Here is a 57,671-nt window from a genome sequence, read left to right on the forward strand (position 1 = left end):
GACTACTTTCTTGCTAGTAAAGCACTGCCTTGGTGGGCAATTGGTGCATCATTAATTGCTTCAAATATATCGGCAGAACAAATTATTGGCATGTCTGGTTCGGGCTATGCGATTGGTTTAGCTATTGCATCTTATGAGTGGATGGCAGCAATTACCTTAATTATTGTAGGTAAATATATGCTGCCGATATTTCTTAAAAATGAAATATTTACTATGCCGCAATATTTAGAGCAACGCTTTGATAGTAAAGTTAAAACAGTGTTAGCGCTGTTTTGGCTAGCGGTATATGTATTTGTAAATTTAACCGCTGTTTTATGGCTTGGTGGTTTAGCAATAGAAACCGTTGCCGGTGTTGACTGGATGTACGGAATGATCTTTTTAGCCTTATTTTCAGTCGCTTATTCACTTTATGGTGGTTTGAAAGCCGTTGCTTATACCGATATTTTACAAGTAGTACTGCTGGTATTTGGTGGCTTGTTTTTAAGTTACTTAGCACTAGATGCAGTGGCAGATGGCGACGGAATAATAGCAGGTTTTGGTGTTTTAACTGAGCAGCTACCTAACCACTTTGATATGATTTTAAGCCCAGATAGCCCGCATTATATGAGTTTACCTGGTTTATCAGTATTAATTGGTGGCCTGTGGATAATGAACATTAGCTACTGGGGATTTAATCAATATATTATTCAGCGCGCACTTGCCGCTAAAAACCTTAAAGAAGCACAAAAAGGTATTGCCTTTGCTGCCTATTTAAAATTATTAATGCCAGTAATTGTAGTGTTGCCAGGTATTGCTGCGGTTGTTTTATACCCGCAACTTACCACGCCAGATCAAGCGTATCCGTCTATGATGGCGTTAATGCCAACAGGTATTAAAGGTCTTATTTTTGCTGCATTAGTGGCGGCAATTGTTTCATCACTTGCCTCTATGACTAACAGTATTTCAACTATTTTCACTATGGATATTTACAGCAAGTTAAAACCAGGTAAATCACAAAAACATTATGTATTTATAGGCCGCTCAGCTGCATTAATATCTTTAGCTATAGCCTTGGTTGTGGCAGAGCCATTATTAGGTAAGTTCGATCAAGCGTTTCAATATATTCAAGAATTCACCGGTTTCTTTACTCCAGGTATTGTAGTGATTTTTGTAATGGGTATGTTTTGGTCAAAAGCCAGTTCAGCGGGTGCGTTAGCTGCGGCAATTGGCTCGGCTGTATTCTCAATCCTGTTAAAAGTTTACTGGGTAGCGCTGCCATTTATGGACAGAGTAGGCTTAGTATTTTTACTGTGTTTAGCATTGTGTGTAATTGTATCATTAGCTAAGCCAGATAAAGGCCAAGACAGTAGCGTTAGCCTAGACGATGTTAACTTTAAAACCTCAAGCAACTTCAACATAGCGGCATTGGGTGTAGTTATCATCTTAATCGCTTTGTATACTACTTGGTGGTAATGCAGAATGCTTACTCAGTGAGTATGACAGCCATAGCTATCTGCTCACGTGTTTAACGCAAAATATAGTGAATCAAAGCAGCTTAGGTTGCTTTGATTTTTTTGTGTTCTAATAGACATAACAAGAAAACAGTAAATGAATCAATTACACAGTTATATATTAAGCAATGAGCAAGGCATGCGGGTCGAAATATTAAATTATGGCGCGCGGGTTAAATCTATTTTATTTCCGGTAAACGATACACCCACAGAAATGACAGTCGGGTATGCCGATAGCAGTCGTTATTTAACCGATACTTATTATTTAGGTGCTACCTGTGGTCGCGTTGCTAATCGTATTAGTGGTGCTAGTTTTGAGCTTGAAGGTGAGCAATATTTACTGAATAAAAATGATGGTGAAAATTGCTTACATGGCGGTGCGGATAACTTTTCTCTGCGTTTTTGGCAAGTGCAATCGAGTACTGCCAACGAAGTGATTTTGAGCTTAAGCTCAGAAGATGGCGACCAAGGTTTTCCTGGCAAGGTTGAAATGCAAATACGTTATCATTTATCACATGATAATAAGTTGACTATGAGTTTTAGCGCAACCACAAATAAAGCAACCCCTATTAACGCTACTAATCATTGCTACTTTAATTTAGGTGAGCAAAATTGCTTGCCACTCACGTTACAAATAAATGCGGCCAGCTATTTAGAGCGTGACAATAACAGCTTACCAACGGGTAGAGTGTTAAGTGTCAAAAATAGTGACTTTTGTTTTGACCAACCGGTTATTATTGGCCAGCGTCTGCAGTCAGCTCAGCACCCACAACTAACAGGGCCAACAGGGTTTGATCATTGTTTTGTTATAAATCAGCCACAAGCAAACAAAGCTGCAGCGGTATTAAGCTCATTACGCAATAAAGTTAAAATGTCGTTGTACACCGACCAAGCATCTATACAGCTTTATACTGGTGCATTTTTAGCCGCACCATTAAGCCCTGATCAGGGAGTGTGTTTAGAAGCTCAAAATTATAGCGATGCAGTAAACTTTCCAGATTTTGAAAACTCAATACTAAAGCCGGGCGAAGTTTATAATAAATATATTAGCTATCACTTTGAAAATATTTAAATAAAGCTGTGCTAATAGATAGCACAGCTTTATTCGCTATTTAGTATAAGGGCTATGAGCTATTTTTTAACGGGAATATCTTCGAGTATCTTTAAAATAGCCTGATTACTGTTTAATTTGGCTAAATCGATTAGGTAACTTTTTTCAAGATCTTGCATAGGTTGCTTTGTTAATAGCGCTTTTACTGACTCTTCTTCTGCATTTACTATGGCGGTTTTTAACGCTGCAAAGTTTGCGATACTGTGTTCATTTTGCTCAGTCATATTAAATCCTCTTATTGGCGCGAGTTGTGACTTTTAAAGTTATGGCCTTAACTACTTGGCCATATAATTAAATTTACGCGCTTTAATAAACCAGCCAGCGGTGTACTTACTCAATAACAAATAAGTCCATAAAGCTATTTACAGGCATGGCCTCAAGCGCTGTTTGATTTTTACAAAGCGTGAAAATAGTGTGGCATTGTTGATTTTCAAAGCGGGATGCTAAATTAGCTTTAAATTTTTGCTCCAATAGTGGTATCCCTTCCTCACGACGGCGACGATGACCCACAGGGTATTCTATAACTGTGTCCTCGGTGCTACTGCCATCTTTAAAGAAAACCTGAATAGCATTGGCGATAGAGCGTTTATCATCCTCTAAATATTCTTTGGTAAAGCGTGCATCTTCTACGATGTGCATTTTGTTGCGCAGCTCATCAATAATCGGGTGTGCGTTATGAAATTCGTCTTCGTAATGATCAGCGGTTAAATTGCCAAATATTAACGGCACTGCAATCATGTATTGTAAACAATGATCGCGATCGGCTGCGTTATCAAGGGAACCCGTTTTTGAAATAATACGAATGGCCGACTCATGAGTACGCACAACAATTTTATCAATATCGGCTAACCGATCTTTTACCTGAGGATGTAAAATAACCGACGCTTCAGCGGCTGTTTGGGCATGAAACTCAGCAGGAAACGATATTTTAAATAAAATATTTTCCATAACATAACTGCCGTAGCCTTGGGTGAATAAAAACTGCCATTCGGCCTCAGGTTTAAGTGCTTGGTCTTTGTTGGTTTTAGAAAAAGAGACATCATAAAACCCCCATTGCGGGGCTGTTAACACGCTTGGAATGCCCATTTCACCACGCATAGATATATCAGCTAAATGAACAGCTCGGGAAGTTGCATCGCCAGCAGCCCATGATTTACGAGAGCCTGCATTGGGTGCATGCCTATAGGTACGCAGCGCTGAGCCATCTACCCAAGCTTGTGATATAGCGGCCATAATTTGTTGTTTATTGCCGCCCATCATTTTAGTGGCAAGCGCAGTAGATGCAACCCGTACTAATAATACGTGGCATAAACCTACCCGATTAAACGAATTTTTTAGCGCTATTACGCCTTGAATTTCATGCGCCATGATCATGGCCTCTAGCACTTCGCGCATTTTTAAAGGTTGTTCACCCTTGCTCAGTCTCACTTGAGATAGATGATCAGCAACGGCTAAAATAGCACCTAAGTTATCTGACGGATGACCCCATTCGGCGGCCAACCAAGTATCGTTATAATCGAGCCAGCGAATAATGCAGCCAATATCCCATGCCGCTTTTACAGGGTCGAGTACCAAAGATGTGCCCGGTACACGTGCACCATTAGGCACAATAGTACCTGCTACTATAGGGCCGAGGAGTTTGCTGCATTCAGGAAATCGCAGCGCTAATAGCCCACACCCTAAAGTGTCTATTAAACAGTTACGGGCAGTATTGAGTGCTTCCTTGCTGCTTACTTTATAATTTAATACATAATCAGCTATATCTTGTATTACATGGTCGTAATCAGGGCGATTATTAATATCTACATTATTACTCATTTTTTATCCTTATTCGTTTAATGTTAACGATTAGAATGTGCACTGAGTATTTAATACATATTTATTAAACACTTTTACCTTTTACTAGTTTACGTTTTAACCATAGCACGAGGCGTTACCAGCTAATAGGGAAGCAGGTAAACATAATGTCGTATATTTAAAATACACTTATGACTAGGTGAAATTATTATGTACACAGAAATATTGGGCAGCTTTTGTATTCAATATTGTGCAATCTGTATTTAATTACTTAAATTCAAGATAATAGTGGAGACGCAAAAATTAAAAAGGGCAGCGTAGAGATCCGAGTGGATTTTGCGCTGCCCTTATTTATGCAAACTTAACGTTTAAAGTCATGTTTGTATTTAGTTGGTGATTAATCACCATTGCTTATAAACCCAAGTTTACAATTATAACTTAGGTGGCGTACCTTCAGCGTTAGACACTACCGCATCAATTTGTACTAGCGCATTCATAGGGATAGCTGATACGCCTACCACAGTTCTTGCTGGCAAATCACCTTTAAAGAAGCTGGCGTACACTTTATCAATAGCGGCAATATCGCTAATGTTTTTAACTTGAATGTTAACTTTTACAAGGTCGTCCATAACATGATCAATACTCTCTACAATGGCTTTAATATTGTTTAAGCACTGTGTTGCTTGTGTTGTTACGTCATCAGCTACAAGATTAGCCGTTTTTGCATCAATGGGTAATTGTGCTGAAATATGGTTGTAGTGCGAAAATGCCACTGTTTGTGTAGATAGGGCATTAATTGGTGCATTTTGTGTGTTACTTGCTCTAATAATAATGCCGTGTCTGTCCTCAACTGCTTGTGGTGGTGTGCCATCTCCATGGGATATAACTGCATCAATTTGTACTAAAGCATCCATAGGTAGTGCTGCAACAACCATGGTTGATCTTGCTGGTACGTAAGCTACAGCTCTGGCAATAGCTGAGTCTGGAAAAAAGGTTGTATAAACTTCGTTTATTGCGTCAATATCTGCTGGGTTTTTAACAAATATATTTACCTTAACTATGTCGTCAAAGGGTACGTCAATACTCTCTAAAATAGCTTTAATATTACTTAAACACTGTTTAGTCTGATTTTTTATACCACCGGTTACTATTTCTCCCGATTTAGGATCGACAGGTAACTGAGCAGAAATATTATTGTAATGAGAAAAAGCAACTGTATGCGTAGACACTGGGAATATAGGTGCATTATTGCTATTTTTTGCTACTTTAATTAAATCGCAAGGCGCTTGTGGTGTAGTACCTTCGCCATTAGAGATAAGCGCATCCATTTGTACTAATGCCCCCTCTAGCGGTAAAGCTGCCACGGCAACTGTTGTGCGTGTTGGTAAGTAGTCTTGGAAGAAACTGGCGTATACGTCGTTTACAGCATCAATATCTGTGATGTTCTTTAAAAACACATTAATTTTAATCACATCGTCCATAACATGATCAATACTTTCAATAACCGCTTTAATATTTGTTAAACACTGTTTTGCCTGTGTTTTTATATCATCAGCCACAATGTTACCGCTTTTAGGATCAATCGGTAATTGTGCTGAAATATTATTGTAATGCGAAAAAGCAACTGTTTGTGTAGCTACAGTGCAGCTTGGTGCATTATTGGTGTTTCTTGAAAGCTTTATGATTGTGCCGCTCATCTTGATATTTCTCCTAGCTGAGATAGTTATAATGAGGTTTAAATTGACCACATTAAAAGTGGGTTTATTCTCGCAGACTATCTAGCTGCTGCTCGATAGTCATTGATTTGAAGGTAAGGGTAACCATAGCATCAACTATGTTAGCGACAGTAAAGCTACCCTAATGGGGATAATAAATTCAGTTGCTATTAGCCAACTGCCAATACGCCACCAATTACAGCAACAACACCGCCAAGTGCACGGGTAGCGCGGTTATCAGCTTTTAGCATAAGTGTGCCTAAACCACGACCAATAAAGGTGATAGCTAAAGTAGCAACAACAAAGCCTGCCATGTAGCTCAATATACTTGCGCCTTCAGCCATTTCTGCACCGTGGGCATAACCATGTGTAAGCATAAATAAAGCGACTAAGCTTGCGCCTAATACGGTTGGTAATTTAGCCATAGTGGCAATTAAAATACCGGCTAGTAATACGGTCATTGCAATACCGGTTTCAACGCCTGCAAAGCTTAAGCCACTCCAAGCAAGGGCCGCACCTAAAACCATGCCGCCAACTACAAATAATGGCGCGCCGCGTTTCATTGCTGTGCTTTGGCGAATACTCCAAAAGCCAATTGCTGCCATTGCTAATAAGTGGTCAATACCCATCAGTGGATGTAACAAGCCACTAAGAAAACCGTTATGGGTTTCAACGCCATGACCAGGGTGGGCTAAAGCTGCAGTAGCTGTTAGCATTAGGCCTAATCCCATCAGTAATTTGGTCATTATTTTCATACTATTCTCCGTTTATATTTTTTACTATTGAATTGTGTTTTGATTAAAAATTGTGTTGCTTAATTAATACTATTTGGCTTGCCAGGTCGGCGTTCAGGTAACATGCCTTGCTTTAAAATAAAGCTGATAATTTCTTCTAAGCCAACACCATCGTAAAGGTTAGCAAAAACGAAAGGGCGTTCACCGCGCATTTTTTTCGAGTCACGTTCCATTACCTCTAACGAAGCATGTACATATTCTGCGATATCAATTTTATTAATTATTAATAAGTCAGACTTAGTGATACCTGGGCCACCTTTACGTGGAATTTTGTCGCCAGCAGACACGTCAATCACATAAAGTGTTAAATCAGAAAGCTCTGGGCTGAAAGTAGCTGATAAGTTATCGCCGCCAGATTCAACCAGTACTATTTCTAAATTGGGGTGGCGTGCTTGTAAGTCGTCAATCGCAGCTAAGTTCATAGAAGCATCTTCACGAATTGCCGTATGTGGGCAACCACCTGTTTCTACTCCTAAAATACGGTCCGCTGGGAGTGCGTCGTGTTTAAGTAAAAAGTCAGCATCTTCGCGGGTATAAATATCGTTTGTAACCACGGCGATATCATAGTGATCTTTCAATGCTTTACATAATTGACGTAATAAAGCTGTTTTGCCAGAGCCAACTGGGCCGCCAACGCCGATTCGTAAACAATGTGTCATTGCTGTTTTCCTTGTGTATATAGAAGCGTATTAGCTTCGAAATAATCTTGAATATTGTGTTTCGTGCTGTGCACTACCAAGCGCTAAGCCAGGCATAATTGGCCCAAGTTGGTCGTCGGCTAATGCTAATGCAGTGTCGATTGCGATAACCATTTTAGGCCGTAATTGCTCAATTAAACGCTGCGCTGCCGTGTGCCCAAGCGGCATTGCTTTACAGGCAACCGCCAGTTGGTTTTCTAACCAGCCCCAAACAAACCCGAGTAAGCTTTGGCGTACTGGAATTTGTCGCTGCTGCGCTAACCAGGCAAAAACGGTGACATAACCTGGGTCTTGCGGTAATGCTGCATGACCTTGCTCGATTTGTGGCTGTAACTGTAAACTGTTGAGCAAACGCATCAGGGCTAAGCCTAAGCGAGTATCTTCATCGCTTAATTCGGCAGTTTCACGATTTGCATGTAGCCATTCGTTCCAGTAGCTTAAACCTTCGCTGTCGCTTTTAGCCCAGCAGTTTTGTAGCCGAGCAAGTACCGGTAATTCGCAGCGCGTTAAACCGTCGTCAAGCACACCTTCTAACCATTCGCCAAGTTGTTGCTCATTAGTAACCCAGCCAAGTTCAAACGCGCTTTCTAACCCCTGAGACCAAGCAAAAGCACCAATTGGCAGCGCAGGGCTGATCAATTGCATCAAGCCCAATAATGCCAGATCACTGCTTTGTGTTGGCTCAGTATTAGTGTGCATGAGTATGACCATCGGCATGTGAATGTTCATGGGAGTGAGCATGCGATTGCTCACGGCCAGCGTGTGCATATGCACCTGATTCTGGATCAAACGGTGCTTGATGGTGCGTTAATTGCGCGCCTAAAAGTACCGCTAACTCTTCTAATACATGATCTGGCGGAAAACGTATCCAATGGCGACCATCAGCATCAACGCCAATTGCAAGTGACACATGGCGGTTACCTAAGTGGTAACATAAACGTGCCAAAGGCAAGCCGTTTTCTATGTATGCAGTGGTAACCGGCTCATCGGCAGCGCTAATACTAAATACTTCGCCGCTGCTGGCACGCAGTAAATCGCCATTACGAAGCACTGGGCCACGGTCAAGAAATAAACCAACATCATGACCATTGTCGGTCACTGCTTTTAGGCGACCACGAATACGTAACTCGTATGGCAAGGTGAGGGTGTCAAACACAGCATCTTGTGTGTTGCTATCTATTCTTTTTGTTAATTCAAACATCTAATTGTCCTAAAAATGGATTAAAACAAATGGTAGCGCTGGGCTAACGGTAATTCAGTTGCAGGTTCGCAGGTAAGTAATACACCGTCAGCGTGAACCTCATACGTTTGCGGATCTACCGTTAATACCGGGCAAGCATCATTGAGCTTCATATCGCATTTACGCACTTGTCGCACATTTTTACAGGCCACAAGCTGGCTCTTCAAACCGAGCTTTTCTTCAAGCCCAGTATTCATAGCTGCTTGGCTTACAAAGGTCATACGTGTTGCACTTACCGCTTTACCCAGTGCACCAAACATACGGCGGTAATGTACCGGTTGTGGTGTAGAAATAGCTGCGTTTGGATCGCCCATTGCCGCACCTGCAATCATGCCGCCTTTTAATATAATTGACGGTTTAACCCCAAAAAATGGCGGTTTCCACAGTACTAAATCTGCAAATTTACCCACTTCGATTGAGCCTACTTCATGGCTTATACCGTGAGTGATAGCTGGGTTAATAGTGTATTTGGCAATGTAACGTTTTGCGCGAAAGTTATCGGCGCCCAGTGCTTCATCTTCTGGTAATAAACCACGTTGCACGCGCATTTTATGAGCGGTTTGCCACGTACGACACACTACTTCGCCAATGCGACCCATGGCTTGCGAGTCAGAGGACATCATCGAAATAACGCCCATATCATGAAGAATATCTTCGGCCGCAATTGTTTCACGGCGAATACGTGAGTCGGCAAAGGCTACATCTTCAGGAATGTTGGGGTCGAGGTGATGACAGCCCATCAACATATCAAGGTGCTCATCCACGGTATTAATAGTGTATGGGCGAGTCGGGTTAGTTGACGACGGCAACACATTAGGCATAGCACAAGCAACAATAATATCAGGAGCATGGCCACCACCGGCACCTTCAGTATGGTAGGTGTGGATACAACGATCTTTAAATGCCTCTAAAGTATCTTGCACGAAACCAGATTCATTGAGGCTATCAGCATGAATGGCAACTTGAATGTCGTAGCGATCGGCAACATCTAAAGCATTGCTAATAGAAGCGGGTGCTGCGCCCCAATCTTCATGAATTTTTAAACTCATAGCGCCGGCTTTAATTTGTTGCTCAAGTGCTTCGGGAGTACTTGCGCTGCCTTTACCTAGAAAACCAATATTAATCGGTAAATCGTCCACGGCTTGCATCATTTTGCCTAAATGCCATGGCCCCGGTGTATGTGTTGTAGCTACTGAGCCTGTTGCTGGGCCAGTGCCGCCGCCAATCATGGTGGTTAGGCCACTCATGAGCGCTTCGTCAACTTGTTGTGGGCAAATATAGTGCACGTGGGTATCAACGCCACCGGCGGTCAAAATTTGACCTTCACCGGCAATGATTTCGGTACCTGGGCCAATAATAATGTCTATATCGGGCTGTGTATCAGGGTTGCCAGATTTGCCAATAGCAGCAATGCGGCCATTTTTTAAACCTACGTCGGCTTTAATAATGCCCCACCAGTCGATAATCACTGCGTTAGTGATAACCGTGTCCATAACGGCGTCATCACAGCGTTGGCTTTGACCCATGCCATCACGAATAACTTTACCGCCACCAAATTTTACTTCTTCACCATAATGGGTATGGTCGTGTTCTATTTCGACCCATAATTCGGTATCACCTAAACGAATTCTATCACCCGTGGTTGGGCCATACATGTCAGCATAGGCTTGACGAGATATTTTCATTACACGCTCTCCTGTTTAGGTTTATTGTCTAAAGGTCCCATTACTTCACCACGAAAACCGTAAAGACGACGTAAACCTGAATAGGGGATCAAAGATACTTCACGGGTTTGTCCTGGTTCAAAGCGAATTGCTAAACCAGCAGCAATAGCTAAGCGATAACCATAGGCTTGCTCGCGATCAAAACTCAGTGCTGGGTTACTTTCGGCAAAGTGGTAATGAGAGCCAACCTGTACAGGTCGATCCCCTTTATTAGCAACATTAATGGTGATGCTTTTACGGCCAACACACAGTTCAATATCGCCACTTTTTAGTTGATATTCACCTGGAATCATAATGAACTTCCTTAAACTATAGGGTTATGCACAGTGACCAGTTTGGTACCGTCAGGAAACGTTGCTTCTACTTGGACGTCTTGAATCATCTCAGCAATGCCTTCCATTACATCGTCGCGGGTCAACATTTCACGACCCAATGCCATCATTTCTGCCACTGTGCGTCCTTCGCGCGCACCTTCCATAATAGCGCAGGTGATTAGAGCAATTGCTTCTGGGTAATTTAGTTTTAGCCCTTTGGCTTTGCGTCGCTCTGCAAGTAAACCTGCAGTGAATAACATTAATTTATCTTTATCTCTGGGTGTTAATTCCATCGCTAACTCCATAGTCCTCGATGTTGTTATATTAATTACCTATGACTAATTGGCACAGGTAGTGTGTTCGCCTAAGCAAAAGCTAAGACGATATGTTTAAAATATCGGTACAGTTTTCTTCAGCCAAGAGGCTAATCATAAGCAATAACTAGGCTCTGCTTATAATTAACACCTTGGTAAATAATAGTGTTTAATTAATCACCTAAAGAGCATAGGCGATAGAATTATTGTTGTCATTTTTAGCCATGACAAACAGTTAAAAATTAGGTTAACCAAATCCGTGGTATGGTGGCTTGATGTCCGCTTAATAGCGGGCGAAGTATGTTGCGTACTTGTTCAAATAATTTCCATACTTGGTTACGTTCGTGCCCTAAATAGCGCACTAATAAAACGTCACGGCGGTAGGTAGCGGCCCAATTATTACTGGGCGGTAGTTGTTCACGCAGTGCAGCAATAGCTGCTGTTGGATCGCTTAAGCCAACTGTCCAAAATGTGCCATGTACGGTAGCACCACCTTGGCCCCATTTACCGTTAAATCTAGGGTGAGTGGGGTCTAAATTTTGACGCTCTAACCACAATGGCTTACCGTCTTGGGTTAACTTAAAGCGCTGCTCAATACAGCCAGTAGCAAAGGGCAAATCACTGGCAGGGCGACCAAGGCCTAGTATTTCCCAGCCTAGGCACTTAGCTGTTTTAGCCAGTTCAATGTTAAATACTTGCAGCCCACGAGAGCCATCAAAGGCGAGGGTTTCTTGCGGTAACCACTCTAAAATGGCGTTGTCATCCACTTTTAAATTAGTAGTTTGGCTCCATGCAACCCCGTTGCTGTCGGCTTTATAAAGCTTATTGGCAGCAGGTGTGGTAATTAAACTATGCGCACCTTTAGTGAGCGAAATATCGATATTGAGCGCATCGCCACTCACAACCCCACCGGGCGGATGCAGTAAATACACGTGACAGCAACCATCTTTGCCTTCAGGGTAAAAAGGTCTTTGCACACGTAATGGACCATAATGACGAGCAATATTCATGCGCGTAACACGTGTATCGCCGCTGTTTTGAGCACAGAAGCCGAGCGTTAAAGAAGCCGCCCAGTGGCGATTGGCATCAAAGCTATGCCCAGATTTAGCGTCTGCCCGATGTGTTACGGGCATGGAGGAAAGTGTCATCATTCCAACATATACCTTTTATATAGGCCCAGCAGTGCACCTTTCGCTAAATTTATGGCTTTTCTGACGCGCAGGGGTATAGCCTTAAGATAGCAAAATCTTTAAGAACGTCCACATGTGTGGGTTCGGTCAAATTGACGGAGTTGGCTTGTTAGCCTTCGCCGGATGTCAGTATGCGGGCAATTAATTGCCTGAAATTGCAAAACTGATGAAGATAAACTTCGAATACATATCAGGGTGTGTATCTACTTCCCGCAAATAGAGTCTGTTAAAGCTCAAATCATAGGGCGTGTAGAGTTGTGAGGAAATAACTATGTTCTAGCTAGATGTTAGCTGAGGAAAATAAATTGTCCAGAAAAAAATTAAAAAAATTGCATTTTTTCAATGGATTTAACTATTTATTGTTATTTATTAATTAGATACGGGGTTTTTCTGTTGGTACAAAATATGTACCAAAGGTTAAGTGTGATTAAAATAACGGCTACTCAAACATTAGTATAATATTGTATTAGCTGTTTTTAAGCTTTGGATTAGTATAAATATTAAGCCATTGAGGGTAAAAAAAACAAGCTCAGTAATAGCAATTAATGCAAATATACTTTTGCGCTAGCGTACTATTTTAAGTGCTAAAATTATATTTTAGCTTAAAGTATAGACAACTTAATAAGTTAAATACCTTGTATGCTATGAATTTTCTTTGCGATAAAACTGGCTAAGCTATTTGGTATTTTGTACTGCAGCACTATTTACAGGTATAAACATTTTCACAGGTATGCACGTTTTAACCTAAAAATAAGAACGGTTTAATTTAAAATAAGAATAAAAAACAACCATGTAAATTACCGGTTTCTTTTGTATTATTGCAATGACATGCTAACATTCTCAAAGAAAGAATGCTGCGGGCTAAAGTGGCGTTATTCATTAATTAAATAAGAACAACGGATGTTGGCTATCATTAAATTACAATATGAATCGTAGATAGTTGAATGTATATAAATTACAAATAACATACGTTTATTTTTATAAAGCAACTTAAGAGGATGTTTATTATGGCTAAAGTGCTTAAAGCTAAAGAGCATGATATTGGTGGATTAAATGTAAAACGCGTTTTACCTCATCAAGAAAAACGCATGGTAGGTCCATTTGTTTTCTTTGACCAAATGGGGCCAAATAATTTCCCTGCGGGCCAAGGTATAAATGTTAGACCGCATCCACATATTGGTTTATCAACACTAACTTACCTATTTGATGGTAGTATTTTACATCGTGATTCGCTGGGTAATAATTTAGAAATTCGCCCCGGTGATGTTAACTGGATGACCTCCGGCAAAGGTATTACCCATTCAGAGCGTGAAAGCTTTGAAGTACGAGCAAATCCACATTCAATTAGTGGTTTACAGTGTTGGGTTGCATTGCCAGAAGCTATGGCAGAAATTGAACCGTCATTTAATCATGTGAAAAAGAACCAATTACCGCACATTACCCACGAAGGAGTAATGATGCGATTAGTGGTGGGTGAAGCTTATGGTTTAAGTTCGCCGGTTAAAACCTATTCACCCATGTTTTATATTGATGTTGTTGCCAGCAAAGGAAGTGTTATAAAGCGCCCACACCCAGAACAAGAAACTGCAATATTTACCATTTGTGGCGAAGTAACTGTTAACGGTGAAACGTTTGGTACTAATGAGTTTATTTTATTAGAGCCAGGCGATAGCGAAATTACACTGGCAAGTGACGGTCGCTTTATTATGTTAGGCGGCGATAAATTTGAAAAAGTACCATTTTTGTATTGGAACTTTGTGTCATTTAGCAAAGAGCGCATTGAGCAGGCGAAAGACGATTGGGAAAATGGGCGCTTTCCAACTATTCCAGGTGATGATAAAGAGTTTATTCCACTTAAATAATGCCAAAGCTATTGAGCTTTAATAGCTAATTACCTGAGATCCGAATAAAAGCCACATCTATTTATACATCATAACTAGGTGTGGTTTTGCTCAAGTTTAACTTGTCTGAAGATAGCCTGCAGAATTAACAACAAAAATAAAATATAAAGCAATAAGAGGTAATCATGCTTAGAGTCACACTAGAGCAATGGCGAATGTTTCGCTCTGTGGTGCAATTTGGTGGCTTTAATCAAGCCTCACAAGGAATTCATAAAAGCCAGTCAAGTATTCATAATGCGGTGGGTAAAATAGAAAGCTCGCTCGATGTTAAGTTATTTGAAATTGAAGGGCGAAAAACTGTTTTGACTCAAGCAGGTGAGCTAATGCTTAAGCGCGCCAACTTTTTGCTTGATGAAGCCGCTAAGCTGGAAATAGTGGGTCATACTCTTGGTCAAGGCACAGAAGGGAGCCTAAAAATTGCAGTTGATGAAATGTTTCCACAAGCAAGGCTGTATAAAGTGCTTGATACTGTTTCTGCCCAATACCCAATGCTGCAAATTGAGTTGGTGGAATCGGTACTGAGTGGGGCAAGCGAACTGATTGAGAATGCTGATGTAGATATCGCTATTTCACCGGTTGCATTAACAGAAGGTTTTAGTGAGCAACTTTGCCAAATAGACTTTATTGCAGTTGCTAATCCAGATCACACATTACATTCTTTGGGGAGAGATTTAACCGCAGAGGATTTAAAAAGTCATCGTCAAATTGTAGTGCGCGACTCAGGTATGCATCGTAAAAGTGATGCAGGCTGGTTAGGTGCTAACCAGCGCTGGACGGTGAGTCATTTACGCACTTCTATTGATATGATCTGCAGTGGTTTAGGTTTTGCTTGGCTACCTTTAACTTCTATTAAAAATGAACTAGTACAGGGCCAACTCAAAACACTCCCTTTGCAACATAACAGCAAGCGCTCTATGCAGTTGCATTTAATCTTTAAAGATGGCGACAGCTTAGGTCCAGCAGCCAAAGCTTTTTTAGCTGAACTAAGATACCAATGTGAAGAATTACAATAAACATTCTTTTAAATAGAATGATTGATACTAAAACAGCTAATTTTAATCGTATAAACACAGTAGTAAACTGGCTTCATTGAAATAGATGAAGGAATTTATAATGAAATATATAAGAAAGTCACAAGAGCGCGGCTCTGTCGATCTTGGTTGGTTGCAAAGCAAACATAGTTTTTCTTTTGGCAGTTACTACGATCCAAAACATATGGGTGTTTCAGCACTGCGCGTAATAAACGACGACATGGTTATGCCAGGTAAAGGTTTTGGGACGCACGGGCACCGCGATATGGAAATTATTTCGTATGTTATGCAAGGCGCATTAAAGCATGAAGACAGTGAAGGCAATAAGCACACTGTACCGGCAGGCGACGTACAACGTATGAGTGCGGGCAGTGGCGTAATGCATTCAGAATATAATGCATCTAACACTGACCAAGTTAAGTTTTTACAAATTTGGATACAGCCCAATAAAATGGGAATTAAACCAAGTTATGAGCAAAAAAGTATTGCGCAAAATGGTCCACTAACGCCATTACTTACACCAGAGGGCGGCGAAAATGCATTGTCAATTAATCAAGATGCAAGCTTGTCACGCTTAGTTTTAAACGCGCAACAAACGTTTATGCTGGCCTCGGGTAAGCAAATTGGTTACCTGCACATTGTAAAAGGTAGCGTAATGGTTGATGGTAAAGAATTTGCTGCAGGTGATGCCTTTGCGGTTGACCCTGCGACAGAGTTAAACCTTGAAGCAACAGCTGAACTTGAAGCTTTATGGTTTGAATTACCGGCGGATTTCTAGTATGGATATTACAACACTTGTTTTAATAGCAGCTGTTGTTGTGTTGATAGGTGTTTCAAAATCAGCGTTTGCAGGGGCACTAGGCGTGTTTGCCGTGCCGCTGCTAATGCTAAAATTGCCAGCAGCGCAAGCCATTGCACTGATGCTGCCACTATTAATTATTGGCGACATGTTAAGCGTAAGAAGTTACTGGCGAAAATGGGACAATCAACTACTTCTGCCCCTAATTCCTGGGGCAATAGTAGGTGTGCTCATTGCTTATTTAATTATAGACGTTATTAATGCAAAGCACTTACGCTTGATAATCGCCTTAATATGTATTGTTTTTTCAATTAAAAATATTTTCTTTAAAAAAAGCTCGCTTAAAATTCTCAGTAATAAAATTGGCGCGGGGATAATGTCCATGTTCTCCGGTATTACCAGCAGTTTAGTGCATGCGGGTGGGCCACCCATTATTATTTATTTCACAGCGATAGGGCTTACTCCGGGTAAGTTTGTTGCTACCGCGGCGATATTTTTCGCAATGATGAATGTAATAAAACTTATTGCAGCTTTATCGTTCGGCTTGTTAACGGGTGAGACAATTTTAACTGCACTGGCCTTTTTCCCACTGGCATTTGTAGGTAATTGGTTAGGGGTAAAAATTAATGAAGTACTGGATAAAGTGTTATTTTTAAAGATAATGAATTATTTATTGTTAGTGCTCGGTTTTTGGTTACTTTTAGGTAAGTAACTGTAAATAGATTAGTTTTTTAATTACTTAAATATTTGAACAACCACAGGAGATAATAATGTCAAACTTAAAAGATTTACAACAATTAGCACAGAAGCGTCGCTCTATCTATGCTCTAAGCGATCAGTTGCCAGTTTCTAACGAAGAAGTAGTTAAGCTTGTTGAGCACGCGGTTTTGCATACGCCATCAGCTTTTAACTCACAATCGGCACGTATCGTCGTTTTGTTTGGTGATGAGCATCACAAACTGTGGGACATTACTGAAGAAACGCTTAGAGTTATCGTTGGTGACGACGAAAAATTTCAAGGTACTAAAAATAAAATTGCAGGCTTTAGAGCCGGTGCAGGTACGGTATTGTTCTTCGAGGACAAAGCCGTAGTAAGAAACATGCAAGAAGCTGCACCTTTGTATGCTGACAAATTTCCAATTTGGGCACAACAAAGCAGCGCTATGCATCAGTATGCGATTTGGACAGCATTGGCTAGCTTAGACATTGGTGCCAACCTGCAACATTATAATCCAGTTATCGATCAAAAAGTTGCAGATGAGTGGAACATAGCTGCAGACTGGGAATTGAATGCACAAATGGTATTTGGCGCTATCGATCAGCCAGCAGGCGACAAGGAGTTTAAACCGGTTGAAGAACGTATGAAGGTATTTGGTTAATACACTTACTTTAATATAATTTAACCAATGAAACCGTTTAGATATATTTCTAGCGGTTTCATTTTTTATAAGTAACCAATTAATCTAACATTGATTTAAACAACAGCCAAAGCGTTTAACTTTAACATTTGTAATGTTAAAGCATGACTTACTTTTTTAGTGAATAAATCAGAATACCCGCCATAGCACCTAATACCTAGCACCTAGCAATAGCATTCAGTATAAAATGATAAGCACTACTTCGCTTTGTAACCTCTACTTAGCTTATATTTTTAAATTAGCAATTTATAGCTTCAATAATCAAACGCTTGGCAATATAGCTTTATCCTATAAAAACAATACCGTGGCTTTCATGGTTGCTTAGGTATAGTTAGTTTAAGTCATTGTTTTCATTCCTTATTAAATTAAATTTAGGTTTATTATATCTGTAAGAAAGCGCATCTACCCTGCATAGCTTTTCTGAGAGCTTTGTTAAATTTAATTAATATTAGTTCCTTAAATCATAAATTCCCCCTTTTTATTGTCTTGAAATAAGTTGAGCCATCAATTATGCCTGCTGCTTTTTAGTAACAAAGCAAAAAAGCTTTAAATTAAATTCACAGTGTTATTACCAATTTGTCTTTTTGGGTGCACTAGGTTGGGTAGGTGCGCAATAAATATAAGTCACTTAAAATCAAAGGCTTGCCTTCCGTGGTTGTTTTTTTGTCATATTAATAACTTTATTTTCAAATGAGGAGTATGTTTTAAACCTTACTTTGTTGTTGCTTGGTAAATTATATTGGTTGACAATTAAAGTGGTTGGTAATACGGTGTTTACATTCTCAAGGGTAATTCTTTACTAATGTAACGCTTTATCAATGTAGAGAAGAGCAGTTCTAAATTAAAATTAGATTGTTTATTAAGCTAAATTGTTCAGGTTGATTAAAATTGGATACTTAATTTGGTTATGACAACCAAAGCTTTTTGGTAAATAATTTTAATGAATTTAAATTTAAATAAAGTGTGCTTATCAGGTGTATAAATAATTCGACTATAAGTATACGTCACAATTATTGGGAGTTTTTTTATGTCAAAACCTACTATTGGTTTTATTGGCCTTGGCTTAATGGGCGGCAACATGGCCGAGAATTTACAAAACAAAGGCTACGATCTTATTGTTATGGATCTTAACAAAGAGGCGGTTGCAGCGTGTGTTTCTAGAGGCGCAAAAACAGCAAGCACAGCAAAAGAGCTTGCTGCAGGGTCAGACATTGTTATGTTTTGTCTTACAACATCTGCTGTTGTTGAAAAAATTGTTTACGCCGAAGATGGCATTTTAGCCGGTATTAAAGAAGGCGCAGTATTAGTTGATTTTGGTACATCTATTCCATCATCTACTAAAAAAATTGGTGCAGATTTAGCTGCTAAAGGCGCAGGTATGATTGACGCACCATTAGGTCGTACACCTGCACACGCTAAAGATGGTCTATTAAATATTATGGCTGCGGGCGATATTGATACATTTAATAAAGTTAAGCCAGTGTTAGAAGATCAAGGCGAAAACGTGTTTCACTTAGGTGAGCTAGGTGCAGGGCATACTACTAAGTTAATTAATAACTTTATGGGTATGACAACAGTATGTGCAATGTCACAAGCATTTGCAGTGGCTGATCGTGCTGGTGTAGACCGCCAACAACTTTTCGACATTATGTCTACAGGTCCATCAAACTCTCCATTTATGCAATTTTGTAAAAACTACGCCGTTGATAATGTAAGCGATCTTGGTTTTTCTATTGCTAATGCAAACAAAGATTTAGGTTACTTCCTGCAAATGGTTGAAGACTTAGGCACAGAGTCAAAAATTGCCGAAGGTTCTTCTGCTAACCTACAAGCTGCATTTGATGCGGGTATGGGACAGGGCAACGTACCAGAAATTTTTGATTACTTTAAGCAATTAAATAAGTAATACAAAATGGCGTTTAAATTAGCGTTTAAACGCCGCAACACACAATATTATCGATTGATTAGATTGACTGCTTTATACAAAAACCGTTGTTCAACATTCATAAAGCCTAAATTTAAATCACAATAAAAAAGAGTTAACTATGCGTCTAATGAATATAATAAAGCTTAGTCTAGTTCTCACTGGTTGCTTATCGACACAATTAGCTGCCAAAGATTATTTTGTAGAGAATAAACAAGCCTTTAATAGCATCTCAGCCGATTTAGTAGCAGGCGATAAAGTAATATTAAAAAATGGTACTTGGAATGATTTCGAAATTTTGTTTTCAGGCCAAGGAAGTAAAGCCGCCCCAATTTTATTAACCGCGGAAACTAAAGGCCAAGTAATTTTATCTGGTCAATCTAACCTTCGCCTTGCAGGTAAATACTTAGAGGTTTCAGGCTTAGTATTTAAAGATGGCTACACACCAAGCTCAGCGGTAATAGAATTTCGTCGAAATAAAAGTGAATTAGCCTACCATTCACGCGTAACTCAAATAGTGATCGATAATTATAGTAATCCAGATAAGCGCGAGTCAGATTACTGGGTTGCTTTATATGGACAACATAACCGCTTTGATCATAGCCATTTAGTGGGTAAACGAAACAAAGGGGTTACCGTTGCAGTTCGTTTAAACTCAGTGCAAAGCCAAAAAAATTACCACCGTATAGATAACAACTATTTTGGTTATCGTCCTACTTTTGGCTCAAACGGTGGTGAAACCCTACGAGTTGGCACCAGCCATCATTCATTAACTGATTCGCACACATTAGTAGAGAACAACTACTTTGACCGCACCAATGGTGAAGTAGAAACGGTTTCTATTAAAGCCGGTAAAAACATTGTTCGTAATAACGTATTTTACGAGTCGCGTGGCACATTAACACTGCGCCATGGTAACGGTAATATTGTAGAGGAAAACATTTTTATTGGTAATGGTGTTGACCACACAGGTGGCATTCGCGTTATTAATAAAGATCAAATTATTAGAAATAACTACCTACAAGGGTTAACCGGCTATCGTTTTGGTAGTGGTTTTACGGTTATGAACGGTGTGCCAAACTCATCTATTAATCGTTATCACCAAGTTGAAAACGCAACAATTGAAAACAATACATTTGTAAATGTTAGTCATATTCAACTTGCTGCAGGTAGCGATGCTGAGCGCAGTGCTACACCAAAAAATAGTGTAATGAACAATAATTTAATTATTAATCAAGACGCTAAGCAACCATTTTCGACATTTGATGATGTTAGCGGGTTAGTATTAAGTAACAATATAGCAAATACTAAAGTGCTCTCTGAGCTTGAATATGGTGTAAAACAGCAAAGTATTACACTTGAAAAAGCAAGTAACGGCTTACTTTACCCTTCATCTAAAAGTGTAAATGTGGGTGCAAAGCGCGACCTAAAAGTACTTAAAAAAGAAGACACCGGTGTTAGTTGGTATGCAAAAGTACCAGCAATAGTTGAGTTTGACTCAGGTAAAACGCATGTTGTTAAAGCCAGTGCTAGTGCGTTATTAAATGCTATTGATAATGCACAGTCGGGTGATGTGCTTGAACTTGCACCAGGGCAATATGATGTGTCTAAGCTTGTTGAAATTAATAAAACCTTGACCATTAAAGCGAAGCAAAGCGGTAAATCAAAACTTACCTTTCAACGCTCTACCTTATTTGAAATACACGATGGCGGTAACTTAAAACTAGAAGGGCTACTTATTTCTGGTGAATATGCACCAGATGCTATTGATAATAGCATTGTGCGTACGCAAAAGTGGGGCATGCTTGATAACTATCGCTTTGTAATGACCAATTCAAAATTAATTGCTTTAGATATTAACCATTCATTCCACTTTTTTGTTACCGGAAAAGGCGCCATGGCTGATGAAATTATTCTAACAGGTAATAGCTTTACAAATGTGACAGGGGATATTTTACGCTTAAATACTGAAATTGAAGATTTAGGTGTTTATAACGCTGAATACGTAACGGTTAATAACAATACCTTTAATGATGTAGAAGGCAGCCTAATTAAGCTTTATCGAGGTGGTACAGACGAAAGTACATTTGGCCCTCATTTAGAAGTGATTAATAACACGCTTAATAATGTTGGTTTTGGGGCGCGTAATAAAGCACAAGCAAGCATTTATGTGCATGGTGTTCAGGTAACAAATATTAAAGAAAATGAATTTGTTAAATCGGCCCCAATTGTTGTTGAGCATACGGTAGGGGAGCCAAAAACTGAGATTTCAAACAATACATTTAATGCCACAAAAACACCTAATGTTAAAGAGCTAATAGTTAATGGCCCTCACACAGCGGTGTTAAAAAATAATAACGTTTTAAATAATAAGGCAGATTAATATTATGTATTTATTAAAATGCCAAACACGTTTTAAAACAGTTGCTATAGCGGTATCTGCCTTGTTTTTATCATTGGGTGCGCATGCCGCGCACCCAAACTTGGTAATTACTACAGATGATGTTAAGCACATGCGCCAAGCAATTAGCAGTAATAGCAGTGGCAAGTTTGCCACTGCGTTTGAGCTGTTAAAAGCGCAAGTAGATGAGCAAATAGCACACCCTATTACAGTGCCTGTACCTAAAGATGGTGGTGGTGGTTATACACATGAACGCCATAAAAAAAATTACCAACTTATGTACAACGCAGGCATTATTTATCAGCTAAGCCAAGACGTTAAATACGCCAATTATGTGCGCGATATGCTACTTGATTACGCCAAATTATATCCAACATTGGATGTACACCCAAAGCGTAAGGTTGACTCTCAAAACCCTGGTAAGTTTTTTTGGCAAAGCCTTAACGAAGCAATGTGGCTTGTGTACACAATACAAGCATACGATCTCGTTTATGATTCGTTAAATGCTGCAAATATTAAAACAATAGAGAACGATTTATTACGCCCGGTTTCATTATTTACATCGGTAGGCCAACCATCAACATTTAATAAAGTACATAACCATGGTACGTGGGCAACTGCGGGTGTAGGTATGGCAGGCTATGTGCTGGGTGAGCCAGAGTGGGTAGAAAAATCGTTATACGATTTAGAAAAGTCGGGTAAAGGCGGCTTTATTAAGCAGTTAGAAATGCTGTTTTCGCCACAAGGTTACTACAACGAAGGTCCTTACTATCAACGCTTTGCACTACTGCCGTTTGTAACGTTTGCGAAGGCAATTGAAAACAACGAACCACAAAGAAAAATATTTGAATACCGCGATGGTATTTTATTAAAAGCGATTGATACCACTATTCAACTTAGCTACAACGGTTTGTTTTTCCCAATTAACGATGCAATAAAAAGCAAAGGTATAGATACCATTGAGCTGGTGCATGGTGTTACTACTGCTTATGGCTTAACAAACGACGCGGGTTATTTAGATATTGCTAAACAACAAGAGCAAATAATTCTCTCTGGCGATGGCTTAAAAGTAGCACAAGCACTCGATAGCGATATGGCAAAACCTTATTCGTTTAAATCGGTTGCTTTTGGTGATGGTAATGACGGTAAGCAAGGTGCTTTAGTGGTTATGCGTACCCAAGTAGGGGGCGATCAGGCTTTATTGTTTAAGCCAGCAGCACAAGGTTTAGGCCACGGTCATTTTGATAAGTTAACGTGGCAGTTTTATGACCACGGTAACGAAATTGTATCTGATTATGGCGCCGCTCGTTTTTTAAATGTAGAGGCCAAATACGGCGGGCGCTACTTACCTGAAAACGAAACCTATGCCAAGCATACGGTTGCACACAATACTGTTGTGGTTGACGAAACGACACACTTTAATGCCAATGTAGATGTGGGTAATAACAACCATCCTACACTAAACTTTTTTGAAACCAATGAGTTTGGCACAGTATCAAGTGGCGAAATAAGCACCGCGTATAAAGGTGTTGAACTTGAGCGCACCTTGGCATTAATTAATTTACCAGAGCTTAAAAGCAGCATTGCACTGGATGTATTTAATGTTACTGCCGATAACGCGCATCAATTTGATTTACCACTGCATTACAAAGGTCAGCTTATTGATACCAGCTTTGAATTAAAGGCCAGTACAACTCAGCTTGCTGCACTTGGGTCTAAAAATGGTTATCAGCACTTATGGCTAAAAGGGCAGGCACAACCACAAAGTGGCTTAGCTAAAGTAACTTGGCTTAACGATAACGGTCGTTTTTATACGCAAACCAGTTTGGTGAAGGGTGACGAGTCGTTTTTGTTTACTCAAATTGGTGCAAACGATCCGCAATTTAATTTACGCAATGAAAACGGTTTTATTCGCCGTGTAAACGCGCAAAAGCAGCATACGTTTATATCGGTATTAGAACCCCATGGTGAATACAACCCAAGTAAAGAATATACATTAGAAGCGGTTAGTCGAGTGTCGGCACTTAAATTTACCGAGCAAGATGACTTAGTACTTGTACAACTGAGTATTAAAGGTAAATCGTATTTAGTGGCTATAAATAAAGCTCAAAACGCAATAAAAAATACATTTAAATTTCAAAATAAAGTATTCACCTTAAATAGCCGACTGGGCGTTTATGCGATGAACAATAACCAGGAGTAAACAGGATGCAAAAGCAAAGTGCACACTTTTCATTTGGCAACGAAACTGAAATTGAAGACTTAGGTAATGGCTTAAAGCGTCAAATGCTGGGTTATAACGAAGAACTCATGGCCGTTAAAATTTGGTTCGAAAAAGGGGCTATTGGCTATAACCATGCGCATAGGCACTCCCAAGTTACTTATGTTGTTGAAGGTGAATTTCATTTTAATATTGATGGCGTGACTAAAATATTAAAGCCCGGTGATAGTTGTTTAATACCTCCTTTTGCTGATCATGGCGCAACCTGCCCAACGGGTGGTATTTTAATTGATACCTTTAGCCCAGCTCGTGAAGACTTTATTGAGGAATAATTATGCAACTTAAAGGCTTACGTTGGTGGGTTATCGCGCTAATTGCGCTTGCCACTATTATCAATTACATCGATCGCCAGGCACTGAGTGTACTTTGGCCAGACATAGTTGAGGATTTATTCCCGGATGAATCGGCGTTAGAGCGTAAACAAATATACGCTAATATCTCTATTGTGTTTGTGTTTTCTTATGCTTTTGGGCAAGCCATATTTGGTAAAATATTTGACTGGGTAGGCACACGACTCGGCTTTGTTTTATCAATTGGTGTTTGGTCGCTTGCAACAATTGCACATGCATTTGCCCAAGGTGTACTTAGTTTTAGCTTTTTCCGCGCTATTTTAGGTGTGGCCGAAGCAGGTAACTGGCCAGGTGCTGCTAAAGGTAACGCTGAATGGTTTCCGACTAAAGAACGTGCTTTAGCACAGGGTATTTTTAATTCTGGCGCGGCAATTGGCGGTATTATTGCCATCCCTTTAATTGCCTATTTAACAATTTACTTTAGCTGGCAAATGGTGTTTGTTGCTATTGGTGTTTTAGGTTTTCTTTGGTTAGTGCCGTGGTTAATTTTAGTTAAAGCGCCGCCTAGCTCTCACCCTTGGCTTACAGCACAAGAACGTGAGTACATTTTAACGGGCCAAAGACGTGTTGATGATAATGGCGATGTAACAGACGAAGAGGAAGAAGAATACAACCCTTCTACCGCAGAGCTGTTGTGTCGTAAGCAAAGTTGGGGCGTAATTATTGCCTCGGCAGCGATTGATCCTATTTGGTGGCTGTTTGTTTTTTGGATCCCTATTTATCTAAACGAAGTGTATGGCATGGATGTTAAATCTATTGGTATATACGGATGGGTGCCTTATGTTGGTGCTATGTTTGGTGCATGGTTTGGTGGCTTGTTAGCGCAAAACAGGCTCAAATCTGGTTGGAATACCGATAAAACACGTAAACTTACCATAACATTGGGCTGTTTAATTATGCTACCGGCACTGCTTGCAATGGCTAACCCAGGTGGCCCAGTAACAGCGGTACTTATTATGGCGGTTATTTTATTTGGTTTTCAAACAGCCATTGGTAACGTACAAACATTACCGAGTGACTTACTGGGTAAAAAGGCTGTGGGCACATTATCCGGTTTCTCTGGTATGGCAGCAAAGTTAGGTGCTGTAGGCCTTACATCTTTGGTTCCTATACTTACTGCCGATGGTAATTATGCGCCAGCATTTATTATTGGTGCCTCATTAGCAATTATTGCAATGGCTGCTGTTTGGATCCTTATTCCAAAAATAGAACCTCTTAAAAAGCCTCAATAATCTCGATACTAACTGCTATGCCACTGTGTTTTATAAAGCGCATAGCAGTTAACTACATAGGATAACTTCCAAAATGAAAAATATTTACTTTCTTGGTGAATGCATGGTCGAGCTTAGGGCTATGAGTGAGGCAACACTGCACCAATCATTTGCAGGTGATGTTTATAATTCTGCCGTTTATTTAAAGCGTAGCTTTGCGCAAATTTCGACCTCTGTTGTAACCGCTTTAGGCCAAGATAACTTAAGTAAAAAAATGCTTGAACGCTTTGAAAGCGAACAGTTAGACACTCAGTTTGTATTTGCTCACGATACCAAAGTACCGGGCATGTATTACATAGAAACGGATGAGCATGGCGAGCGTAGCTTTATTTATTGGCGCAGTGATGCTGCCGCTAAAAAGGTTGTTGATTTTTTAACTCCCGAGCTTGTTGAGCAACTTTCACAAGGTGATATGTTTTTCTTTTCGGGTATTTCACTCGCTGTAATAGAAGAAGGAGCGCGTGAGCGCTTTTGGCAAATTGTAACGCAGCTCAAAAATGCCGGAGTAAAAATAGTATTTGATCCCAATTACAGAGCGCGTTTATGGAAAAACACAGAGGAGACGAAAGCGCAGTATCATTTAGCGTTTTCTGTTGCAGACATTACCCTGCCAGGCGTTGAAGATTTAGCCACACTTTATAATGTGCATAGCGTAGATGCGGTTATTGAATACTTACAAAAATATAAAATTGAAGAAATTGTTGTTAAAAATGGTCCAGCATCAGTTGTGACAAAACACGACAATACGCTTCAAAGCCATACTATTATACCGGTTAAAAATGTTGTTGATACAACCTCCGCGGGTGATGCTTTTAACGGTGTATATTTAGGTGCGCGTTTATCGGGGCTAACTATTGAAAACGCAGTACAACTTGCTGCAAAAGCCGCCGGTGCAGTTATACAACAACCCGGGGCTATTGTGCCAAAAGATATATTTCAGTTAGCAATGGCTGAAGCCGGTATTTAACTAAATTTAAAGGCCGCATCAGTTCGGCCGCATTATCTTTAATAAAGGAACAAGGTTATGACTCGCTTTTCTGAACTTATGTCAGGGCAAACATTATTGCCTATAATTCAAGCCGACACACCAGAGCAAGGCGTTAAAATAGCTCAAGCTATGGCCAATGCTGGCCTTACTTTGGTTGAAGTAGTACTTAGAACTGATGCATCGTTAGATGCATTAAAAGCTATTAAAGAGCAGGTGCCAGCGCTTAAAGTAGGTGCTGGTACAGTAATAAATACTGACATTTTAGAGCAAGCACTTGCAGCGGGTGCCGACTTTATTGTTACGCCAGCAGTGTCTCCGCAATTATTAGCCGCGCTAACAAAATGCAATGTGCCGGTACTTCCTGGTGTGTCTAACACGGGTGACATTTTAATGGCGCTTGAGTACGGTTTTGAAGAGCAAAAATTATTCCCTGCATCGCTCGCTGGTGGTGCACCATTCGTATCGGCTGTATCGTCAGTATTTAGAGCCGCTAGCTTTTGTCCTACAGGTGGCGTAAGCGAGCAAAATAAAATGGATTACTTATCTTTAAATAATGTATTTGCTGTGGGTGGTACTTGGATCGCAAATAAAGAGTGGGTTGCACAAGAAAACTGGCAAGCAATTACTGACTCGTGTATTCAAGCATTAAAGTAGTAAGGAACAAACAATGAAAGATTTAGCCCCGGCAATATTGCCAGGTGTAGTAGTTGGCGACGATGTAAGAATTGTATACGAACATGCACGTGCTAATCAGTATGCTTTACCTGCGGTAAATGTTGTTAGTACAACGTCTATTAATGCAACGCTTGAAGCTGCAAAAAAAATGAACTCGCCTGTTATTATTCAGCTTTCTAATGGCGGCGCACAATTTTTTTGTGGTAAAAGTTTGGTATTACCTGAGCAACAATCTGCAGTACTTGGCGCAGTTAGTGCGGCTAAATATGTACATACAGTTGCTGCGCATTATGAAATACCCGTAATGCTACATACAGATCATGCTGCTAAAAAGTTACTACCTTGGATAGATGGTTTGCTCGATGCAGGTGAACAGCACTTTGAGTTAACGGGCAAACCACTTTTTAGCTCGCATATGATAGATTTATCTGAAGAACCTTTAGAAGAAAATATCGAGATATGTGCGCGTTATTTAGCGCGCATGAGCAAAATAGGGATGACGCTTGAAATTGAACTTGGTTGTACCGGTGGCGAAGAAGATGGTGTTGATAACTCTCACCTAGACAGTTCTGCACTGTATACGCAACCTGAAGATGTTGCTTACGCGTATGAGCGATTAAGCAAAATAAGCCCTAACTTTATTATTGCGGCGTCTTTTGGCAACGTTCATGGTGTTTATAAGCCGGGTAACGTGGTACTTACACCAACCATTTTAAAAGACTCACAAGCTTACGTATCAAATAAATTTAATTTACCCCCTAACTCAATTAACTTTGTATTTCATGGTGGTAGTGGCTCAGAGTACGACAAAATTGTTGAATCTTTAACCTATGGCGTAGTTAAAATGAATATTGATACCGACACCCAATGGGCGTGTTGGACCGGTATTTTAGATTATTACACTAGCAAGCAAGCGTACTTACAAGGCCAAATTGGTAACCCAGATGGGGACGATAAACCCAATAAAAAATACTATGATCCACGCGTATGGCTTCGCCATTCAGAGCAAAGTATGGTTGCAAGGCTTGTTCAGTGTTTTAACGATCTAAATTGTGTAAATAGGTATAGCGCATGAAAAGACTAAATACAGTATTAAAAGAAGATGGCGTACAAACCGACCTTATTTTACTTATTCGCACAATTTTAGCGACCAGCAAAGAAATTGCTTTTAGAGTAAGCCAAGGTGAATTAGCCGGTGTTTTGGGTTCAACCTTAAATGAAAACATTCAAGGTGAAGTGCAAAAAAAGCTTGATGTAATAGCCAATCAACTACTTAAAGATATTTTGCTAGAGGACAGCTCAGTTAGAACTGTCGCGTCAGAAGAAGAAGATCACGCAGTCGGAGCCAACCCAGAGGGTAAGTTTATAGTGGCATTTGACCCACTTGACGGCTCTTCTAACATAGATGTAAATGGCCAAATAGGCACTATTTTTACTATTTATTTAGCCCGAGATGATGTGCCCTATGATAGCGATGAGCAATTTAACCAATTGGGTGCAAACCAAGTTTGCGCGGGCTATGTGCTTTACGGCCCCTCGTCATTACTTGTAATGAGTACTGGCGGCCCTACACGGTGTTATACATTAGACTCTACACACGGCGGTTACTTATTAACAAATAATCAGCTTAGTGTGCCAGAGCAAAGCAGTGAGTTTGCCGTAAATATGGCTAACTATCGTTATTGGGATGAGCCTACACAGGTATATTTTGATAAGTTGCTGTATACATGTAAAAGCTTTGATAAAAGCTCAGTGCGTTGGAACGCTGCTATGGTGGGAGATGTACATCGTATTTTATGCCGTGGTGGGTTATTTTTATATCCACAAGATAACCGCGCTGGTAATGAAAATGGAAAAATAAGACTCCTCTATGAAGCAAACCCATTAGCCTTATTAGTAGAAAATGCCGGCGGTAAAGCCACTTCAAAAGGGGCCCGAATATTAGATATAGCCCCGACTAACTTGCACCAGCGAGTGCCTGTTGTTTTAGGCTCTATAGCGCCAGCTGAATATTTTAATAGCACTGTTTATAACAGTAATGCTAAATATTAGTGTATATAAAACGTGTAGCGATGTGTTAAGGCCAATACACGCTATTTGCTTGCTCTTTTGTGCGTTACCCACATAGATGTAGGTAGCGCGCCTTACCCCAAGTTTACTTGAGTCGACTTACTCGGCTCTTGCATGGGTGTAAGGCTAAAATAACGCATAAGCAGTTATCGAGCCCATTAGAGGGTAAACTCGCGTTAATTTTATTTTTTGCTCCTCCTTATTACTCCTTAATTACTCATACCTTAATAAATCACACTTAAAAGCCTTACTTAAATTAATAGCCTCAAGTAAATACCGATACAGGGCAATAAATTGGTAATAACAAGAGGCCCTTGCTGGTAAGTTGTTTGTGGGCGTTTTAAGCTTGTTTCGTTATTCTTTTGTGAATTAATTGTTCTTTTTTTGATTGTTTTTAGTGGCAAAAGTTATTTTATTATGGTTATATGACCAAGCTGGTTAACAGCGTAGGGTTTTATTTATACGAATTGGTAATGTATAGGTTTTTATTTGGTAATGTAAGTGGGTTTGTAGCGTGAAAAATTGATTTACAAATTTTTAGCGTTAAAGAAAAAACCACACCTAATAATAAACGCAGTAATAAAAGTCCTTTAACAAAAAATAGCTGCCTTAGTTCATTTACACAAATAAACGGCTAGCAACACACTTCACACACAACTAGAAAGGAGAATTTGTAATGGCGTTGAACAAAAAACATATAAATAATGTTGAAGCGTACAAACAAGTTCGTAATCGATTTAAACTTAGCCCAGTAGCTAAATTAATTAAAAACAGCGTTATTACAGGTGTATTAGGCTCATTTGTATTTTCCGCAAATGGACAGGAAGCCGTTGAAAATACTCAAGCAAAAGAAGACGTTGAAGTTATTAGTGTTACAGGTACTCGTAGAACTATACAAGACCAAATAGCAATTAAACGCGAATCAACTACTGTGGTCGATGGCCTTTCATCAGAAGACATTGGTGATTTACCGGCGTTATCTATCGGTGAAGCACTTGAATCTATTACTGGAGCTGCCTCTCATCGTGAAAATGGCGGTGCAACAGAAATAACTATTCGTGGTCTTGGCCCTTTCTTAAGTGCAACACATATTAATGGCCGTGAAGCGACTAATGGTAGTGGTGATCGCTCAGTTAACTTTTCACAGTTTCCATCTGAGCTGGTAAAAAAAGTAGCCATATATAAAACCCAAGACGCATCAATGATAGAAGGTGGGGTAGCAGGTGTAATTGCACTTGAAACCATTACTCCGCTCGATTTTGGTAAGCAAAGTATATCTGGCGAAGTTAAATTAAATTACAACCCAGATGAAGGTAACGTAGATAACTCACTACAAAGTGATATGGGCTATCGCGGTACGTTTAGTTATGTAGATCAGTTTGAATTTGACAATGGCCAAGCCGTTGGTGTGTCGTTTGGTGTGCAGCGCCAAGATATTAGCCAACCAGAAGCTGAATATAGAAGCTCTAGCCCATCGGGTTCATCATTATGGGCTTGTATAAACGATCCTAACAATACCAATGAGGGATTTTATCGCAGTAAAGCAGACGACTGTGAAGACCAAGTAGCGGGCGATAAATTAAAAAATCAAGGTTATCAAACCAAAATAGACTCGCAAACAGGTAAAGCAGAAAGTGACGGTACTCCATATGCTTGGACTGGCAGTAGCCGCAGCTTTCGTCAAAACGAAACGTCTGATGAGCGTGATGCGGTGTTTTTTGCATTACAGTACCAGCCATCGGCTGCGTGGGATATTAACATTGATACGCAAATATCAGATAGAACACAACAAGAAGCGCGTCACGATCTAATCTTTTTACAAAAACGTGCTACACCAGGTATAACAGGCCCTACATTGGTTACCAATGATGTAGGTGGTATTTTGCATTGGGAAGGTGAAGAGCGCATAGAGTCGGCGGGTGAGCAATTTTCTCGTGAAGAAAACTACCAAGGCTACGGCATAAACATTGAACATACTGTTACCGATAGATTAACAGTTGACTTAGATTTAGCCTATTCAAAAACTGAACGAGAAGAGCTGCAAATATCTAACCGCGGTAGGACTTCAAGCCAAAAATTCTTTACCTGGGATATGGGCACAGAAATACCTCACTTTACGTTAACAGACTTTGATGTTACCGATATTTCAAACTTTACAGATAGCTTAAGAACACGGTTAGATCGTGAAAACGTTCGTGAGAACGAAGTTATGTCAGCTCGACTAGATTTTGATTACTTACTCGAGGGTAATGTTTTTACTAGTATTAAGGGCGGCATTAGAACATCAGAATTGAGCTTTGTGCAATTTGGTGGCAGCCAAGGTAATGGTTCAAGAAACGAATTTACGTTAGATTCAGGCACTGATGCGCTTAATGTGCTACAAGGATGTCAAATCGACTTCCCTGAATCAGGTTTTTTATCAGGCGTATCTGATGGCAATATTGTAACCAATATAGATGCTGATGGTAATGCAATAGGCACTGGTACAGGCTCATCATGGGCAACCTACGATAACGTTTGTTTTTCTCAAGCAGTTGCCGGCTCTAACGTAGACGGGCAGTTTGCTTACCCCGATGTTGAGTACGAAAATACAGGTACAATAGATGTAACCGAAAAAACAACATCAGTATATTTAATGGCTAATTATGATACTGAAATGTTTGGTAAGTTTATTCGCGGTAACTTTGGTCTTCGTATTGTAGATACAGAAGTTACGTCGATTGGTTTTAGAAATAGCTTTGATATAGTAACTAGTGACACAGGTGTGCTTTCTCTTGTTGAATCAAGTTCAGGCTCATTAGATAGAATACAAAGTGGTGGTGATTACACTAAATACTTACCAAGCTTTAACTTAGTTATTGATTACAGTGAAGATATTTTACTTCGCGCGGGTATATACCGTGGTATGTCGCGTGCTGATCCATCAAATTTAGGTTACAGCCGTACATTTGAAGAAGATAAAGAAGGTACTGCAACATCAATTAGTGATTTACTAGTAGGCGTAAATGGTTCTGGTAACCCAAATACTCAACCACTTATGTCGTGGAACTACGATGCCGCTTTTGAATGGTACCCAAATGAAGACTCAATTTTTGCGTTAAGCCTTTACTACAAACAGTTCCAAGGCGGTTTTCAACAGCAAACAGTTATTGAAGACTTTATTGTGGGCGGTGAAACAGTATCTTTACCCATTACTAACTCTGTTACCTCTGACGAAGATAGCGAAATATTAGGCCTTGAAGCCTCATTTTCATATCGCTGGGATAACGGAATTGGTATGAAGTTTGGTTATAACTTTGCCGACACTGATTTTGAGTTCCAAGATAGTTTATACGGCGACACGTATGAAACTGATGTAGATGGAAATTCAACTCAACTGCAAGCAGGTATTATTCCACCAGCTTCAGTACCTGGCTTTTCAAAGCATGTATTTAGTAGCCAGTTGTACTACCAAATTGGTGGATTTGATACCGCGGTTATTTACAAATACCGTAGCGAATACTTCCAACCTTACACATCTAATGGTACTCGCTTACGTTATGTAGACGGGGTAGGGGTGTGGGAAATGCGCGCATCTTATAAAATTAATGAGCACATTAGAATTAAAGCAGAGGCAATTAACTTATTTAGTGCACCTAAATCACAAGACTTCTTTGTTGAGGGGAACTTAGGTGAAGTGAACGACTACGGCCCACGCTTATTCTTGGGTATGAGCTTTAAGTTCTAAATTAAAGCAACTAACACAAAAAAGGCTCTAATTTAGAGCCTTTTTTATTTGGTGAACACACTAATTTAGTGGGTTAAATGGGTAATAGAATACAATCCACGGGTTTCATCTGTTTTACGCTTTATCTCTTCAAGCGCTTTAGCTTCACTCGCTGCAAATAATGCGTTAATTAATCGGTTAAAGTGGTTATGCATTGCTTTTCTTGCTGCTGATGAGTCATGCGATGCAATTGCTTCGTATATAGCAGTGTGTTCTTGTATTCGTTGCTCGTTACTTTGCGAACAAACATCTTCATGAGCCGAGATAATTTCAGGTTCGGTTAATCTCAACTTCCAAAGATTATTAATTGTTAAAACAATAGCGTTATTACGGGTTGATTGCGCGATAATTTCATGAAAACGTTGATCGGCTGCATTCGCAGTTTCGGCAATGCGCATGTCATCAAGTGTTTGTTTTAACAACGCTAACTCTTCACTTTGTATCGTTGCGGCAGACAGTGCTGCAGCCTCTGCTTCAACCAAAGCACGGGCTTGAGTTAGCTCAAATGCACTTATTGGTTTAGCGAAGCTTTCTGACTTTTTAGTGTCAGTAACAAAAACACCAGAACCCGTTTTTACTTCAACGCGCTCTCTGACTTCAAGTGCAATAATTGCCTCGCGTATAGTTGGGCGGCTTACTTGGTGAATTTCGGCTAACTCACGCTCTGCTGGTAACCGTGTACCCACAGGGTAAATGCCTTGATCTATCGCGGTTTCTAATTTTTCAACAATTGTCCAAAAACGTCTGCGCCTTTTCATTTTCATATCCTCTGATTTAAATTGTTGTAAATTCATAATGTTGCCACAATAGAAAATTAATAAGGCTACTTTACGCCTACTTTGTAATCGTAAGTTAATTGGTAATTTTATAATACTAATTGGTAAGATAACTCCCTTCAAGAAGCTTGTCAAATTGGCTTCACTTTTCATGTAAGGTATTGATATACATTTCTCTATTGATAAATACCTAGCGTATTATTGCAAACAAAAACGCATTTATTAATCAATCTTATTTACAAATAAATCTAAGGCATAATGCTGTGGTTTGAGGTAGCCTATTCAACATTTTAAAAGTGCATTTATAAGCAATTAAAAATTTGGCGATTAAATACATGGCGTATTTAAATACATAAGTTAAATATATCAATAAAAGGAGTTTAGTATGAAAAGTTATAAAGCGTTCCCGCTTGAAGTTAAAAATGACATAACAGAGTCAATTAAAAGTCAGTTTGGTGATACTTTTTCAAATGATTTAATTTTAACCTTTATTCGGGTAATGAAAGAGTCAACATTTGTTGAAGTTGACTTTACAGATTTATTAGCATTTTTAGCCGAGTGTAAACATGGTTTTAAAACCTTTTCTAATCAAGATACGTTAACTGAATTTGTTAAATCAAATCAGTACACACCAAAGGCTTTATTTGGGCATAAAAAGTTGCTTGAAAACTCCGAGACTAATTTTATGGATGCTTTTTCTGATAGTGTAAATAAGCTTAAACAGCTTGTAGCAGATGATGGTTTTTTATATGTGTCGGCTGGCTTTAATCAAGACTTAAGCGAGCAGCAAAACGGTTTTGAGTTTTTTATGATTAGCTGTCATGAATAGAGAAGGTTAATTATGTAGTGGAACTGGTATAAGGGAGAATATACAAGTGCATTATTTAAATGGGTTATATAAATTAAACCACAGACTAAGGTTAACTACATTTATTACTGCTGTAATTAGCTGGCTTTTTGTTAGAAAAGCCAGCTAGCAATAACTGCGTTTTAGCATAAAACTCACAAATAGACCGGGTTACACTATTAAGCCAATAAAATCATTTGCCCTTTAAGGGCAGCAAATATTACAAAGCATCCTTGCTTATTAAAACTGTGTTTCTAGCTGTAATATCAAAATTTAGATATAACTAATAGTTTATAAGCAGCCAGGTAAATGTTTTGCAGGGTCTGTTTCACGTGCTTTTATGGCATCAGCAACCGTCATTCCAAGGGCTTTAGCAACACCTTCACCATAGGCAGGATCGCACTGATTACAGTTACGAATATGACGATATTTAATAAAGTCATAGGTATCACCCATTTGTGCCGCCGTATTACTAAATAGCGCTTGTGTTTGCTCATCATTCATTAAGTTAAAAAGAGCGCGTGGTTGGCTAAAGTAGTCGCTATCGTCTTCACGGAAGTCGTAATGTTTAGCATCGCCATTAATTTTAAGTGGCGGCTCAACATATTGTGACTGCTCTTGCCACTGGCCAAAGCTATTAGGTTCGTAGTGTGGCCTTGCGCCATAGTTACCATCAACACGGCCTTGTCCATCGCGCGCATTGCTATTAACAGGGCAGCGAGGTTGATTTACCGGCACTTGATTATGATTCACGCCTACACGGTAGCGCTGTGCATCAGCGTAGTTAATTAAACGGGCTTGTAGCATTTTATCTGGTGATACACCAATTCCAGGTACTAAATTACTCGGTGCAAAAGCAGCTTGCTCTACGTCAGCAAAGTAGTTATCAGCGTTTTTATTTAACTCATACTCACCTACTTCAATCAGTGGGTAATCACCTTTAGGCCATACTTTAGTTAAATCAAAAGGGTGATACGGCACGTTATCAGCTTCGGCTTCAGGCATAATTTGCACATACATTTTCCATTTAGGGAAGTCGCCGCGCTCAATCGATTCAAATAAATCTTTTTGATTACTTTCACGATCCATAGCAACTATTTCAGCAGCTTCTGCATCGGTTAAGTTTTTAATACCTTGCTGTGTACGAAAATGAAATTTCACCCAAAAGCGCTCACCGGCTTCATTCCACAAACTATAGGTGTGTGAGCCAAAACCATGCATATGTCTATACGAGGCAGGTATACCACGATCACTCATTACAACTGTTACTTGATGGAGCGCTTCAGGTAATAAAGTCCAAAAGTCCCAATTGTTAGTTGCAGAGCGCATATTAGTACGAGGATCGCGCTTTACCGCTTTATTCAAATCTGGGAATTTAAGAGGATCGCGCAAAAAGAATACAGGGGTATTATTACCCACCATATCCCAATTGCCTTCTTCGGTATAAAACTTTAATGCAAACCCACGAATATCACGTTCAGCATCAGCAGCGCCACGTTCACCAGCAACCGTACTAAATCGAGCAAACATTTCGGTTTTTTTACCAACTTCGCTGAATATTTTTGCACAAGAATACTTACTAATGTCGTTAGTAACAGTAAATGTGCCAAACGCGCCAGAACCCTTTGCATGCATACGGCGCTCTGGAATAACTTCGCGTACAAAATTTGCCAGCTTTTCATTTAGCCAAACGTCTTGAGCAAGTAATGGCCCACGCTTACCAGCGGTCATACTATTTTGGTTATCAACAACAGGCGCACCGCTGTTAGTGGTGAGAGGGGTATGGTCAAAAGGACATCTTTTATCACTCATACAATTGCTCCTTTAATGATTATTTAGAATGAAAACAAAATACACTGATCACTCAATACTATACTAATAGCCCAAATAGTATAGTACGAGAATTAGCCGAGGTAGATCCCTGTAAAAAATGGTATTTAAAGTTTTATAAAAAGGCTTTTAGAATAGGCTTATCTTCGATAGCGAAACATGCAAATCAAATTATCATTAAACAAAGCTTTAGTTGCAGCCAAAGTTTATACTTTTAGTAATTATGCTTAAGTATTAAGAATTAGATAAACTACTTGGGGTATTTAACTGCTTAAAATGAAAGAGTTAGCTGGTGTGATTGAGTTGGTTTTAACCGTAGAGCTTTAGAGTAGGTGAGCAAGAGTTGGGAGTGTTCTTTTTAGATGTTCTCATTACTTTGAATTGGTACGACCGAGTGGATTCGAACCACCGACCTCTACCATGTCAAGGTAGCGCTCTAACCAGCTGAGCTACGGTCGTACAATTTTTTAGGATTCTTAAATGTTGGTACGACTGAATGAATTGAATCACTGACTCTTGGACCGGGTGATCAAGAGTAGGTAGTGCTCTTTCCTTCAATTATACTTTTTCTTAAATGTTGGTACGACTGAGTGGATTCGAACCACCGACCCCTACCATGTCAAGGTAGTGCTCTAACCAACTGAGCTACAGTCGTATTACTTTAATTTAAGCTAAGTGCTAACTAGGTAGCACGGGCGCTAATATATAGCGTGATGGGAGTTGGATCAAGCAGCTTTATAGTTTTTGCGTTTATTTGCCGTTTTTTTATTCATATTGGGCTGATTTCACACGTTTTATAAAATTTTTGCCACCAAAGTACATGGTTTTTAGCTGAGTATTTTAGTTGGTTCAATAAGTTACTGTTTGCATTGGGCTGGAGTAAATTATTAATTGGTTTGCTGGTGATTGCTGTTTTATACCAAAGTTGTTGATATAGCGGTTGCAGGATTTCTAAGTAGCCGGCGAGCTGTGCTTGGTAAGGTTGCACTTGTCCTAAGTAATATTTTTTAAAGATATTATTTACAATTTGCGCTTGGTTATTATTTTTACCTGCTTGGCATAGCTGGCTAATATTTATGGTGTTTATAAATTGGGTAGCACTGTTATTTAGGGCTATTTGCGTTCTTACTGATTGAATTAGCTGCTGGTTAAACTGGTATTTATTAAGCTGCTCTAGTGCGGCAAATAAATGCTCGGAGTTTATTTGTGCAAACTGCTGCTTGGTTATTTGTTGTTTAATATTTACCAGCTTTGTTACGGCATTTACTGTGTCGCTAAAGCCTGCTGGGGTTATTGAAAGCTCTCGCGAGCTCAGTTGCCAAATGCGATTAAGCTCGGACTCTTTATAGAGCATGCTATTAAAGTAGTGCATTAAGTTATTTTGTTTGTGTTCGGTTGCCGCCAAAATCTTTTTATAAATAGAAGAGTCTTTTTCAAGCGAAGTTAAGCACTGCTGCGCACTTTGTATAAATTTTATTTGATAGATTAATATGCTTGCCGCTGTGGCGGTTTTACCGAGTTGGTTATTATGCTCGCTAATGAGGACGTTAAGTTTGCAGTGGCTTAAACTGGCAAGTTGAATAATGCCCAAGGTGGTGTTGCTATCACTTAATACAGTTAATGGTATTAAGCTTAGTGGCACTAGCGGTTTTGGTGTTACTGGCTGTAAATCAAGCGTGTTAGCTAGTCGCTGGATATAAGTATGGTTTGCATTACTGGGCTTATCGCTACAAGCGGTTAATGCAATAAAGCACACTACCAATAAACAGGTTATTGGCAGTGGCTTTACTAATAGCCGTTTAAGCTTGCAAAGATGGTTCATATTTAAAACGTCTATGTACTGTGTACATTAACAATACAGCAGCGAGTGTTAAGCCAACAATAATGCCCAACCAAAAACCATGTGGGCCCATTGCTGGGACGATTAAGTCGGTTCTGGCTAATACATAGCCTAGTGCAAAGCCAACTAACCAATACGATACAAATGTAATATATGAAATAGGTGCGGTGTATTTTAATCCACGTAATATGCCATTTGCAGCAACTTGTAGTGCATCAGGTAGTTGATATATACAGGCTAAAATCATGATAGATGAAGCCAGTGCCAGTACTTCGGGGCTGTCGCTGTACAGTTGGCTTATTAAATCGCGGCCTAAAAAGGTAGTTACGGCAACAAACAGGGCAATGAGCGCTGCCAGTATATAGCTAGTTGAAACAGCAACTTTTAGTTGTTTTAAATGGTTTTGACCATATAAGTTACCTATGCGTATGCTTATAGCAATAGAAAGGCTGAGCGGCATCATAAACAATAAAGTGGTAACACTGGCGGCAATTTGATGGCCAGATACGGCTACGGCGCCTAAATGGGCTATAAATAATGGAATGCAGGCAAATAAGGTTACTTCAAAAAAAGTAGCTAATGAAATAGGAATACCCAATTTAGTGATAATGCCAATAGTGGTTAAATTAGGTTTTTCAAATGGAGTCATTAAGCCTTTAGCATCTATTTTTTTACTCATTTGGCAATAAATAACCTGGGCTATTGCCATTACCGTTAATACTAATGCAGTAGCAATACCACAGCCTGCGCCGCCATAAGCGGGTAGGCCAAATAAGCCATTAATAAAAATATAGTTAACCGGAATATTAACCGCTAAACCTAACAGGCTGATATAAAAAGCGGGTTTGGTCATGCCCATACCTTCGGTCATATTTCTGTAAACGGTAAAAATTAAAAAGCCAAACACTCCCCATTTAACAAAGCGAATATAATCACTGGCAAGTGTTGCTATAGCAGGGCTGGTGTCGAGTTTTAAAATAATAATATCGGCAAATTGAGCAATACCAAACCCAGCAATACATAGCAGCGCAGTTAAATATAAAGCTTGTTGAAAATAATGGCTGATGCCTTTTTTATCGTTGGCCCCCGCAAACTGTGCAATAACACCGGTTAAAGCGAGTAAAATACCTTGCAGTGCAAGTAATAATGGGTTCCAAATACCAGTGGCAATAGATAAAGCAGCTAAATCAGTTGGGCTTACTTGGCCTGCCATAATCGTATCGACGACAGACATTAAAACAAGGGTAACCTGAGCTAAAAAAACGGGGATGGCAAGGGAAAGTAAGCGTTTAGCTTCCCAATTACTAAATGTCATAACAAACAGCTAAGAAATAATACAGGGCATAATTGTAATCTATTGCGGGGTGCCAATCCATTAAGATAATTATTAAGAGTGCATGATTTTATAACTTGATACGTTAAACTAGAGGCTATTAAGCAGCAAAGGCTTAACAGCCCCAATTTTGTAATAAACTTAAGAGATTATATGTTTACAGGAATTATACAAACCCAAGCGAGAGTCGTGTCGGCTAACCAAGTAAATGGCGTGATGCAATTAACCATAGCGGTTGAAAAGCAATATATACAGCAACTAAATTTAGGGGCGAGTATTGCTATTAATGGCTGTTGTTTAACGGTTGTTAAAGTATTAGCAAGTGATGATGATTTAATGGCGCAGGTATATTTTGATGTGATTGATGAAACACTCAAGTTAACTAACTTAGGTAAGCTTGAACTGGGCAGTTTAGTTAATTATGAGCGTTCAGTAACCTTTGGTACTGAACTTGGCGGGCATATTGTGTCTGGCCATATTCACTGTACGGCTAAAGTGGTGCAAATAGTTAAACAGCAAAGTAATTATAAAATGCAATTGTGCATACCGCCGCAGTGGCAAAAGTATGTATTGTATAAAGGTTTTGTGGCTATAAATGGCGCAAGTTTAACTGTAGGTAATGTTGATGAGCAGGGCTTTTGGCTGCACCTTATTCCCGAAACCCTCGCTATTACAAACTTAGATGCAGCTAAGCTAGGTGATGAGTTTAATATTGAGGTAGATCAGCAAACCTATACCATAATAAATACGGTCGAGAACTACTTGCGTCAGCAGAGTTAAAATATTTGTTCGTCGCCGCTATCTACATGTAATTCTAGTTTATTACGAGCATGGTCAATGTGCATGTTTAAATGAATAGGGTTACAACAGGCGCTGCACTCTTCTATGTAGTCTTGATCTCCCATGCTGGCATCTAAATCTAAATGAATATGATGCCCGCAGTGCGGACATGAAATACGTTGCGATACAAAGTTTTTCATAATCACTCCATGTACATTATTAAGTAGGCTTTCAATAATATAATTACACTAATAAATCACTTACTTAATGCTATTGGTATAAGCTCAATATAGTCGGGATTAAATGTTTACTGCGTTTAATTTAGTTTATTAGGATTACTTTATTAACCTTTCTATGTGTTGTTTTGCTTGGGTAAGGTAATGCCCCGCAAAAATATTAGCGTGGTTTAAAATAGGGTAAAGCTGGTATATTAATTTACGTTGCTCAAAACTTGCTAGCAACGGATATTGTTGATTATAAGCGCTGTAAAAATCATCTGGCAGTGGTGCAAATAGCTCGCTCATGGCTATATCAACCTCTCGGTCACCGTAATAACAGGCAGGGTTAAATATACTCGGTACTGTATTTATAAACCCTACATTGCCACGCCAAAAATCGCCATGTAATAATGATGGCTCTACGGGGTGGCTGTGTAATTGCTCTTTTACTAAATTAATTAATCGCTCTGGCTCTATAAATATAATGCCTTTTTCTGCCAATAATTGTAATTGCCAGCCTATGCGCTCTTCGGCGTAAAATATATACCACTTTTTATGCCAGCTATTAGGCTGTACTGTAGTGGCTAAATAATTATCTACATCAAAACCAAACATGGCTTGCTGATGCTTTTGATGCAACATTGCTAAGCCTTTTCCCATTGCGTTCCATGTGGGGTGTGGTTGTTTGTCAAATTCTAACCACTCTAAAACAATAAACGAGAACTCTATATTTGCACCTGTTGTAATGCAATCAGGCACTATAAACACCCCGTTTTCTGTGAGCAGCTTTAAACCAAGCGATTCGCTTTCTAGGCGCTCAAGCTCATTTTTTAACGCTACTTTTACTAAATAGTTGTGCGTACCATTGGTTATATGAAAAAGTTTGTCTGTGTTGGTGCTCTGAAGTTGCTGTTTATGAGTATGTTTAAAGTCATAATGTATGGCTTGGCTTATTTGCTCGTTTACTGTTTTCCACATAACAATTGCTCGCTTTTTAAACCGATACTTAAACTATGGCAAAAAGGTATTAATTTAACAAACTAATCGTTGTAAAATTAATGCCATAAATCACTGAAATGGAATAAAAATGAATAAAAGTTTAATAACCAATTTGCTAGCGGGTATATTTGTTGTTCTCGGCTTTATATTTGATCAGGCAATTGTGCTGTCGGTTGGTTTATTTGCACTCTCTGGAGCAGTGACTAATTTATTAGCTATTCATATGCTGTTCGAAAAAGTACCTTTTTTATATGGTTCGGGAGTAATCGCGTTAAAGTTTCAAAGCTTTAAAGTAGCAATAAGAAACTTAATTTTAACTGAGTTTTTTTCAGAGCAAAAAATTAATAGCTTACTCAGCAAAGCGCAACCTAATATCGACTTTGAACCAATAATAAATAATGTTGATTTAAACCCCGCATTCGACAGTTTACTAGAGGTAATTGAGCAATCTCAGTTTGGCAGCATGCTTGCTATGTTTGGTGGCAGTGCGGCGGTTGAGCCAATGCGTGAAAAATTCATTGAAAAAATACAACTGTCGCTTGGAGAAATATCTCAAACTGATAACTTTAAAGCCTTAGTTAGTCAAACACTTTCGCAAAGTAATAGTGCTGAAAGTTTACACAATACAGTGCTTAAATTAGTTGATGAGCGCCTTGATGAGCTAACCCCTAAAATGGTTAAAGAGATTATTCAAACCATGATCCGCGAGCACTTAGGTTGGTTAGTTGTATGGGGCGGCGTGTTTGGTGGATTGTTTGGTCTTATTGCCGCAATAATTTAACCACAAATTTAGCATTGAATAATTAAGCAGGTAATTATTACCTGCTTAATAAATATAACTGTAATTAATTATTTAGAGCCGGCCATAATAACCACCGAAGGCATTTTAGCCTTTGCTAAATCGGTAATTGAGGTGCGTGTATCCATATCTATATTTAAAAAACGTACCGATTTATTAAGACTGTACAACGAGACAAAATCGCCTACCGATAAATCATTACATAGCAGTTTTTTACTGATGACGGCTTTACTTATACGTAAACTTTTCATTGTGTTGTTAATGGTTAGCCTTTTGTTTGACGCTACCGCCATACATGCTTGCGTACCGGGAGTTGAATCCGCAGCAATAAACTGGGTTGCCATTACGGGTGATGCTATTGAGACTGCACTTAATAGCACACTAGAGTATAAAGTTGCTTTTAGAGTATTCATTATTTAAGCCTCATTATGTGAATGTGCAAGTTCAGTATTGCTCAATTTGAACAAAATACTGTTAACTCAATGATCCCAGTTGTAAGGGCATGTGTACGTAAATTGGCTTATCGTTTAGGTGTTTGAAAGCATACTTAAATTAAGTGTATTTTTTGACACACTTTTATTTTTCCTGCTGACATATTTTTTCAGACTGTTATTATCGCCCCCTAATTTTTAGTGTTTAATTAAAAGGAGCCACTGTGAGTAAAACGCTAGCCAGTTATTATCAGCAGGCGTATGCATGCGACCAACAGCACTTTAACCAATGTTTTTATTGTGGCTGTGAAGCGACAGAGCGCGACCATTGTCCGCCATTACACATGCTACAAAGCATTATTGACCTAGGTGAAGAAGCCGACTTTGTATCAATACCGGCATGTTATGAGTGCTATGCGCTACTACATAACGAAAGGTTAATGACGATAGATGAGCGCTTTACTAAAATGAAAAAAAAGCTTTCTAATAAATACGCTAAACCACTGCGTGTTTATAATATGTGGGAAGAGAGTGAACTGAGTGATATGAGCGACGAGTTTGCGCACAGCATTCAAGCGGGTATGAAACTAGGTAAAGAAGCCGCAGAGCGCTTAGCATTTACTGGCTTTAGTTACGCCACTGAAGAGGCTAAGGTCACAGTGCGGGAAAAAACCAAAGAATTTGACGTAGAAGGCATGTTATTTACTGATTTTAAAGAGGCACTAAGCTACTGTATTACCGACTTAAATGTTGATAAAAGTGATTTTTATAAAATATTGGTTGAAGACTATCAAGGCGATTTTAACAAAGCACTTAGCCAGTATCGTCATCGGCATGACAAAGTAACTGCCGCTAAAGATGGCAACACGTTAATTAAAGATTTTTCAAAGCTGCACAAACAAAACTCTGATTTTGTAACTCGCACTGTTAAGCACTTTATGGAAAAAGATCCAGTGTTAACAACCGAAGGCGCACTAGAGAAACTTTATAACAATTATATAAAAAAGTAATTACAGCAACTCATCTCAATTTATTGGTTTTTGGCCTGTTTTTTTAGCTTTATTAGTTAGCTTTAGCTAAAGTAGCAAAAAAACAGGAGAACCGAATAACATGCAAAAATTTGCTCCCTCATTGTTAGCTATTGGCTTAGCAACTGCACTTGTTGGTTGCCAAGAAAACGGCCCACAAGACGATAAAATAACAATAAACAAAAACCCTTACCCAAGTACTTATAAAGTGGTTGCTACATCAAGCACGCTGATCACTAATGCCACTGTATTAACTGGTACGGGCGAGCGCTTAGATGATACCGATGTATTACTTGTTGATGGTAAAGTACAACAAGTAGGCAAAGATTTAACTGCATCAGCAGATACCACAATTGATGCTCAAGGCAAGTGGGTAACACCGGGTATAATTGACGTTCACTCACATTTAGGTGCATATCCAAGCCCCTCGGTTGAGTCGCATCAAGACGGTAACGAAATGACCAGCCCAAATACAGCAGAAGTATGGGTAGAGCACTCTATTTGGCCACAAGATCCAGGCTTTAACCGTGCTCGCGAAGGCGGTATTACCTCACTACAAATATTACCTGGCTCTGCTAACTTGTTTGGTGGGCGCGGCGTAACACTTAAAAACGTACCAGCGCATACAATGCAAGCAATGAAATTTCCAGATGCGCCGTACGGCTTAAAAATGGCGTGTGGCGAAAACCCAAAACGCGTTTATGGTCGCAAAGGCACGTTACCGTCAACCCGTATGGGGAACATGGCCGGTTACAGAATGGCATGGGCCGAAACTGTAGAATACAAACGCGCGTGGGATAAATACGATAGCGATTATGCAGCGGGTAAAAACCCAGCAGCACCTACCCGCGATATTAAATACGATACATTGCGAGGAGTGTTAGAGGGCGAAGTGCGCATTCATAACCATTGCTATAAAGCAGAAGAAATGGCGATGATGATTGACCTTTCAAAAGAATTTAATTATCACGCGGGTACTTTTCATCATGGTATAGAAGCCTATAAAATTGCCGACATGCTAGCTGCAAACGGTTCATGTGCTGCGCTTTGGCCAGACTGGTGGGGCTTTAAAATGGAAGCCTACGACATGGTGCAAGAAAATGTGGCCATTGTTGATGCAGTTAAAAACTCGTGTGCGGTAGTTCATTCTGATTCAGATACGACTATTCAGCGCTTAAACCAAGAGGCTGCTAAGGTAATGTTCCGCGCTAATCAAAATGGTTTTGATATTTCGGAGCAGCACGCAATTAAGTGGATCACCGCTAATGCGGCAAAATCACTAGGAATTGATGATAAAACAGGCTCACTCGAAGCGGGTAAACAGGGCGATGTGGTTATTTGGAACCAAAGCCCGTTTAGTGTTTACGCTAAAGCTGAGCAAGTGTTTGTTGATGGTGCAAAAGTTTACGATAGAAACGATAGCACGTATCAGGCAACAAGTGATTTTATGTTAGGTCAACAATAAGGAGCACCCAGAATGAAAAATTTATCACGTTCGTTTTCGCTTTCTCTGGTTGCTGCAGGGTTATTAGCAGCAGGCGCGGTTAATGCGCAGTCACTGGCAATTATTAACGCCACATTACACACCTCAACAGAGCAAGGTGTATTAGAGGGCGCGAGCATTGTAATGACTGATGGCAAAATTTCTGCCATTAATCCAAGCGCTGTAAAAGCCGACAAAATTATTGATGCTAAGGGCCAAATAGTAACGCCTGGCTTTATTGCCAGTATTAACCAATTAGGTTTAGTTGAAGTAGGTGCGGTTGCAGGCTCACGCGATGGCGGCGATGAAAAAGCCGGTATTGATTTTGATGCAAGTTTAGCTTTTAACGGCCACTCGGGGTTAATTCCTTACGCACGTAAAGGCGGAATTACACGCGATGTGATCACCCCACAGGGCGGCGAGAGTATTTTTGCAGGCCTTGCAAGTGTAGTTGATTTAAGTGGTAGCTTTGAAAGCGTACTGCAAAAACAAGTGGCACTAGTGGTTAATTTAGGTGAGCGCCGTAAAGGTTCGCGTGCGTTTACTTTGCAAACACTTATAAATAAGCTTGATGAACATCAAACTAAAGCCGATAAAAAAGCTAAAAAAGATGACAAAAAGCCAACCGCCGAAGATAAAATAATGGTTAAAGTACTTAGCGGTGAAATGCCATTAATCGTTAATGTATCTCGCGCTGCCGATATAGTTGAGCTTATTAAAGTAAAGCAGCAGTTTGGCATTAACTTAGTACTTAATGGTGCGCAAGATGCTGTTGTAGTTAAAGAGCGTTTAGCTAAAGCAGACATTCCAGTGATCATTAGTGCTATGGATAGTTTGCCAGGTAGTTTTGACTCATTAAATGCGAGTTTAAATAATGCAGGATTACTTGAAAAGGCCGGCGTAAAAGTACTGCTAACAGTGGGCGGCGATGCCAGTCATAATGTTTACCAGCTACGTTTTGATGCGGGTAATGCTGTATCGTATGGTATGAGCCAACAAGGTGCGTTAAAAGCAGTTACAGCAAACGTGGCTGATGTATTTGGCATTAATGCAGGCAGCCTAGCAGTAGGTAAAGCGGGCGATGTGGTTATGTGGAGCAATGATCCGTTTGAGCTTAGCAGCCACGTGAGCAAAATGTTTATTAATGGGGTTGAGGTATCTACACAATCTCGCCAAGATAAACTGCGTGACCGTTATACAACTGAGTCAAGTATGCCACGCGCATATACTAAGTAATCAGAAACTAAGCTAAACATCCTATATATTGGAGGTTAAAGCTACTAATAAAAAGGCCGCTATTTTATAAATAGCGGCCTTTTTATTTGTAAATTTTAGACATAAAAAAGCCGCTTACTTTTGCAAGTAAGCGGCTTTTAAATTCATTTCAATATTATACTAATTTAGCAAGAATATCGTTAAAGGTAGTGCTTGGACGCATCGCTTTAAAAGCAGCATCGTCGTTAGGCTGGAAGTAACCGCCTAAATCTACCGCTGGGCCTTGAGCGTTGTTTAGCTCACTAACAATTTGTTCTTTGTTAGTTTCAAGGTCGCTAGCAATTTGCGTAAACTGCGCTTTAAGTTCGCTGTCGTCATTTTGCTTAGCAAGTTCTTGTGCCCAAAATAAAGATAAGAAGAAATGAGAACCACGGTTATCAATTTCTTTTACTTTACGTGAAGGCGACTTGTTTTCTGCAAGGAAAGTACCAGTTGCTTTATCTAGGGTGTCAGCAAGTACTTGTGCCTTGTTGTTACCCGTCGTTACGCTTAGGTGCTCAAGCGATGCAGCAAGTGCTAAAAATTCACCTAAAGAATCCCAACGTAAGTGGTTTTCTTTTTCGAATTGTTGCACATGCTTAGGTGCAGAACCACCTGCGCCAGTTTCAAATAAGCCACCACCGTTCATAAGTGGAACAATTGACAGCATTTTAGCACTTGTACCCAACTCTAAAATTGGGAATAAATCTGTAAGGTAATCACGTAAAACGTTACCTGTTACAGAAATAGTGTCTTTACCTTCTTTAATACGCGCTAAAGAGAATAAAGTTGCTTCAAGCGGTGCTAAAATTTGAATATCTAGGCCAGCTGTATCGTGCTCTGGTAGGTATTTATTTACTTTTTTGATTAGCTGCGCATCATGTGCACGGTTTTCGTCTAACCAAAAAATAGCAGGAACGCCCGTTGCGCGTGCACGGTTTACTGCAAGCTTAACCCAATCTTGGATTGGTGCATCTTTAACCTGACACATGCGCCAAATATCGCCTTGCTCAACACTGTGCTCAAGTAAAGTAGTACCGTTTGCATCAACAACACGGATTGAACCGTCTGCTTTAGCTTCAAACGTTTTGTCGTGTGAACCGTATTCTTCTGCTTTTTGCGCCATAAGGCCAACGTTTGGAACGCTACCCATAGTTGTTGGATCAAACGCACCATTTTCTTTACAAAAATCAATAGTTGCTTGGTAAATACCTGAGTAACAACGATCTGGAATTACAAAGCTAGTGTCTTGTAATTTACCATCGTTATTCCACATTTGACCGCTTGAACGAATTGCAGCAGGCATAGATGCATCGATGATCACGTCACTTGGTACGTGTAAGTTTGTAATACCACGGTCAGAATCAACCATAGCAATAGCGGGGCGGTTAGCGTAAACAGCTTGAATGTCTGCTTCAATTTCTCCGCGCTTAGCGTCATCTAATGTTTGAATTTTAGAGTACACATCGCCTAAACCATTATTTACATCAACACCTAGCTCTTCAAAAAGTTTACCATGCTTGGTAAATACATCTTTGTAGAATACTTTTACAGCGTGACCAAAAATAATTGGGTCAGATACTTTCATCATTGTCGCTTTCATATGCAGCGAGAATAATACGCCTTTTTCTTTAGCAGCATCAATTTCGGCAGCTAAGAAAGCTTGCAGTTTAGCAGCGCTAATGCTTGATGCATCAATAACTTCGCCAGCTAAAAGCGGTGTGCTTTGTTTAAGCACAGTAACGTCGCCGTTAGTTGCAACATGTTCAATACGCACATCAGTGGCTGTATCAACAGTTACTGATTGCTCAGAACCAAAAAAGTCGCCTTCGCTCATGCTAGCAACGTAAGATTCAGAATCTTTGCTCCACGCACCCATTGAATGCGGGTTGTTACGTGCATATTCTTTTACAGAACCAGGTGCACGACGATCTGAGTTACCTTCACGTAGTACTGGGTTTACTGCACTGCCTTTAATTTTGTCGTACGCAGCTTGAATTGCTTTTTCTTCATCGTTTTTAGGCTCAACAGGGTATTCTGGAAGTGCATAACCTTTAGCTTGAAGCTCTTTAATTACCGCGCGAAGCTGTGGTACAGAGGCGCTGATGTTTGGTAATTTAATAATGTTAGCTTCTGGTGTTTTAGCCAGTTCGCCAAGTTCAGCCAGTGCATCGTTAATACGTTGTTCTGGTGTTAAATAATCAGGGAAGCTTGCAATTACACGACCTGCTAATGAAATATCGCGAGTTTCAACTTCAACACCTGCCGCATTTGTATATGCTTGGATGATAGGTAGCAACGAATAAGTTGCGAGTGCCGGAGCTTCGTCCGTTTTTGTATAGATAATTTTTGATGTCATCATCATTCCTAGATAGTTGGCCATAACGACCATATTCAACAATGCAAAGAAATCATTGCCACCAGTATTGGTAATACATTAAAGCGTTAATAATGGAGCAATGAGCAGTCAGTTAGGTGTTTATTGCCTATATTTATATAATGCAAAATAGTCACACCTGACCAGCTAGTACCGTATTTATAACTAAACATTTAATAAAAATAAATTAGCCTTTAGGCTAGCGTTAATACGTTATTTTTAGGGTAAAGAGTGTAACAAGCTTGGTTTAAAAGGGCTAGTTTTTGCAAGCACCATCCAAGTAGTTATACCAATTGAATTAAAAACATTGATCGTTCTAACGGACTAAAGTTTCATAATGGCATTAAAATTTTCATATAGAATAACTATACATTTAAATTTATGCTTAATTATTAAGCTTTTTTACTTGTCGCTATAGTAAATGCCAATTTTATTAAAAATATGAGCATGCTTGCGTATTAAATGACTTATTGGTTGCTTTTAAAATAACTAAGGTAAAACAATGGGATACATTATTTAACCCTATTGTTAAGCCATTTTTTTTGCGCCGAAATTACTCATTAATTTAATGTTATTGGTATATTCGCGTATTTAATACAAATTGATATTTAACATTCAATACAGAAAATATTGGGGTAGATAAAATAAATTCAAGGAAAAGGGTTGAATTTGCAGATAATGAGGCTATTAATACAGAAGAAGAGATGATAAAAAAGATGTTGAAGGAATTAAGCGAGGATCTAAGCAGGTCACTCGCTTTAGTAGAACAAAATAACAGTCACTCAATAATATCACCGTTAGGCGCTATATTTTTAGCATGTAAGCCTTTAGGGCCTTGTTCTAATTCGAATGTTACATCTTGACCAGCTTTAAGTGTTTTATAGCCGTCCATTACAATTGTTGAGTAATGAGCGAAAATATCATTCTCGCAGCCGTCTTCTACGATGAAACCGAAACCTTTGGCATTATTGAACCATTTGACTTTACCACAAGCCATACTTCTACATCCTTCTATAAGTTCACTAATTTAGTTAATCTAAACTGTATAATTTGCTAGACTGACTAAGGTTTAATCAATCTATGTTTGACTGTAGTTTATTTAGCCAGTCAGTCAAGTGTTTTGATCTATTTATTAACATTTTATTTATTTTTTTATTCAAGTTTGCTTGAGTTACAAAGACAAGACTATATTTAATTATGAGTGGTATGAAAGATTCAGGTGTTATAGACATCGTTCGCGACAAGGAAAAGCAAAAGCTGCAACCACCGCGAAAATATAAAGTTGTTTTAAATAACGACGATTACACGCCAATGGATTTTGTGATTGAGGTCCTGATGACGTTTTTTAATATGGATAGCGATAGAGCAACCGACGTGATGCTGCAAATTCATCAACAAGGGAAGGGGATCTGTGGCGTATTTAGCTCAGATGTAGCCCATACAAAAGCTGAACAAGTTAACCGGTATTCAAGGGATAACGAGCATCCACTGCTATGTAGTTGTGAGCAGGAATAAATACCAAGCGAATGATCTTTCGTTCGATTGTAATGGTATAAAATTATTATCTCTGTAAGGGGTTGCCAATGCTAAATAAAGATTTAGAACTTACTTTGAACAGCGCGTTTCGCGAAGCGCGTACACGTCGTCATGAGTTTATGACGGTAGAACACCTTTTACTTGCGCTTTTGGACAATCCATCTGCTGGGGAAGCGCTAAGTGCCTGTGCAGTAAATGTTGCAGAGTTAAAAACTGAACTACTTGAGTTTATTAACGAAACCACGCCGGTTATTCCAGATTTAGAAGAAGAGCGTGAAACTCAGCCAACTCTTGGTTTTCAACGTGTATTGCAACGTGCTGTTTTTCATGTGCAATCATCGGGTAAAAACGAAGTGACAGGCGTAAACGTGCTGGTGGCTATTTTTTCTGAACAAGAAAGCCAAGCAGTCTATTTACTTAAAAAACACGACATATCACGTCTCGATATTGTTAATTTTATTTCGCATGGCATTGCCAAAGGCGATGATGAATTAGGCGATGACACCGACGATATTCACGAAGACGTACAAGAAGTGCAAAGCGAAGAAGCAAGCAAGCTCGACAGCTTTACCACTAACCTAAACGTACAAGCGCTCGAAGGCCACATTGACCCATTAATAGGGCGCGATAGTGAAGTAGAGCGTACTGTACAGGTGTTGTGTCGTCGTAAAAAGAACAACCCATTATTAGTAGGCGAAGCAGGTGTTGGTAAAACAGCAATTGCAGAAGGCTTAGCGTATCGTATTGTAAATAAGCAAGTACCCGAAGTAATTGCCGATGCAGTTGTTTACTCGCTTGATATGGGCGCATTATTGGCAGGTACTAAGTACCGTGGCGATTTTGAAAAACGCTTTAAAAGCTTACTAAAAGAGTTGCAAGCACAACCGGGTTCTATTTTATTTATTGATGAAATTCATACCATTATTGGTGCCGGCGCGGCATCGGGTGGAGTTATGGATGCATCAAACTTACTTAAGCCGCTACTCTCTAGTGGGCAATTACGCTGTATGGGTTCGACAACTTATAACGAGTACAAAAATATTTTTGAGAAAGACCGTGCTTTGGTACGTCGCTTTCAAAAAATTGATGTGCTTGAGCCGAGTGTTGCCGATACCACTAAAATATTAAATGGTTTAAAAGAGCGTTACGAAGCGCACCATGGCATTCGTTATACGCAAAAAGCATTAAAAGCAGCGGCAGAGCTAAGTGCAAAATATATTAATGAACGCCATTTGCCCGACAAAGCAATTGACGTAATTGACGAGGCCGGTGCAAGCCAACGTTTACTGCCTAGCTCTAAACGTAAAAAAACCATTGGCGTTGCCGATATAGAAAACATTGTGGCTAAAATGGCGCGTATTCCACCGCAAAGTGTGTCATCTAGCGACAAAGAAACGCTAAAAAACTTAGACCGCAATTTAAAAATGTTGGTGTTTGGGCAAGATCAATCTATTGATGCGCTTACATCGGCTATTCGCTTATCGCGCTCTGGTTTAGCCAACGAAGAAAAACCGGTAGGGTCGTTCTTATTTGCAGGCCCAACAGGGGTAGGCAAAACCGAGGTAACTAAACAGCTAGCTAAATGTATGGGTGTTGAGTTTATTCGCTTTGATATGTCGGAGTACGTAGAGCGCCATGCAATAAGTCGACTAATTGGTGCGCCACCAGGTTATGTTGGTTTTGAGCAAGGTGGGTTACTCACTGAAGCGGTAATTAAAAACCCGCATGCGGTAGTACTGTTAGATGAGATTGAAAAAGCGCACTCAGATATTTACAACATATTGCTGCAAGTAATGGATCACGGTACATTAACTGATAATAACGGCCGCAAAGCCGATTTTAGAAATGTAGTCGTGGTAATGACCACCAATGCGGGCGTGCAAGAAACAACGCGTGCGTCAATTGGTTTTAGCGAGCAAGACCATACGCACGATGCAATGGGTGAAATTAATAAAGTATTTTCACCAGAATTTAGAAACCGTTTAGATAACATTATTTGGTTTAATCACCTTGATAAAGACGTTATTTTACTTGTGGTTGATAAGTTTATTGTAGAGCTTCAAGCGCAACTGGATAAAAAGTCAGTTAATCTTGAGCTAAGTGCTAAAGCACGGGAATGGTTGGCTGACAAAGGTTACGACAAAGCGATGGGGGCACGTCCTATGGCACGTATTATCCAAGAGCAGCTTAAAAAACCATTAGCCAACGAAATACTCTTTGGTGAACTTGTTGAAGGCGGTACGGTTAAAGTATCGGTTAAAGATAAAAAAATTCGCTTTGATTATCAAAGTGATTTAACACCAGCTTAGTTTAATATGCGCTAAATGAGTTAAATAAAAAGGCCTGCTTTTAAAAAGCAGGCCTTTTTTTGTAATGTTTTATAGACAACAAAAAACCCAGCAAGGCTGGGTTTTTTGTTTATTAAATGTAATTGCTAGTTAATATCCATCAATTACATTTAATAAACGCTTAAAGCTAGTGAAACACTAGCCAAAAACTAAATCTCGTTTACGCACTTACTTAGCGAGCACGGAATACGATACGACCTTTCGATAAATCGTAAGGAGTCATTTCTACCGTTACTTTATCGCCGGTTAAAATACGGATATAGTTTTTGCGCATTTTGCCTGAAATATGAGCCACAACTACGTGACCATTTTCTAGCTCAACTCGGAACATTGTATTTGGTAAAGTATCAAGGACTGTCCCTTGCATTTCGATTACGTCTTCTTTCGCCATGTTTAGCGTAACACCTCTTTAATAGTTAAACGCTGCAGATTCTGCCCAAAATACGCCAATAAGTAAAGGCGCAGCGGCTATTTTTGCAAATTAAATAGTCAACCACTGGTCTTTGACTTGTTTTTGCGCCGGTAAAAATTGCGTTTTGTAGTTCATTTTAGGACATTCGTCTATTTGGTAGCCCAAGTACACGTAGTGCTTATTTTGTGCTTTAGCAAATATTAGCTGCTGTAAAATCATCACAGTACCCAAACTATACTGCTCATAGTCGGGGTCAAAAAAAGTATAAATAGCTGAAATAGCCTTGTCCATACAATCAGTTACGGCAACCGCAACTAAATTGTCTTGATCCCAAAGTTCTATAAAAGTGATGTTTAACCAACTGCATAATAAAAAACTCTGAAACTGTGTTTTATCAGGAGGATACATACTACCGTCTTGATGGCGCAAACTAATATATTTACTGTACAGCGCGTAGTATTGCGGGCGCTCTTGGTTAGAATATTTAACTTCAAAGCGTGTTTTTGCTTTGTTTAGTTTACGTTTGTGCGATTTTGTCTCAATAAACTCTTGTGCTAATACACGTACAGAGCTACATGCGCTGCAAGTTGGACAGTGCGGGCGGTAAATTTGGTTACCGCTGCGACGAAAACCTAACGCCAGCAAAGACTCAAATTTATCGCTGCTGTAGCAACTTGGATCAAGAATGACCAATAACTGCTCTTGGCGGTTGGGTAAATAACTACAAGCAAACTCTTGGCTTAAACCAGCGCGTGCAGGAATATGTTCATTCATAAATAGCGTTAAGCTCCTGTGGTATCCACATAGCAGGGTCTACTTTATAATTTTGCGCTGCGTGTAGTTTAGCTAAAAATGCAGGGCGTGGGATCACTGTCGCCCCTAACGACATTAAATAGGGGTTTTCGAGCTGACAATCAATAAAATGCGCGTTATGGCGCTTAAGCCAATTAACCAACGCCCACATAGCCAGCTTAGAGCAGTTTGTTTGATGATGAAACATCGACTCGCCACAAAAAACACCATTTTGCATAATGCCATATAAGCCACCTGCAAGCTCTCCCTCGCGCCACACTTCTACACTATGAGCAATGCCTGCGTTATGGGCGTTAATGTACGCAGTGAGCATGTCAGAGGTGATCCACGTACCATCGGTATCAATGCGTTGCTCGCAGCATGCTTCAATCACTTCAATAAAGGCATTATTTATAGTAACGGTGACCGGGTGCTTTTTTAAATGCTTGCGCAGGCTTTTACTAATATGAAAATTATCAAGCTCTACAATGCCGCGCTCACTGGGCGACCACCACATTATTGGCTCGTCTTCGCTAAACCACGGAAATATACCATTATTATAAGCGTTACTTAGCCGCGCTAAACTTAAATCGCCACCAATAGCGAGTAAACCGTCGGGGGAGTCGAGAGCGCACTCTATAGGTGGAAATGCTATATCGGTATTACTTAGCTGGTACAGCTGCTTTTTCATACAATACTTCAATAAAAACGAATAACAAAAGTGTAACTATAATTTAGACATAAAAAAAGGCTGATTTATCAGCCTTTTTCACTAAATACTTAACTGCTTATAGATTATCTAAAAAGCGCTCAGCATCTAATGCTGCCATACAACCTGTTCCGGCTGAAGTAATTGCTTGGCGGTAAATATGATCCGACACATCACCAGCGGCAAATACGCCTGGTACGCTAGTTTGTGTAGCGTTGCCATTAAGGCCCGACTCAACAATTATATAGCCGTCTTTCATCTCTAGTTGGCCAACAAACATATCGGTATTTGGCTTATGGCCAATAGCAATAAATACGCCCGCTAGGTCTAACTCTTCGGTTGCATCAGAGTTTGCATCTTTAATACGCACACCGGTAACGCCCATTTGGTCACCTAATACTTCGTCAAGCGTACGGTTGTAATGCATTACCACATTACCGTTTGCTGCTTTTTCAGCAAGGCGGTCGGCTAGTATTTTTTCACTACGGAAACTATCACGACGGTGAATTACATGCACTTCATCGGCAATGTTAGATAAGTAAAGCGCTTCTTCAACAGCTGTGTTACCGCCGCCAACAACCGCTACTTTTTGTCCTTTATAGAAAAAACCATCACAGGTCGCACACGCAGATACGCCACGGCCTTGAAAATTTGTTTCTGACTCTAAGCCTAGGTACTTAGCAGACGCGCCTGTTGCAATGATTAGTGCGTCACAGGTGTAAGTGCCTTGGTCGCCAGTTAAAGTGAAAGGACGTTTAGACACGTCTACTTTATTTATGTGATCAAATATAATTTCAGTTTCAAAGCGCTCAGCATGCTCTTTCATACGATCCATTAACGCAGGACCAGTTAAGCCATGTGCATCGCCAGGCCAGTTTTCTACTTCGGTAGTGGTGGTTAATTGGCCACCTTGTTGCATACCAGTAATTAATACCGGGTTTAAATTTGCGCGGGCTGCGTAAACTGCGGCAGTGTAACCAGCGGGGCCTGAGCCTAAAATAAGTAACTTACAATGTTTTGCTTCAGTCATGGTTTTTTCCTAAACGTTTAATTCACTCTGTAATGCGCTCGATTCTAAGAAAAACAAGCAGGAAGTAAACAAAATCCGTGATTAATTTTTTTAACAAATTTTAAAGCTGTGCAATATTGTGTACTTAAAATGGAGTAATTTATGTCTAATAAGTAAAATTAGTTCAATAAACAGACTAATACGCAACAAAACTGCGTTAATTCATGACCGGTTTGATTTTTTTTGATATGTTTTACCTAATTTTGATTTGTCACTGAAAGATTATGTGACCTAAGTGAATAGGCAACTATGTTATTTTGGCAGGAAAAACCCGCATTTGGGTTGACTTCAAAAGACCTTAACGTCTTAACCAATGCGCAAGAGTACCGTACGCAATTGCTACGTTTAATTGCCAACGCAAAAAAACGAATTTATATAACCACGCTTTATTTACAAGATGATGAAGCCGGACGTGAAGTTTTAGAGGCACTGCACCAGGTGTCATTAGCTAACCCAGCGCTTGAAATAAAAGTGCTGGTAGATTTTCATCGCGCGCAACGTGGCCTTATTGGTGCCGAAAAATCTGAGGGGAATGCCAGTTTATATTGTGATTACCTCGAAAAGTTTCAATCGAACGTGCAGGTATACGGCGTACCAGTAAAAGCGAAAGAGTTATTTGGCGTATTGCATTTAAAAGGTTTTGTGATTGACGACACCTTGCTTTATAGCGGCGCGAGTATAAATAATGTGTATTTAGAGTATAACGACCGTTATCGCCTCGATCGTTACTTTTTAGTTACGCAAAACGCGTTATGCGATGCTGTAATAGACTTTATTGAAACAACATTACTTAGCTCAAATGCAGTGCCGCGTATTGATAGCCGCCCGCTGCCAAAGCTTAATGACTTTAGATTAGATCAAAAGCAATTAATGCGTGATTTAAAAACAGCAAGGTATAACAGCGCCGAGCTGCATAATACTCAGTCCTTAGGTATTCGTTTGTTTTTAGGATTAGGGCGACGCAATAACGAACTTAATCGTTTAATTAAAACCATGTTTGACGCCACCGAGCAAGAGCTGGTGTTGTATACGCCTTACTTTAATTTTCCGGCGCCATTAATGCGCTCATTACGCCGGCTATTAAAACAAGGTAAGCAAGTCACTATTGTAGTAGGCGATAAAACGGCCAACGACTTTTATGTACCGCCTAGCGAGCCATTTAGTAAAATAGGCGCGTTGCCGTATTTATACGAAACTATTTTGCATAAATTTGTTAAAACGCAAAAACGCCATATTGATAACGGTAATTTAAACGTTTATCTATGGAAGCACGACAGTAATTCGTTTCATTTAAAAGGCATTTGTTCAGACAGAAAAGTACATTTACTCAGTGGTCATAACCTTAACCCGCGGGCGTGGGGACTAGATGTTGAAAATGGTATTTTAATTGAAGATCCACAACAAACAATAATGCAAGATATTGACAACGAAAAGCAAGAAATTCTGCAGCACTGTCGCCGTTTAACTGGCCCAGATGATTTAGAAACCATGGACGATTATCCGCAAGCGGTTAAAAAGTTACTTGGCCAAGCAAAACGTGTAAAAGTA

50 protein-coding genes and 2 tRNA genes (2 of these 52 cut by a window edge) are annotated in these 57,671 nt (G+C 39.6%); 26 read left to right on the forward strand and 26 right to left on the reverse strand.

The genetic code is table 11. The features are described 5' to 3' along the window. On the forward strand, window positions 1-1,452 hold the 3' portion of the coding sequence (locus I6F41_RS08470; protein WP_011328444.1) for a sodium/sugar symporter. It extends 111 nt beyond the left edge of the window; 1,452 of the gene's 1,563 nt are visible here — the last part of the coding sequence; its start codon lies beyond the left edge, outside the window; it ends in the stop codon at window positions 1,450-1,452. Between the two features lie 135 nt (window positions 1,453-1,587). After that, window positions 1,588-2,562, forward strand: coding sequence for an aldose epimerase family protein (locus tag I6F41_RS08475; protein ID WP_197108149.1), 975 nt, complete (start codon window positions 1,588-1,590; stop codon window positions 2,560-2,562). Window positions 2,563-2,621: 59 nt separating this feature from the next. Here the strand turns inward: I6F41_RS08475 and I6F41_RS08480 are convergent, their stop codons facing one another. From I6F41_RS08480 to I6F41_RS08530, 11 genes are all read right to left on the reverse strand, one after another. Continuing rightward, window positions 2,622-2,825: a hypothetical protein gene (locus I6F41_RS08480; RefSeq protein ID WP_011328442.1), complete on the reverse strand. Its 204-nt coding sequence runs from the start codon at window positions 2,823-2,825 to the stop codon at window positions 2,622-2,624. Window positions 2,826-2,931: 106 nt separating this feature from the next. Beyond that, window positions 2,932-4,419: a bifunctional 2-methylcitrate dehydratase/aconitate hydratase gene (locus I6F41_RS08485; RefSeq protein WP_197108151.1), complete on the reverse strand. Its 1,488-nt coding sequence runs from the start codon at window positions 4,417-4,419 to the stop codon at window positions 2,932-2,934. 410 nt (window positions 4,420-4,829) lie between these two features. Next, window positions 4,830-6,095 carry a RidA family protein gene (locus I6F41_RS08490; RefSeq protein WP_197108152.1) on the reverse strand — a complete coding sequence of 422 codons (1,266 nt, stop codon included), beginning with the start codon at window positions 6,093-6,095 and terminating at the stop codon, window positions 4,830-4,832. Between the two features lie 188 nt (window positions 6,096-6,283). Next, complete coding sequence (locus tag I6F41_RS08495; RefSeq protein WP_089368418.1) at window positions 6,284-6,868, reverse strand: HupE/UreJ family protein; 585 nt, start codon at window positions 6,866-6,868, stop codon at window positions 6,284-6,286. A gap of 59 nt (window positions 6,869-6,927) precedes the next feature. Then, window positions 6,928-7,566, reverse strand: a complete 639-nt coding sequence (ureG, locus tag I6F41_RS08500; RefSeq protein ID WP_089368417.1) for an urease accessory protein UreG — start codon at window positions 7,564-7,566, stop codon at window positions 6,928-6,930. A 30-nt stretch (window positions 7,567-7,596) separates the two neighbouring features. Then, window positions 7,597-8,304, reverse strand: coding sequence for an urease accessory protein UreF (locus tag I6F41_RS08505; RefSeq protein WP_197108153.1), 708 nt, complete (start codon window positions 8,302-8,304; stop codon window positions 7,597-7,599). Beyond that, window positions 8,294-8,806, reverse strand: coding sequence for an urease accessory protein UreE (gene ureE, locus I6F41_RS08510; RefSeq protein ID WP_197108154.1), 513 nt, complete (start codon window positions 8,804-8,806; stop codon window positions 8,294-8,296). Before ureE ends, I6F41_RS08505 begins: the two co-directional genes overlap by 11 nt. Before the next feature lie 20 nt (window positions 8,807-8,826). Continuing rightward, window positions 8,827-10,530: an urease subunit alpha gene (ureC, locus tag I6F41_RS08515; protein ID WP_011328435.1), complete on the reverse strand. Its 1,704-nt coding sequence runs from the start codon at window positions 10,528-10,530 to the stop codon at window positions 8,827-8,829. Then, on the reverse strand, window positions 10,530-10,862 hold the full coding sequence (locus tag I6F41_RS08520; RefSeq protein WP_011328434.1) for an urease subunit beta: 333 nt from the start codon (window positions 10,860-10,862) through the stop codon (window positions 10,530-10,532). Before I6F41_RS08520 ends, ureC begins: the two co-directional genes overlap by 1 nt. An 11-nt stretch (window positions 10,863-10,873) precedes the next feature. Further along, window positions 10,874-11,176: an urease subunit gamma gene (ureA, locus tag I6F41_RS08525; RefSeq protein ID WP_011328433.1), complete on the reverse strand. Its 303-nt coding sequence runs from the start codon at window positions 11,174-11,176 to the stop codon at window positions 10,874-10,876. 263 nt (window positions 11,177-11,439) lie between these two features. Then, entirely contained in the window at window positions 11,440-12,348 is a 909-nt protein-coding gene (locus I6F41_RS08530) for an urease accessory protein UreD (protein ID WP_182683405.1), read from the reverse strand. A gap of 1,046 nt (window positions 12,349-13,394) precedes the next feature. Between I6F41_RS08530 and I6F41_RS08535 the strand changes: the two genes are divergently transcribed. The 15 genes from I6F41_RS08535 (at window position 13,395) to I6F41_RS08605 (ending at window position 33,223) form a co-directional block, all read left to right on the forward strand. Continuing rightward, a complete protein-coding gene (locus tag I6F41_RS08535; RefSeq protein WP_011328431.1) occupies window positions 13,395-14,249 on the forward strand; it encodes a pirin family protein in 855 nt (284 codons plus the stop codon). 164 nt (window positions 14,250-14,413) lie between these two features. Further along, the gene (locus I6F41_RS08540) at window positions 14,414-15,301 is read left to right on the forward strand and encodes a LysR family transcriptional regulator (RefSeq protein ID WP_197108155.1); all 888 of its coding nucleotides are present in this window, start codon (window positions 14,414-14,416) and stop codon (window positions 15,299-15,301) included. A 100-nt stretch (window positions 15,302-15,401) separates the two neighbouring features. Further along, window positions 15,402-16,097 (forward strand): pirin family protein, encoded by a 696-nt coding sequence (locus tag I6F41_RS08545; protein ID WP_011328429.1) that lies wholly within the window; start codon window positions 15,402-15,404, stop codon window positions 16,095-16,097. Between the two features lies 1 nt (window position 16,098). Then, window positions 16,099-16,830, forward strand: a complete 732-nt coding sequence (locus I6F41_RS08550; protein ID WP_011328428.1) for a sulfite exporter TauE/SafE family protein — start codon at window positions 16,099-16,101, stop codon at window positions 16,828-16,830. 58 nt (window positions 16,831-16,888) lie between these two features. Then, window positions 16,889-17,497 carry a nitroreductase family protein gene (locus I6F41_RS08555; RefSeq protein ID WP_011328427.1) on the forward strand — a complete coding sequence of 203 codons (609 nt, stop codon included), beginning with the start codon at window positions 16,889-16,891 and terminating at the stop codon, window positions 17,495-17,497. A 1,066-nt stretch (window positions 17,498-18,563) separates the two neighbouring features. After that, window positions 18,564-19,442, forward strand: a complete 879-nt coding sequence (locus I6F41_RS08560) for an NAD(P)-dependent oxidoreductase (protein ID WP_182683406.1) — start codon at window positions 18,564-18,566, stop codon at window positions 19,440-19,442. Window positions 19,443-19,581: 139 nt separating this feature from the next. Continuing rightward, window positions 19,582-21,843, forward strand: coding sequence for a chondroitinase-B domain-containing protein (locus I6F41_RS08565; RefSeq protein WP_197108156.1), 2,262 nt, complete (start codon window positions 19,582-19,584; stop codon window positions 21,841-21,843). Between the two features lie 4 nt (window positions 21,844-21,847). Then, on the forward strand, window positions 21,848-24,064 hold the full coding sequence (locus I6F41_RS08570; protein WP_197108157.1) for a heparinase II/III domain-containing protein: 2,217 nt from the start codon (window positions 21,848-21,850) through the stop codon (window positions 24,062-24,064). Between the two features lie 5 nt (window positions 24,065-24,069). Next, a complete protein-coding gene (locus tag I6F41_RS08575) occupies window positions 24,070-24,414 on the forward strand; it encodes a cupin domain-containing protein (RefSeq protein WP_011328423.1) in 345 nt (114 codons plus the stop codon). 2 nt (window positions 24,415-24,416) lie between these two features. Then, window positions 24,417-25,724: an MFS transporter gene (locus tag I6F41_RS08580; protein ID WP_011328422.1), complete on the forward strand. Its 1,308-nt coding sequence runs from the start codon at window positions 24,417-24,419 to the stop codon at window positions 25,722-25,724. Window positions 25,725-25,797: 73 nt separating this feature from the next. Further along, complete coding sequence (locus I6F41_RS08585) at window positions 25,798-26,730, forward strand: sugar kinase (RefSeq protein WP_197108159.1); 933 nt, start codon at window positions 25,798-25,800, stop codon at window positions 26,728-26,730. A 57-nt stretch (window positions 26,731-26,787) separates the two neighbouring features. Continuing rightward, on the forward strand, window positions 26,788-27,405 hold the full coding sequence (gene eda, locus I6F41_RS08590) for a bifunctional 4-hydroxy-2-oxoglutarate aldolase/2-dehydro-3-deoxy-phosphogluconate aldolase (RefSeq protein WP_011328420.1): 618 nt from the start codon (window positions 26,788-26,790) through the stop codon (window positions 27,403-27,405). A 13-nt stretch (window positions 27,406-27,418) separates the two neighbouring features. Then, on the forward strand, window positions 27,419-28,501 hold the full coding sequence (fbaA, locus tag I6F41_RS08595) for a class II fructose-bisphosphate aldolase (RefSeq protein WP_011328419.1): 1,083 nt from the start codon (window positions 27,419-27,421) through the stop codon (window positions 28,499-28,501). Continuing rightward, window positions 28,498-29,478 carry a class 1 fructose-bisphosphatase gene (locus I6F41_RS08600; protein WP_197108161.1) on the forward strand — a complete coding sequence of 327 codons (981 nt, stop codon included), beginning with the start codon at window positions 28,498-28,500 and terminating at the stop codon, window positions 29,476-29,478. Before fbaA ends, I6F41_RS08600 begins: the two co-directional genes overlap by 4 nt. Window positions 29,479-30,172: 694 nt before the next feature. Next, entirely contained in the window at window positions 30,173-33,223 is a 3,051-nt protein-coding gene (locus I6F41_RS08605) for a TonB-dependent receptor (RefSeq protein WP_197108163.1), read from the forward strand. Between the two features lie 65 nt (window positions 33,224-33,288). On the opposite strand, the gene I6F41_RS08610 is transcribed toward I6F41_RS08605, so the two are convergent. Then, complete coding sequence (locus I6F41_RS08610; RefSeq protein WP_041454459.1) at window positions 33,289-34,020, reverse strand: FadR/GntR family transcriptional regulator; 732 nt, start codon at window positions 34,018-34,020, stop codon at window positions 33,289-33,291. Between the two features lie 403 nt (window positions 34,021-34,423). On the opposite strand from I6F41_RS08610, the gene I6F41_RS08615 reads away from it, so the two are divergent. Further along, window positions 34,424-34,867 (forward strand): hypothetical protein, encoded by a 444-nt coding sequence (locus I6F41_RS08615; protein WP_197108165.1) that lies wholly within the window; start codon window positions 34,424-34,426, stop codon window positions 34,865-34,867. A 309-nt stretch (window positions 34,868-35,176) separates the two neighbouring features. Here I6F41_RS08615 and I6F41_RS08620 read toward each other — a convergent pair whose 3' ends face one another. The 5 genes from I6F41_RS08620 to I6F41_RS08640 form a co-directional block, all read right to left on the reverse strand. After that, entirely contained in the window at window positions 35,177-36,697 is a 1,521-nt protein-coding gene (locus tag I6F41_RS08620; protein ID WP_197108167.1) for a catalase, read from the reverse strand. A gap of 400 nt (window positions 36,698-37,097) precedes the next feature. Further along, window positions 37,098-37,174: transfer RNA gene (locus tag I6F41_RS08625), tRNA-Val, on the reverse strand. A 119-nt stretch (window positions 37,175-37,293) separates the two neighbouring features. Continuing rightward, window positions 37,294-37,370 (reverse strand) — tRNA-Val (locus tag I6F41_RS08630). Window positions 37,371-37,484: 114 nt separating this feature from the next. Then, the gene (locus I6F41_RS08635) at window positions 37,485-38,537 is read right to left on the reverse strand and encodes a DUF3080 domain-containing protein (RefSeq protein WP_197108169.1); all 1,053 of its coding nucleotides are present in this window, start codon (window positions 38,535-38,537) and stop codon (window positions 37,485-37,487) included. Then, window positions 38,515-39,870, reverse strand: coding sequence for an MATE family efflux transporter (locus I6F41_RS08640; RefSeq protein ID WP_011328411.1), 1,356 nt, complete (start codon window positions 39,868-39,870; stop codon window positions 38,515-38,517). The genes I6F41_RS08635 and I6F41_RS08640 overlap by 23 nt, the downstream gene beginning before the upstream one ends. Before the next feature lie 171 nt (window positions 39,871-40,041). Here I6F41_RS08640 and I6F41_RS08645 point away from each other — a divergent pair, with 171 nt between their 5' ends. After that, window positions 40,042-40,668 (forward strand): riboflavin synthase subunit alpha, encoded by a 627-nt coding sequence (locus I6F41_RS08645; protein ID WP_089368376.1) that lies wholly within the window; start codon window positions 40,042-40,044, stop codon window positions 40,666-40,668. Here I6F41_RS08645 and I6F41_RS08650 read toward each other — a convergent pair. Beyond that, complete coding sequence (locus tag I6F41_RS08650) at window positions 40,665-40,868, reverse strand: CPXCG motif-containing cysteine-rich protein (RefSeq protein WP_011328409.1); 204 nt, start codon at window positions 40,866-40,868, stop codon at window positions 40,665-40,667. The two genes, I6F41_RS08645 and I6F41_RS08650, sit on opposite strands and share 4 nt — an antisense overlap. A gap of 135 nt (window positions 40,869-41,003) precedes the next feature. Beyond that, on the reverse strand, window positions 41,004-41,864 hold the full coding sequence (locus tag I6F41_RS08655; protein WP_182677530.1) for a fructosamine kinase family protein: 861 nt from the start codon (window positions 41,862-41,864) through the stop codon (window positions 41,004-41,006). 109 nt (window positions 41,865-41,973) lie between these two features. Here I6F41_RS08655 and I6F41_RS08660 point away from each other — a divergent pair, with 109 nt between their 5' ends. After that, on the forward strand, window positions 41,974-42,666 hold the full coding sequence (locus I6F41_RS08660; RefSeq protein WP_197108171.1) for a DUF445 domain-containing protein: 693 nt from the start codon (window positions 41,974-41,976) through the stop codon (window positions 42,664-42,666). A gap of 68 nt (window positions 42,667-42,734) precedes the next feature. Here I6F41_RS08660 and I6F41_RS08665 read toward each other — a convergent pair whose 3' ends face one another. Next, on the reverse strand, window positions 42,735-43,097 hold the full coding sequence (locus I6F41_RS08665; protein WP_197108173.1) for a DUF3718 domain-containing protein: 363 nt from the start codon (window positions 43,095-43,097) through the stop codon (window positions 42,735-42,737). 242 nt (window positions 43,098-43,339) lie between these two features. Here I6F41_RS08665 and I6F41_RS08670 point away from each other — a divergent pair, with 242 nt between their 5' ends. The 3 genes from I6F41_RS08670 (at window position 43,340) to I6F41_RS08680 (ending at window position 46,862) form a co-directional block, all read left to right on the forward strand. Then, a complete protein-coding gene (locus tag I6F41_RS08670; RefSeq protein ID WP_197108175.1) occupies window positions 43,340-44,125 on the forward strand; it encodes a hypothetical protein in 786 nt (261 codons plus the stop codon). A gap of 100 nt (window positions 44,126-44,225) precedes the next feature. After that, window positions 44,226-45,608: an amidohydrolase gene (locus I6F41_RS08675; RefSeq protein WP_011328405.1), complete on the forward strand. Its 1,383-nt coding sequence runs from the start codon at window positions 44,226-44,228 to the stop codon at window positions 45,606-45,608. A 12-nt stretch (window positions 45,609-45,620) separates the two neighbouring features. Beyond that, on the forward strand, window positions 45,621-46,862 hold the full coding sequence (locus tag I6F41_RS08680; RefSeq protein ID WP_197108177.1) for an amidohydrolase family protein: 1,242 nt from the start codon (window positions 45,621-45,623) through the stop codon (window positions 46,860-46,862). A 154-nt stretch (window positions 46,863-47,016) separates the two neighbouring features. Here I6F41_RS08680 and I6F41_RS08685 read toward each other — a convergent pair whose 3' ends face one another. Both I6F41_RS08685 and cspD read right to left on the reverse strand, forming a co-directional pair. Continuing rightward, window positions 47,017-49,239, reverse strand: a complete 2,223-nt coding sequence (locus tag I6F41_RS08685) for an NADP-dependent isocitrate dehydrogenase (RefSeq protein ID WP_197108186.1) — start codon at window positions 49,237-49,239, stop codon at window positions 47,017-47,019. 796 nt (window positions 49,240-50,035) lie between these two features. Next, window positions 50,036-50,254 (reverse strand): cold shock domain-containing protein CspD, encoded by a 219-nt coding sequence (cspD, locus tag I6F41_RS08690; RefSeq protein WP_011328402.1) that lies wholly within the window; start codon window positions 50,252-50,254, stop codon window positions 50,036-50,038. Window positions 50,255-50,463: 209 nt separating this feature from the next. Between cspD and clpS the strand changes: the two genes are divergently transcribed. Both clpS and clpA read left to right on the forward strand, forming a co-directional pair. Then, complete coding sequence (clpS, locus tag I6F41_RS08695) at window positions 50,464-50,772, forward strand: ATP-dependent Clp protease adapter ClpS (protein ID WP_011328401.1); 309 nt, start codon at window positions 50,464-50,466, stop codon at window positions 50,770-50,772. A gap of 68 nt (window positions 50,773-50,840) precedes the next feature. Then, entirely contained in the window at window positions 50,841-53,102 is a 2,262-nt protein-coding gene (gene clpA, locus I6F41_RS08700; RefSeq protein ID WP_011328400.1) for an ATP-dependent Clp protease ATP-binding subunit ClpA, read from the forward strand. 211 nt (window positions 53,103-53,313) lie between these two features. On the opposite strand, the gene infA is transcribed toward clpA, so the two are convergent. The 4 genes from infA to trxB all read right to left on the reverse strand — a co-directional run bounded on the left by infA (window position 53,314) and on the right by trxB (window position 56,084). Next, window positions 53,314-53,532: a translation initiation factor IF-1 gene (gene infA / locus I6F41_RS08705; RefSeq protein ID WP_002962494.1), complete on the reverse strand. Its 219-nt coding sequence runs from the start codon at window positions 53,530-53,532 to the stop codon at window positions 53,314-53,316. Window positions 53,533-53,622: 90 nt separating this feature from the next. Next, a complete protein-coding gene (locus I6F41_RS08710) occupies window positions 53,623-54,327 on the reverse strand; it encodes an arginyltransferase (RefSeq protein ID WP_041454455.1) in 705 nt (234 codons plus the stop codon). Further along, a complete protein-coding gene (gene aat, locus I6F41_RS08715; protein ID WP_011328398.1) occupies window positions 54,320-55,036 on the reverse strand; it encodes a leucyl/phenylalanyl-tRNA--protein transferase in 717 nt (238 codons plus the stop codon). The genes I6F41_RS08710 and aat overlap by 8 nt, the downstream gene beginning before the upstream one ends. Window positions 55,037-55,133: 97 nt before the next feature. Further along, window positions 55,134-56,084, reverse strand: coding sequence for a thioredoxin-disulfide reductase (trxB, locus tag I6F41_RS08720; RefSeq protein WP_011328397.1), 951 nt, complete (start codon window positions 56,082-56,084; stop codon window positions 55,134-55,136). 288 nt (window positions 56,085-56,372) lie between these two features. Between trxB and pssA the strand changes: the two genes are divergently transcribed. Continuing rightward, window positions 56,373-57,671 carry the 5' portion of a CDP-diacylglycerol--serine O-phosphatidyltransferase gene (pssA, locus tag I6F41_RS08725; RefSeq protein ID WP_011328396.1) on the forward strand. The gene runs 27 nt beyond the window's last position, so only the first 1,299 of its 1,326 coding nucleotides appear in the window; the start codon lies at window positions 56,373-56,375; the stop codon falls past the right edge of the window.

Source organism: Pseudoalteromonas sp. SCQQ13 (genome assembly GCF_015864415.1).
Taxonomy (GTDB): Bacteria; Pseudomonadota; Gammaproteobacteria; order Enterobacterales; family Alteromonadaceae; genus Pseudoalteromonas; species Pseudoalteromonas nigrifaciens.

Coding starts and splice junctions, on each gene's coding strand:
- I6F41_RS08475 (WP_197108149.1), top strand. CDS start 1,588: ATGAATCAATTACACAGTTATATATTAAGCAATGAGCAAGGCATGCGG.
- I6F41_RS08480 (WP_011328442.1), bottom strand. CDS start 2,825: ATGACTGAGCAAAATGAACACAGTATCGCAAACTTTGCAGCGTTAAAA.
- I6F41_RS08485 (WP_197108151.1), bottom strand. CDS start 4,419: ATGAGTAATAATGTAGATATTAATAATCGCCCTGATTACGACCATGTA.
- I6F41_RS08490 (WP_197108152.1), bottom strand. CDS start 6,095: ATGAGCGGCACAATCATAAAGCTTTCAAGAAACACCAATAATGCACCA.
- I6F41_RS08495 (WP_089368418.1), bottom strand. CDS start 6,868: ATGAAAATAATGACCAAATTACTGATGGGATTAGGCCTAATGCTAACA.
- ureG (WP_089368417.1), bottom strand. CDS start 7,566: ATGACACATTGTTTACGAATCGGCGTTGGCGGCCCAGTTGGCTCTGGC.
- I6F41_RS08505 (WP_197108153.1), bottom strand. CDS start 8,304: ATGCACACTAATACTGAGCCAACACAAAGCAGTGATCTGGCATTATTG.
- ureE (WP_197108154.1), bottom strand. CDS start 8,806: ATGTTTGAATTAACAAAAAGAATAGATAGCAACACACAAGATGCTGTG.
- ureC (WP_011328435.1), bottom strand. CDS start 10,530: ATGAAAATATCTCGTCAAGCCTATGCTGACATGTATGGCCCAACCACG.
- I6F41_RS08520 (WP_011328434.1), bottom strand. CDS start 10,862: ATGATTCCAGGTGAATATCAACTAAAAAGTGGCGATATTGAACTGTGT.
- ureA (WP_011328433.1), bottom strand. CDS start 11,176: ATGGAATTAACACCCAGAGATAAAGATAAATTAATGTTATTCACTGCA.
- I6F41_RS08530 (WP_182683405.1), bottom strand. CDS start 12,348: ATGATGACACTTTCCTCCATGCCCGTAACACATCGGGCAGACGCTAAA.
- I6F41_RS08535 (WP_011328431.1), top strand. CDS start 13,395: ATGGCTAAAGTGCTTAAAGCTAAAGAGCATGATATTGGTGGATTAAAT.
- I6F41_RS08540 (WP_197108155.1), top strand. CDS start 14,414: ATGCTTAGAGTCACACTAGAGCAATGGCGAATGTTTCGCTCTGTGGTG.
- I6F41_RS08545 (WP_011328429.1), top strand. CDS start 15,402: ATGAAATATATAAGAAAGTCACAAGAGCGCGGCTCTGTCGATCTTGGT.
- I6F41_RS08550 (WP_011328428.1), top strand. CDS start 16,099: ATGGATATTACAACACTTGTTTTAATAGCAGCTGTTGTTGTGTTGATA.
- I6F41_RS08555 (WP_011328427.1), top strand. CDS start 16,889: ATGTCAAACTTAAAAGATTTACAACAATTAGCACAGAAGCGTCGCTCT.
- I6F41_RS08560 (WP_182683406.1), top strand. CDS start 18,564: ATGTCAAAACCTACTATTGGTTTTATTGGCCTTGGCTTAATGGGCGGC.
- I6F41_RS08565 (WP_197108156.1), top strand. CDS start 19,582: ATGCGTCTAATGAATATAATAAAGCTTAGTCTAGTTCTCACTGGTTGC.
- I6F41_RS08570 (WP_197108157.1), top strand. CDS start 21,848: ATGTATTTATTAAAATGCCAAACACGTTTTAAAACAGTTGCTATAGCG.
- I6F41_RS08575 (WP_011328423.1), top strand. CDS start 24,070: ATGCAAAAGCAAAGTGCACACTTTTCATTTGGCAACGAAACTGAAATT.
- I6F41_RS08580 (WP_011328422.1), top strand. CDS start 24,417: ATGCAACTTAAAGGCTTACGTTGGTGGGTTATCGCGCTAATTGCGCTT.
- I6F41_RS08585 (WP_197108159.1), top strand. CDS start 25,798: ATGAAAAATATTTACTTTCTTGGTGAATGCATGGTCGAGCTTAGGGCT.
- eda (WP_011328420.1), top strand. CDS start 26,788: ATGACTCGCTTTTCTGAACTTATGTCAGGGCAAACATTATTGCCTATA.
- fbaA (WP_011328419.1), top strand. CDS start 27,419: ATGAAAGATTTAGCCCCGGCAATATTGCCAGGTGTAGTAGTTGGCGAC.
- I6F41_RS08600 (WP_197108161.1), top strand. CDS start 28,498: ATGAAAAGACTAAATACAGTATTAAAAGAAGATGGCGTACAAACCGAC.
- I6F41_RS08605 (WP_197108163.1), top strand. CDS start 30,173: ATGGCGTTGAACAAAAAACATATAAATAATGTTGAAGCGTACAAACAA.
- I6F41_RS08610 (WP_041454459.1), bottom strand. CDS start 34,020: ATGAAAAGGCGCAGACGTTTTTGGACAATTGTTGAAAAATTAGAAACC.
- I6F41_RS08615 (WP_197108165.1), top strand. CDS start 34,424: ATGAAAAGTTATAAAGCGTTCCCGCTTGAAGTTAAAAATGACATAACA.
- I6F41_RS08620 (WP_197108167.1), bottom strand. CDS start 36,697: ATGAGTGATAAAAGATGTCCTTTTGACCATACCCCTCTCACCACTAAC.
- I6F41_RS08635 (WP_197108169.1), bottom strand. CDS start 38,537: ATGAACCATCTTTGCAAGCTTAAACGGCTATTAGTAAAGCCACTGCCA.
- I6F41_RS08640 (WP_011328411.1), bottom strand. CDS start 39,870: ATGACATTTAGTAATTGGGAAGCTAAACGCTTACTTTCCCTTGCCATC.
- I6F41_RS08645 (WP_089368376.1), top strand. CDS start 40,042: ATGTTTACAGGAATTATACAAACCCAAGCGAGAGTCGTGTCGGCTAAC.
- I6F41_RS08650 (WP_011328409.1), bottom strand. CDS start 40,868: ATGAAAAACTTTGTATCGCAACGTATTTCATGTCCGCACTGCGGGCAT.
- I6F41_RS08655 (WP_182677530.1), bottom strand. CDS start 41,864: ATGTGGAAAACAGTAAACGAGCAAATAAGCCAAGCCATACATTATGAC.
- I6F41_RS08660 (WP_197108171.1), top strand. CDS start 41,974: ATGAATAAAAGTTTAATAACCAATTTGCTAGCGGGTATATTTGTTGTT.
- I6F41_RS08665 (WP_197108173.1), bottom strand. CDS start 43,097: ATGAATACTCTAAAAGCAACTTTATACTCTAGTGTGCTATTAAGTGCA.
- I6F41_RS08675 (WP_011328405.1), top strand. CDS start 44,226: ATGCAAAAATTTGCTCCCTCATTGTTAGCTATTGGCTTAGCAACTGCA.
- I6F41_RS08680 (WP_197108177.1), top strand. CDS start 45,621: ATGAAAAATTTATCACGTTCGTTTTCGCTTTCTCTGGTTGCTGCAGGG.
- I6F41_RS08685 (WP_197108186.1), bottom strand. CDS start 49,239: ATGACATCAAAAATTATCTATACAAAAACGGACGAAGCTCCGGCACTC.
- cspD (WP_011328402.1), bottom strand. CDS start 50,254: ATGGCTTGTGGTAAAGTCAAATGGTTCAATAATGCCAAAGGTTTCGGT.
- clpS (WP_011328401.1), top strand. CDS start 50,464: ATGAAAGATTCAGGTGTTATAGACATCGTTCGCGACAAGGAAAAGCAA.
- clpA (WP_011328400.1), top strand. CDS start 50,841: ATGCTAAATAAAGATTTAGAACTTACTTTGAACAGCGCGTTTCGCGAA.
- infA (WP_002962494.1), bottom strand. CDS start 53,532: ATGGCGAAAGAAGACGTAATCGAAATGCAAGGGACAGTCCTTGATACT.
- I6F41_RS08710 (WP_041454455.1), bottom strand. CDS start 54,327: ATGAATGAACATATTCCTGCACGCGCTGGTTTAAGCCAAGAGTTTGCT.
- aat (WP_011328398.1), bottom strand. CDS start 55,036: ATGAAAAAGCAGCTGTACCAGCTAAGTAATACCGATATAGCATTTCCA.
- trxB (WP_011328397.1), bottom strand. CDS start 56,084: ATGACTGAAGCAAAACATTGTAAGTTACTTATTTTAGGCTCAGGCCCC.